The organism is Empedobacter sp. UBA3475 (genome assembly GCF_002378465.1).
GTDB lineage: Bacteria > Bacteroidota > Bacteroidia > Flavobacteriales > Weeksellaceae > Empedobacter > Empedobacter falsenii_B.
On sequence record NZ_DFRA01000030.1, the window covers coordinates 1 to 57,671 of the forward strand.

The window sequence follows — 57,671 nt, forward strand, 5'->3', positions numbered from 1 at the left end:
AAAAAGGTTTTAGCCCGTAGGGTTTGTAAAATCTTTAGTGAAATGAAAACATTTTTAGTAGAGAGGTTTACGGCCTTGACTTTTTGGTTACTTTTTAGTCTGTTCCCCGAAGGGCATATGAATGTAAATAATTAAAATAGATAAGGAATGAATAAAAAAGTGACATTAAAGAATTTTTAATCTCAAATGTTGTTAAAAGTGGATTTTAATATTAAAAAAGGATGAAAAAAACCGGCATTAAAACTCTCACGTTAAGAAAATGTTTGAGAGAGTATTGATAAGATTTTTTATTTTATGAAGTTTTATGATAAACTAATGAAGCAAAAATCATAGTTTTATGCTAAATTTGAACTATTAATACAACTAACCAAATGCTAACTAAAATCTGGCTTTCATCTCCACATCTTTCAGGAAATGAAATGAAATATATTCAAGATGCTTTTGATAAAAATTGGATTACATCTATTGGTGACAATATTGATGGATTTGAGTTTGATATTCAAAAAGTGTTGAATACATCAAATCCAATTGTTGCATTAAATAGTTGTACTTCTGTTTTACATTTAGCTCTTATATTGCTAGGAGTGAAGAATGGTGATGAGGTAATCTGTCAATCGATGACATTCTCAGCAACAGCAAATCCAATTGCTTATCAAGGAGCTACACCTGTTTTTATTGATTCTGAAAAAGATACATGGAACATTTGTCCAATTGCATTAGAAGAAGCAATTAAAGATAGAATTTCAAAAGGAAAAAAACCAAAGGCGATATTAGCTGTTCATTTGTACGGAATGCCATATAAAGTAGACGAAGTACATGCTGTTGCTGATAAATATAACATTCCTGTGATAGAAGATGCTGCAGAAGCTTTAGGTTCTAAATACAAAGAAAAAGCAGCAGGGACTTTTGGTCGTTTTGGAGCGTTATCGTTTAATGGGAATAAAATTATAACAACTTCTGGTGGTGGAGCATTAGTTTGTCAAACACAAGAAGATAAAGATAAAGCAGTATTTTTAGCGACACAAGCACGCGATAATGCACCTCATTATCAACACTCACATATTGGGTACAATTACCGTATGAGTAATATTACAGCAGGTATTGGTCGTGGACAAATGGAAGTTCTACCAAGTAGAGTGGAAGCTCGTCGCGCAATGAACAAATTCTATCAAGATTTATTTGCGGATATTGATGGAGTAACTGTTTTTGTAGAACCAACTTCTGATTATTTTTCTAATCATTGGTTGTCAGCAATTTTAATTGATCCAAAAGTAGCGGGGAAAACGCGCGAAGAGTTGCGTTTAGCTTTTTTAGAAGATGATATCGAATCTCGTCCATTATGGAAACCTATGCACATGCAACCTGTTTTTGCTGATGCACCTTATTATGGAGGAAAAGTAGCAGAAGAATTATTCGAAAATGGTTTATGTTTACCTTCTGGTTCTAATTTGACAGATGCAGAACGAGAACGAATTACTGCTAAAGTAAAAGAAGTATTTGGAAAATAATTTTTAAAAATATAATATCAATCAAATCCTCTTAAGTTTTCTTAGGAGGATTTTTATTTATAAGAATTAGACGTTTTTAATAAAAGTACTCGAATAATTTGTTATAAGTTGATTATCGGTTAAATTTGTAATCAAATTGATCAGAAATTATGATTGACCAAATCAAACAATATATTGAAGAAGTAAAAAACTTCCATTCAACAAATGCTGCTGAAATTGAAGAATTCAGAATTAAATTTTTAGGAAAAAAAGGAATTTTAACAGACTTGTTTACACAGTTCAAATCTGTTCCGAATGAACAAAAAAAGGAATTTGGTCAAGTTGTGAATGAATTAAAAACATTGGCAACAGAAAAATCAACTGTTCTTAAAAATGAAATTTCAAACGAAGGAAAAACTGATTCTTCTATAGATTTGACGCGTCCTGGAGAGCCTTTTACATTGGGATCTCGTCATCCAATTAACATTACAAAAAATCGTATTATCGAGATTTTTAATCGCATTGGATTCAGCGTTTCTGAAGGGCCAGAAATCGAAGATGATTGGCACAATTTTACAGCGTTAAATTTGCCTGCACATCACCCTGCGAGAGACATGCAAGATACATTTTTCATCGAAACTGATCCAGATATCGTGTTGCGTACGCATACATCGTCTACGCAGATTCGTCATATGGAGAAAAATCAACCTCCAATGCGTTTCTTAGCGCCAGGTCGTGTTTACCGTAACGAAGCTATTTCGTCTCGTTCGCATATGATGTTCCACCAAATTGAAGGTTTATACATTGACGAAGGTGTTTCGTTTGCAGATTTGAAACAAACGTTAAGTTATTTTACAACTGAGTTATTTGGTAAATCTGAAATTCGTTTGCGTCCTTCATATTTCCCATTTACAGAGCCTTCTGCGGAGGTTGACGTGTATTGGGGATTAGAAACTGAAACTGATTATCGTATGACAAAGGGTACAGGTTGGTTAGAAATTATGGGATGTGGAATGGTAGATCCTAACGTTTTGCGCAATGTAGATATCGATCCTGAGAAATATTCGGGTTATGCATTCGGTATGGGAATTGAGCGTATTGCGTTGTTGTTGTATCAAATTGGGGATATCCGTTTGTACACAGAAAATGATAAACGTTTCTTAGAGCAATTTCAATCAGAATTATTTTAAGATGAATAGAATATAAATAAAAAAAGGAGCTCAAATTGAGTTCCTTTTTTTATTTACTACCTTTATGTAAACAAATGTTATTCATGAAAATACTCAATTCAAAACAGATAAAAGAATGGGATCAATTAACGATCAAACATCAAAATATATCCTCTTGGGATTTGATGGAGCGAGCTGTATTGAAATTGACTGAAAATATAGTGAATGATATTCCCTCTAAAGAATCACCCATTATTATTTTTTGTGGAAAAGGGAATAATGGAGGAGATGGATTGGGAGTTGCAAGAGAACTGAAAAAATTAGGGTATAAAACATTGATTTATATATTGAAATCAGAGAATTATAGCGAAAATAATGTAAAGAATCAACAACTTTTGAGTTCTGATGATTTACATTTTTTTAATGTGAATGAAGAGTTACAACTTCCTGAAAATTCAGTTATTATCGATGCTATTTTCGGAATTGGAATTAATCAACCTTTGCATGATGATTGGAATTCAGTCTTCAATCAAATAGCAGAGTCAAATCCGACGCAAATTATCTCGATAGATTTGCCTTCTGGTTTTATTGCTGATTCTCCTATGCAAAAATATTTTCCGTGTTGTAAATCAAATAAAACATATACTTTTCAGGTTCCTAAATTAGGTTTATTATTTCCTGAAAATCAGATTTATACCGATGAATTTATTTTGTTAGATATTGGATTAGAACAAAATGTGAGTAATGAATTTGAGACAAATTATTATTTTATACAGAAAAATGATGTTCAGAAATTTCTAAAGAAACCAAGTCAGTTTTCGCACAAAGGTACATTTGGTCATACGTTGATAATTGGTGGAAGTTTAGGAAAAATAGGTTCAATTATTTTAAGTGCAAAAGCAGCCTTGAAGACGGGTAGTGGTTTGGTAACGACTTATACTCCTCAATGTGGATTAAATATTTTGCAAACAAATTTGATAGAATCAATGAGTTTGACTGATGATTCAGAAAAACAAATTGAACATTTTCCTGAGATAAAAATTTATCAAGGAGTTGCTGTTGGAATGGGAATGGGACAACACCCAACTACAGAAGAAAATTTTATCAATTGGATTAAGAATCAACAACAACCTTTGGTGATTGATGCTGATGCATTAAATTGTTTAGCTAATCAGAAAGATTGTTTTACGTTGATTCCACAAGATTCAGTTTTAACACCGCATCCAAAAGAGTTACAACGTTTAATTGGAGAATGGGAAAATGATTTTGAGAAATTAGAAAAAGTTAAAAAACTTGCTGTTTTTCATCAATTGACATTTATTATAAAAGGTTTTTATACTGCAGTTATTACATCCGAAGGTAAAATTTATTTCAATTCGACAGGAAATTGGGGAATGGCAACTGCTGGATCTGGAGATACGTTGAGTGGAATTATTGCGTCGCTAATTGGACAAGGTTATCATTCATCAGAAGCTTCAATTTTAGGTGTTTATTTACATGGATTGGCTGGAGATTTGGCTGTAAATAAAATTCATCCACATAGTTTAATTGCGTCAAATATTAGTGATTTTATCAGTGAAGCTTATTTTTATTTGGATTCGAATTTTTGAAAAAATAACAAAAAAACGGAACTCAATTTGAATTCCGTTTTTTGTTGAATATCTTTTCTAACTTGGTTTTATCAATTTGTTGATTGTTGACTTCTACAAAATAATCTTGTTGCCAATTTTGAGTTTTCTCCGCTTGTTTATTTTCAGGTTTTACCCAATTCGGATAAACTCTAAAACCTCGTTTTCCTTCTTTTTTAATTGAGCTCAAAATATGTTTTTCAATTAAAATTGATTTCGGAAAAATATAAAAACCTAGTTTAGAATCATCTTCTGCCGCAATAATGTAATAATCAAAACCATCATTTTCGCCGAAAGGTTTGGTTTGTTTAGCTGTATTTCGTTTCCATAATGTTACAAATTGACCAACTTTTTTAGGCGTAATTTTCGCTTTTCTAAATTTTATAGAAAATTCTTTAACATTGAAATTATACCCTATATATTCGTCACATTCTGCATCTTTTTCAAGAGTTGAAATGGATAAATTCGAAGATTTTAGAACAAAATCTTCGAATTTTTGAATAATTTCAATCATTTATTTCAATTGTTGATAAAAGTATAAATCATACGTTGGAAATAAATTTGGATAGAAAATTTTTCCTAAATCATTCAAAATAATATCTGGACGAAGAATTCCTTGCTCAAAATAATCATTCGAACCTTTTGCATTCATTCGTTTGTTGTAAGCGTAGACATTTCCTTTCTTAAACGCATCAAACCACGCATAATTTGGATAAGAAGCTTTCATTTCTGCCAAAGAATTCACGTTTGTTGCATTGATCCAATAATTTGCAGATTTTCCAGCTGTATAAACTTCTTCAAATGTTAAACTTAAACTATTTTCACCTGTTTTATTCTTGAAAATATAATTTCCTTTCGCATCGTCTATCAATTTTGCTTGCAACAAGTCATTTGTCGGAACGTACCAAATGTCGCCATACATTGTATTCACAATTGTTGAAACATTACCTTGTGCTTTGGTTTGAATGATATTTTTGATTGAATCGTAATTATTTTTAACCGTTTCTACGCGTTTTTCAGCTTCTGTATCTTTTCCGAATAATTTTCCGAAAACCTTCAAATACTCAACTTGTCCTATTGGATTTTGCTCTTTGTATTCATCTAAATACAATACTTTTATCCCATTTTGTTCCAATTGTTGATGAAATTTTGCCAAAACAGGATTTGAATTTGCAATAATCAATTGAGGCTTATTTTTTAAGATAATTTCTGTGAATAATTCGTTTGAATTTCCAACTTTTAAGATTGATTTATTCGCAATTCCTTCGGCTATTTTAGGATTGTAAATAAAATCTGCATCGCAAACTCCTTTGATTAAGTCAAGACTTTCTAATTGATCTAAAAACGTCACGGCAGATGAAGTTTCAACCATCACAGTTTTGATAGGCAAGTCTTTTTTATCAAATGAAATTGTATTTCCAGAAGATTTTATCGTGATTGTTTCGTTGTTTTCTTCGATAGAAATATTTTTTGCAAACTGAAAAGTTGTATTTTCTTGTTCAGTTTTAACAGCTTCTTTCGACTGTTTACAACTACTAATGGCAAGAAGAACGAATGAGGTTAGAATAAATTTTTTTATCATTTGGATTGAATTTAGAGCAGGCAAGTTAAGAAATAGGATGAAATCATAAAAAAATATTTTTGTAAGCAATTGATTCGTTGTAAATTAAATTAATGTTTAGAATTTTTCTTAAAAAGATTAGGTTTTTACGATGAAAGTGCTGTATATTTGCATTCGAAAATAAAGGAAAATACTTTCAATTATTTCAAACGGCCGAGTGGCGCAACTGAATAGCGCACTTGATTACGGCTCAAGAGGTTACAGGTTTGAATCCTGTCTCGGTCACAAAAATGCTCAGCGGCAATCGTTGAGCTTTTTTTATGAATGTTAAATTCTATTGTTATCAATAAAAAAGTCCATCTACAAATTGTAAATGGACTTTTTGGATTTTTATTATTTCTTTCTGAAGTAAACTTCAATAGGAACTCCTTCAAAATTGAATTCCTTTCTCAATTGATTTTCGATAAATCGTTTGTAAGGATCTCTAATATATTGCGGCAAGTTACAGAAAAACGCAAATTGAGGCGTTTTTGTAGGTAACTGCGTTACATATTTGATTTTGATGTATTTTCCTTTTACTGCAGGTGGAGGTGTAATCTCGATAATCGGTAACAAGGTTTCGTTTAATTTACTTGTTTTGATACGACGACTGCGGTTCTCGTAAACTTCGATAAATGTATCCACAGCTTTCAAGACACGTTGTTTTGTAAGAGCCGAGATAAACAACACAGGAACGTCTGTAAAAGGCGCAATACGTTTTAGAATAGCATCTTTGTATTCTTTCATTGTATTGGTTTCTTTTTCCAATAAATCCCATTTGTTGATTAAGATGACCACACCTTTTCGGTTACGTTCTGCTAAATAAAGAATATTCAAATCTTGTGCTTCAATACCACGTTCTGCATCAATTACTAAGACACAAACGTCGCATTCTTCGATTGCACGAACCGAACGCATCACAGAATAAAATTCTAAATCTTCGCTTACTTTTCCTTTTTTACGCATTCCGGCAGTGTCTACCAAAACAAATTCGTGTCCAAATTTATTGTACAACGTTTCGATAGAATCACGTGTTGTTCCTGCGATATCCGTTACAATATTACGTTCTTCACCTAATAATGCATTGATTAATGTAGATTTTCCAGCATTTGGACGACCTACGATTGTAATTTTAGGTAAACCTTCGAATGGATCAATGTGTTGTTCTTCTTTAAAACAATCTACCACATCATCTAATAATTCACCTGTTCCACTTCCGCTCATTGCAGCGATAGTGTACATTTTTTCGAATCCTAAGTTATAAAACTCATAAGAATCTTCTAAATTTTTGTTGGTATCGACCTTATTCACAACTAAGAATGTAGGCTTCTTAGTGCGTCTTAAAAGGTTGCCAACTTCCTTATCCATATCCGTTAAACCAACTTGATTGTCTACCATGAACAAAATTACATTTGCTTCATCAATAGCCAATTCAACTTGCTTGCGGATCTCTTCTTCAAAGGTATCATCTGAACCAACGACATACCCTCCGGTATCGATTACGGTAAACTCTTTTCCATTCCAATCAGATTTTCCATAATGACGATCACGTGTAACACCAGAAGTGTCATCAACGATAGCTTGTCTTTTTTGGATCATTCTGTTGAAGAACGTAGATTTACCAACGTTTGGTCTTCCTACAATTGCAACTATATTTGACATTTTGCAAAGGTATAATTTTTAGAATTATTTTTTACATTAATTTTTTGATTGAGAAAGTATTGTAAATAAAAAAGGTTAGATAAACTCTAACCTTACTCAATTTTTATTTTACAACTTTAAGAAGTTCTTTTTCAGCAACCACTTTTCTAAGGCCAGAACTTGAGAAACGGTGGTCTCTTGAATTGTAATACAATTCGATTCCTTTTTCTTCACAATATTTACGTCCTGTGAAGTTTTTATCTTGATATTCAATACCTAAAATACGCACATCAATTTTGAAAGATCTCAAAACATCTTCCAAATCTTCTTCAGTTGCATAAGGCACAATTTCGTCAACAAATTTGCAACCTTTTAACTGAATGTAGCGTTCTACAACAGTTTGTGTTGGTTTGTTTTTTTCTGGTCGATCTAATGTTGGATCTGTTTGTAAACCTACAATCAAATAATCGCAATGTTGTTTTGCGTCTTCTAGCATTTTGATATGTCCCGCATGAAGCAAATCAAAAGCACTAAATGTAATTCCGATTTTCATAGTGAATTAGTTTAGTCTTTTATAGTTAGTTTTTATTAATCTTCAGATGATCGGTTGTAATCATCTTCAATTCGAATGATGTCTTCCTCACCAAAATACGTACCATGTTGAACTTCGATAAAAATTAGAGTCTCATTACCTATGTTCTGAATACGATGTTTTGCTTTTAATGGAATAATAACGACTTCACCTGCTTTGTATTCATATTCTTTATCATCAAGTGTTACCATTGCAGTACCCTGAACAATTGTCCAAACTTCTGCACGATGATTGTGGTATTGGTAAGACAAACGCCCGCCAACATTCACTTCTATTCTTTTTAATTTATATATATCGGTGTCCTCTAATACGTAGTACGAACCCCAAGGTCTATTTCCTATTTCCATGTTTTATGCAATTTACGGAATATTTAGATACAACTCTAAAATACTCGATGAATAAATTGTTATGTTCATTCAAAAAAAAAACCTCAAACACATGCTTGAGGTTTTATAAATGTGGTGGTGCCTCCAGGAATCGAACCAGGGACACAAGGATTTTCAGTCCTTTGCTCTACCAACTGAGCTAAGGCACCGTCATTTTGGATTGCAAATATAAGAAGGTTTGTTTTATATTTCCAAAATTATTTTTAAATATTTTCTATTATTTTTTTAATGAATTGATTTTTATTCATTTATTTTTATAAAAATTACGAATTGGTAACAAATGGAATGGTCAATCACACTTTTGCACATCTGGAATTTTATCAAAGAATGGTATTGGGTTCCGCTTACCGTCCTTTATATAATGGTGATTGTTACTATTTTGATCGAAAATCGAAACCCTACTAAAACAATTGCATGGATACTGGTGATTGTTTTTCTACCGTTTATTGGAATAATCTTATATTTTTTCTTTGGACAGAAATTTAAAAAAGATGAATTTTTTAAACATATAGATAAGAATCATCAAAAAATCATCAATGAAAAATGGGCTGAAATGGATCAATTTGTTCACGATGATTTAGATAAAGTAAATGCAAGAATTGGTTCTTTGTCACAGGTTTATCGTTATTTAAATAATGCAAGAGTTTCTTATCCTGCAACAAATAATAAAGTAAAGTTGTTGACAAATGGAGAAGAAAAATTTCCTCTTTTTTTGGAAGCTTTACGTGAAGCTAAAAATCATATTCATCTCGAATATTACATTTTTGGTGAAGATCATATTGGAAATGAAATCATTGATATTCTGATTGAAAAAGCTAAAAATGGTGTAGAAGTTCGTGTAACTGCGGATGATTTTGGATCATCAAAACTGAATAAACATCACTCAAGATTTGATGGAACAGGTGTGGAGTTTCAAACATTTTTACCTGTTCGATTTTCTTCTTTGGCAAATTCTAATTACCGTAATCACCGTAAAATTTTGATTGTTGATGGTAAAAAAGCATTTTTAGGAGGAATTAACATTAGTGATAAATACATCAATCAAAATGGTGTAATAAGTCCAAATAATAAGATTTATTGGCGTGATACTTCTGTGATGATTGAAGGAGATTCTATCAATAGTTTGCAATTGCATTTTTACTTAAATTGGATGATGACGGAAGGCAAAAAGTATAATATTTCTGATTCAAATTATTTTTACAATTCTCAAAGTAAGATTTTTGAAGATGCTGCAACTGTTAGTTTCGGACTTTCTTCGCCTGGTAGTGATGTACATTCGGCAATGGAAGCGATGATTTTGGCAATTACTTTAGCGAAAAAGAAAGTGCAATTGTGTACACCATATTTTATACCAAGTGACGAATTTAAGACAGCGATGATGATTGCTGTTTCGAGCGGAGTAGAAGTGGAGTTGATTATCCCTAAAAAAGGCGATTCTATTGTAGTGCAACAAGCGTCATTATCATTCCTAAAACCTTTGATGAAGCGGGGTGTAAAAGTTTATTTATACGAAAAAGGATTTATTCACGCCAAAACAATAACGGTTGATGATAAATTGGCTTTTATTGGAACAGTGAATTTAGATTATCGTAGTTTTATGATTAATTTCGAGATTACTTCGGTGATTGAAAATGCAACGTTATTGCAACAAATGAGTGCTCAATTTGATATAGATAAAGAGGATTCAGAATTATTAACTATTGAAAAATGGGAAAATAGACCTTGGTATAACCGTGCGTTTGCATCGATTTGTAGATTATTAGCACCGATATTGTAAATATTTATTATATTTAATTTTAAATCAAGGTAATATGAAAAAGCTATCTTTGTTATCAATTGGAAAAATTGCTATAGGTGCAGTTCTAGCTTATGGTTTTCTAAATTTTATAGATCAACCAGATGTTATGATTGAATCTTTTAAAACTGGATTTTTAGAAGGAATCTTAGGAAAATAAAACAAAAACCTCCACTTCAATTAAAGTGGAGGTTTTTGTTTTTTATTGATTTTTAAAATCTTCGATTTCTTTTCTAATTTCTTCATATCGACTTCTCAAATCGTCTGAAATATTATTCGGGATATCTTTTATTTTCTTCAATTGAAGCGAAATAAAAATAGCAAATAATCCTGATGAAATTACAGCTAATCCAAGCCAAGCTACTGCTGTTAAACCTGCTAATTGTGGAGATGATAATAAAATTAGGGAAATGATTAATCCAATAATAGCTAAGAACAGAGAAATTCCCCAATCTTTTACGCCATAATTTTTTAGGTCGAAAGCATAACTAATTCCAGAAATTGAGCGGAATAACACTAAGAACCCAACATAATAAGCAAAAACTTCTAAGCTTAAAATAGGATTAACAACTAACATAAATCCAACAATTGTTGTGATAATTCCATACGTTAATGTCCAGCCCCAACTGTCAATTTCATCTTTATTTGAGATCGAAAAAACAATTTCCGAAATTCCAGAGAATAAAAAAGATACAGCAAAAAATACTGAAAGTGCAACATACGATGCTGTTGGAAATGCGAATGTATAAATTCCAAGTCCAACGAATAATAATCCAATGATTAATAAAATCCACCAATATTTGACAGAATTTTTGATTGATTTGTAAAAAGTACGAGCCATTTTGAAAAAAAAATATTTAAAATTATAGACTTAAAATTAAGAAATATTCTAATTAAACCTCTATTTTTTTGTTTTTTTATAATGATTATTGATTTCTTAAAATTCAGGATTTATTTCATGCTTACTAAAAATTAAATACTCTTAACTTTGAAGTTCGCTTAAAAATCAACGAAAATGAAGTATGGAATAGAGGCGGCTTCTATCTACGTTCCGCATATATATTTACCAATAAAAGATTTAGCAATTCAGCGCAATATTGATCCTGATAAACTTGAAATAGGATTAGGATTAAAAAAAATGTCTGTTTTAGATGTTCATGAAGATACAGCAACTATCGCTGCGAATGCTTTGTTGAAATTAATCACAGATTTTGATATAAATCCAACTGAAATCGGACGAATTTATTTAGGAACAGAAAGCGCTTTAGATGGAGCAAAACCAACCGCAACTTATGCAGTACAATTGGTAGAATCTGTTTTGGCTAAACAATTTGGTGAACGACCTTTTAGACATACAGATGTTGTGGATATGACGTTTGCGTGTGTGGGTGGAGTAGATGCGATTCACAATTCTATTGATTATGTTCGTGTAAATCCAGCTAAAAAAGCAATTGTAATTGCAGCCGATTATGCAAAATATGGCTTAGAATCGACGGGAGAATATACGCAAGGTGCTGGTGCAGTAGCGATGTTAATCTCGAATCAACCAGATTTGATTGCGTTTGATAACAATTGGGGAATTGGCATGGAATCTGTTTTTGATTTCTTTAAACCACATCAATCAACTTCTGATGAAGCGATTTTGAATGCTTTAGGAACAACAAAATCTGAAATCGAAATTTTTTCAGATGAACCAGTTTTCGAAGGGCAATATTCTAACGAATGTTATAAGAATAGAGTAAGAGAAGCTTATTTTAATTTTAAAGAAAAAGCAGGTGTTGAAGGAAAATTGTACGAAAATTGGCGATATATTGCTTTTCACTTGCCTTATGCATTTCAAGGAAAAAGAATGTTTTCGGATGTTTTTGCGTTAGAAAATGGTCAAGATAATTCGAATGATAACTTGAAAATTGTTTCAAAATCGGATGAATATAAAGCGTTAATCAAAGAAAAAGTAGAACCAACTCAACGTGCTTCTTCTGAGATCGGAAATATGTACACAGCTTCTGTTTTCACGGCATTTTTATCGGCTTTACAAGTGAGTGCTGATAATGATGAAGAGTTGAATGGAAAAACTGTTGGATTTATTGCGTATGGTTCTGGATCTAAATCGAAAGTTTTTCAAGGACAAATTGGTGAAGGTTGGAAGAATGTGATGAATAAAATGGATTTGTTCAATTATTTGAATCAAAGAGAAGCGATTTCTTTTGAACAATACCAAGATCTACACAATAAAAATCTGAAAACATCTATTAATGATTCGAAAGGTTTTGCCTTAGATCGCATTGAAACTGAAATTCCAGATTTGAAAGGTGCAAGATATTATACTTACAAAGGATAAAAACATAAAAAAAATCGCTCATATGAGCGATTTTTTTTATACTATTTTCTGTTTCCACTTTCCACGTTTAAAAAGAATAAATGCTAAAATTGCAATAAACGTTTCCGAAACAGGAATTGCTATAAAAACGCCTTCTTATTTTAGGTTGAAATGATACGTTAATACATACGCTAATGGAATTTGGAATAACCAAAATCCAACAAAATTGATAATCGTTGGCGTCATTGTATCGCCCGCGCCGTTAAAAGCATTCATCATTACCATTCCAATTCCGTATAATAAGAAACCAGTTGCCAAAATGTACATTCCTTCTTTTGCAACAATTTTGATATGTTCTTCTGTTGTAAAAATTGAGACTAAATAATTGCTTAATCCATAGAAAATAACACTTACAATCAACATGTAAATGATGTTAAATTTCATGGTCATAAGGACCGATTTTTCAGCTTTTTCGGGATCTTTATTTCCTAAATTTTGACCAACTAAAGTTGCCGCAGCATTACTCAATCCCCAAGCAGGTAACATAAAAAACATCATCAAACGTAAAGCAGTTTGATAACCAGATGAGGCAATTTCTCCACCAGATTGAGCAACAATTCGAGCGAGAATAATCCAACTACAACTTGCAATAATATATTGTACAATAGCAGGAACTGCAATTTTTACAATATTGATAATTAGTTTAGATTTTGGAACGAAATAACTCCATTTGATTTGAATTAATGAATCTTTTTTCGTTAAACCATACAATTGATAAACCACACCACCACTTCTACCAATTGCAGTAGCTAAGGCTGCTCCTTCTAATCCCATTTCAGGAAAAAAGAACCATCCGCGAACAAGAATTGGACACAGAATAATATTTATTCCGTTAGCTAACCACAAACTTTTCATCGCAATTGCTGCATTTCCAGCTCCGCGAAAAATTCCGTTAATCAAGAATAATAATACAATTGATAAACAACTTGCCATCATTATTTTAGTAAAATTCTTCCCGTATTCTGCGGCTTGTTCAGATGATCCCATCCAAATCAATAAATCTTTGGCGAATATAAATCCGAAAATACTCAACAGAATTGTAATGATTATCGATAATAAAATTGCTTGCGAAGCACTTTCCGAAGCTTTTTCGGGTTTCTTTTCTCCAATTCTTCGTGCAATAATGGCAGTTGCAGCCATACTTATTCCTATTGAAATCGAATAAACAATTGTTAATAAAGATTCTGTAAGACCAACGGTTTGTATGGCGAAAGCGCTTTCTTTTAAATGTCCTACAAAATATAAATCGACCAATGCAAAGACAGATTCCATCACCATTTCGAACATCATCGGAATTGCTAATAGAAAGACTGATTTTTTGATTGGTAACGCGGTTAAATCTAAGTTTTCGCTTGAAAAAGATTGTTTAATTAACGAAAAAATAGACCCAATTTTGGCTGTTAAAGACTTTTCTACAGTCATTTTTTTGGTTTTAAAAAAATTAAAAATACTTGATAAATTTTTAAATCAAAATGAATTTAACGTTAAGTTGCCGCGAAGTTGTAAGTATTCATTTCAATTAAAATCTGAGAGGATTTTGCCCAAAAATAAATCATTTTTTTCAATACCAATTTATCTTTTTGATTTTATTATCTTTACCAAAACAGCTATACTAAGAAGAAATGAAAAAAACTGCTTTTATTTTATTTAATGTTGCCCTTATGGTAGGAGTGAATGCACAGAGTTATAAGAAAAAGTATCCAGATTCAAAAAAAATTGATCATGTTGATACGTATTTTGGAGAGAATGTACAAGATCCATATCGTTGGTTGGAAGATGATTTGTCTGAAGATACTAAGAAATGGGTAATTGAACAAAATAAAGCAACTTATGCTTATTTGAATGAAATTCCATTACGTACACAATTGAAAAAATCGTTGACGGATATCTGGAATTACGAGAAAATTTCGACTCCTTTTAAAGAAGGAGATTATACGTATTACTACAAAAATGATGGTTTACAACAACACTCAGTTTTGTACCGTAAATTAGGTGAAAATGGAACAGAAGAAGTTTTTTTAGATCCGAATAAATTCTCGAAAGATGGTTCTGTTTCGTTGGCTGATGTTAGCTTTTCTAAAGATGGAAGCTTAGTTGCCTATTCAATTTCAGAAGGTGGATCAGATTGGAGAAAAGTAATTGTTCTTAACGCAAAAGATAAAACACAAGTTGGAGAAACATTGATTGATGTTAAATTCTCTGGAACAGCTTGGAAAGGAAACGACGGTTTCTACTATTCGTCTTATGATAAACCAAAAGGATCTGAATTATCTGAGAAAACAGATCAACACAAATTATATTACCACAAATTAGGAACAGCTCAGAAAAAAGATCAATTGATTTTTGGAGGAGCAGAAACACCTCGCCGCTATGTTGGTGCTTATTTGACGGATGATGAGCGTTTCTTAATTATTACAGCTGCAAATACAACAACTGGAAATGAGTTGTATTATCAAGATTTGTCTCAAGCAAATAGCCCAATCAAAACAATTGTGAATAATTTTGATACAAATACTTCTGTGATTGATAACGATGGAGAGACTTTCTACATTTTTACAAATAACAAAGCACCAAACAATAAAGTAGTTAAAGCAACTATTTCTGATTTGAGCGAAGCTGCTTGGAAAATAGTTATTCCAGAAACTGAAAATGTATTATCTGTTTCTACAGGAGGAGGTTATTTATTTGCTAAATACTTAAAAGATGCAATTTCGGTTGTGGAGCAATACAAATATGATGGATCAAAAGTCCGTCAAATTACATTGCCAGGCGTTGGTTCTGCATCAGGATTTGGAGGAAAAAAATCAGAGAAAGAAATCTATTTCGGATTTTCAAATTATATCACACCATCTACAAGCTACAAATACAATGTAGAAACGGGATCTTCGGATGTTTACATTAAACCAAATGTAAAATTTAATTCAGATGATTACATTTCTGAACAAGTTTTTTATACGTCAAAAGATGGAACAAAAGTTCCGATGATTATTACGTATAAAAAAGGATTGAAGAAAAATGGTAAAAATCCTACAATCGTTTATGGATACGGAGGATTCAATATTAGTTTAACGCCAGGATTTAGTCCAGCAACTGCTGCTTGGATTGAAAATGGTGGAGTTTACGCTGTTCCAAACTTACGTGGAGGTGGAGAATATGGTAAAAAATGGCACGATGGAGGGCGTCAATTCAATAAATTAAATGTTTTTAATGATTTCATTGCTGCTGCAGAATATTTACAGAAAAATAATTATACTTCACCAGATTTTACTGCATTATCAGGAGGATCTAACGGAGGATTATTAGTTGGCGCAACAGAAACAATTAATCCAAAAATAGCAAAAGTAGCATTGCCTGCGGTTGGGGTTTTAGATATGTTACGTTATCATACGTTTACTGCTGGTGCAGGTTGGGGTTATGACTACGGAACTGCTGATGACAGCAAAGAAATGTTCGAGTATTTGAAAGGTTATTCACCAGTTCACAATGTAAAAGAAGGAACATGTTATCCTGCTACATTAGTCACAACAGGAGATCATGATGATCGTGTAGTTCCTGCGCATTCGTACAAGTTTGCGGCTAATTTACAAGCGAAACAAGCGTGTGATAATCCAGTTTTAATCAGAATTGAAACGAAAGCTGGTCACGGAGCAGGTCGTTCGACAGAAGTTGTGATTAATGAAACAGCTGATAAATATGCATTCACTTTGTGGAACATGGGAATCAAAAAATTGAAATAATTATAATTTAATTCATTCAAAACCATCTGATTATTCAGGTAGATTTTTTAATTTTATAGGGTTAAAAATTTTAAAAATAATGAACACAAAAACATACGCAGCGTTTAATGAAACTGATCCATTAGCGCCACACACAATAGAACGTCGACATTTACATGCGAAAGATATTTTTATAGATATCGAGTATTGTGGAGTTTGTCACAGCGATATTCATACAGCGAAAGGCGATTGGGGAAAACCAAATTATCCAGTTGTTCCAGGGCACGAAATTATTGGTCGAGTAAAAGAAATTGGTTCTGATGTAACAAAGTTTAAAGTTGGAGATTTGGTTGGAGTAGGTTGTATGGTAGAATCTTGTCAACATTGTCATTCTTGCGACGAAGGTTTGGAGCAGTATTGTGAAAATGGTTTTACAGGAACGTACAATTCTAAAAACTCGAAACATGGTGGAATCACTTACGGTGGTTATTCAGAAAACATCGTGGTAGAAGAAGATTTTGTGCTTCACGTACCCGAAAATATCGATGTAAAAGCTGCTGCGCCATTGTTGTGTGCGGGAATTACAACGTGGTCGCCTTTGCGTCACTGGAATGTAAAATCGGGCGATAAAGTTGGTATAATTGGTCTTGGAGGTTTGGGACATATGGGTGTTAAATTTGCAAAAGCAATGGGTGCTCATGTTGTGATGATTACAACTTCTGAATCTAAAGGTGAAGATGCAAAGAAACTTGGAGCTGATGAGGTTTTGATTTCGAAAGATGCAACGCAAATGAAAACGCATGCAAATTCATTCGATTTTTTATTGAATACAATTCCTGTGAAACACGATGTTAATCCATATTTACAATTATTAAAATTAGATAAAACAATGTGTATGGTTGGAGCTATCGAGCCTTTAGATGCTGTTCACGGAGGTTTATTGATTATGAAACGTCGTAATTTAGCAGGATCTTTAATTGGAGGAATCAAGGAAACACAAGAAATGTTAGATTTTTGTGGAGAACATAATATTGTGTCTGATGTCGAAATGATCGATATTCAAAACATTAATGAAGCTTACGAGCGAATGATGAAATCTGATGTGAAGTACCGTTTTGTGATTGATATTAAATCATTGAAAGAATCTTAATCTTAGATATAGAAACAAAAAAATCCGCTTAACGAGCGGATTTTTTTTTGAGTTTTTAAGTTCTATTTCGCAACAGAATCTTTTGTTGTTCCTGCTGGATTTACAGTTTTCGAAGAATCTACCGTAACTCCTTCTACAGAATCTGCCGAAGGAATTTCTGCTTTTTCAACATTTACAGAATCTTCAATAACTGTTGTTGGTTCTCCTACACTTGTTGGTTCTTGTTTACAAGAAATTGCTGTGAAAGAAATCGCTGCGAAAGCGAATAACGCTAATTTTTTCATTTGATTTTTTTGTTTAATCTATTCTACAAATTATTTTTTCTCTGTTGTTGTAGTCGTAGTTGTTTCAACTTTTACAGGAGTTTCTTTTACAACTGCCGAATCTTTGATAACAACAGAATCTTTTCCTACAGAGTCAATTTTTACAGAATCTTCGATTGTTGTAATCGTGTCATTTTTTACTTCTGTTTCAGTTTTTGTTTCTTTCGATCCAAATAAATTACAAGATGTTAGACCAAATGAAGTTCCGATTACTCCTAATACGATTACGTTTAATGCTAATTTTTTCATAACTTTAATTTTTGATATGTTTAATTGATTTTTTTTTCTTGATTTTTTCAATCATTTTGTTGAACCAAAGTTAAGCAGACATCAAAGTTTTTTGAAGTAAAATAGTTGTAAGATGATTGTAATCCAATCATCTAATATTCAACAAATGTTTTACAACAAAAGAAATCATTTAACAAAGCATTAATAAAGAAATACAACTCAACATATCAAAAAAATTATTTTATTTGTAGTTGTATTAAAAGAAAATTTGTAAAATCGAAATTATTTTACAAAATATTGAAAACCAACTTTATAAATTTTATTTTTTTGAGCAAATTTACAGATATAGAAATTTTCGAAATTCTGAAAAAAACGATTTCAAATCGATTTTTGGAAGAAAATTCTGCTCAATCCGAAAATATCTCCGATTGGAAGGGGCAAGAAATTACATCTTTTCAAGACGATTTATTCAATAAAACCAGATCTACTGTTAGTGAAAAATGGTTTTATACGTATTTTAAGTCAGATTTTAAGAAACTTCCGCGTATTGATATGCTCAATCTTTTGGCACAATATTGTGGATATAAAAATTGGGCACACTTTCTTAATGTTCAGAAAATCGAACATTTTGGTCCAAATAAGACTGAAGAATCGACGATTGAAGCAACAGAAAACGAAAATTTTTCATCAGAACATATAATTCCAGAAGAATCTGAAGTAGAGATTCCAGCAGAAGTTAAACCATCAACAGAAAAAGAAATAATTCCGGTAAAAGAGAAAGTTGCTAAAACAAAACCTAAGCTAAAATTGATTTCGATAATAGCAGCAGCAGTTGTTTTGTTGAGCGGAATTGGAGCAACTATTTATTATTCAATTTTTGGTCAGCGAGAATATGAATTTTGTTTTGTAGATTCGGATAGACAAGCTGCAATTACCAATTCTGTTGAGGTTACAATTATTAGAGATGGTTTTACGCCACTTTATTTATCAACGAAAACAGGTTGTATCAAATTCGAATCGCAAAAAGATACAATCAAGATGTTTGTGAGTTCACCTTATTATAAACAAGATACGTTTAAGGTTAATTTGCATCAATATAATCAGCCAGAAAAGCTTTTGTTAGAGCCAGATGATTATAAAATTATGCTGTATTATTATTCGAATTCAGCAAAAGATCTGAAACAACGAATTTCTAAGCTAAATCAAATGATTGCGGATGATGCGTTGATTTATCAAGTGTATGACAATGATTTTTTTGGTGTAGAGATTCTTTCGAAACAACAATATATCAATTTAGTTACAATGCCTACGACATCGTTAAAGAATTTTTCTTTGATCGAATCGGAAAGGAAAAATGGAAAAATTGTGAAATTAAAATTTAAAATCCAGCAAGATGAGAACGATAAGTAAAATAGTTCAGTTTAGCATGATATTGCTGATGAGTGTTTGGATGATATTTTCGTGCAAAGACGATAAATATAAAGGAGATTATAACCCAGAAGCGATAAAAGGTTACAAAAACGAAGCATCGACAGTAAGTAATAAAATGGATTCGGTAGAAGCTGTAAATTTTATTGCAAAACAAAAATTGCGCGAGTTTTTCGAGCTTTCGGCGCTGGCATCTAATACCAATGATACGGTTGTTGATAGTTTGTTGAGAGATCAATTGTTATCTTATTTTCCTAAAAAAGATACGACCGAAATATTTTCGTTATTGAGAGAACTTCGTTCGAAAAAAGTAACATTTACTTCCGTTTCTAAATTTGCAATTTTACCAAAAGATTCAATTACACCAGACTCTATTAAGCGAATTGCGTATACAATTAATTATTTCAATTCGGATAAAAAGTTAATCGAAACCAATAATCATGTTGGGGTATTTGTGTTAAAACAAGAGCCGATCAAATTTCAACGAGAGTTTAAATTCTATTTTAGAACGTTAAATGATAAAAAAGACTCGATTCAGAAAGATTCAATTCCGTCTGGAGTAATACAGAAATCAAGAGGAAAATCGCCGAAATAAGCGTCTTCAATATATTCGATAGGTCTAAAATAAGTTAGACCTATTTTTTTTGAATCAGCTCTACATCTTGCCAAAAACTTATCATAATATCCTCCTCCGTAACCTACACGATTTCCTTTTTTATCGGCAACAAACATTGGAATAAAAATAACATCAATAGCTTTAGAATCAATTTCTGAATACTGAATAGGTTCTGGAATTTGAAGTGAATTTAATACCGTTTCGAAACCTTTTTCTACTTTACAATTAATCATATCATCGCCAATAACCAAAGGCAAAACCACCTCTTTTTGTTGTTGAAATAGCCAATTTATGATTGGATAAGTATTGATTTCGTTATTTTTTTCGATAGGTAAGAAAATATGAAAAGTCTGATCTGTAGAAAAATCTAATTGTTTAATGTGTTCGAAAATTTGATCACTCAAGTTATTCACTTCTTCTTTAGTGAATGATTTTCTCAACGTTCGATAATATTTTCTAGCTTCAGATTTTGTCATTTCTTCGTAGTTTGATACGAAGTTAAGAAATTATCAAAGTAAAAAAGTAGAGAGTAATAAATTCCAATTAATTTAGAAAAACTAAAACAAAAATAAAACAAGCGATTGCCATAAATAGTAATAAGTTTACCGGTTTTACTTTCATTTTACTGAATAAAGACTTTTTGTAAGTTTTGTGAATTCTTTTCGGTTTAGACATTTTATAGTTTATTTGTTTTCTATATAGATGCAAATATGTATAAAAGGTTGCTTATAAAAAAAAGGGAAACCGTAAATATCTTTTATGAATTTGTATATTAATTAAATAAAATTAAAAAAATAAAAAGTCCATCAAAATTTTGATGGACTTTTATATAGCTAATGTTTTAACCTAAATTTCTTTTACTGTAATTATATTTACAGGGCAAGCTTTGGCAGCACGTTCGCAATTATCTGCGATAGAATGATCAGGGTCTTTCAACGTGTGGAAACCTTTTTTATCAATTGCTTTTAATAAAACAGATTTACCATCTTTTTTTGACATTCTGAATCGTTCTGGTGCTAACTCATAACAATAGTTGCATCCGATGCATTTATCGCGTTGTAACGTAATAATGACCATTGATAACTATTTTTTTAATGAGAATAAGCGCCTTCTTCAACACTATTTTGTTGCGTTCCTGGCTCTTCTACTTTTACTAATTTGTATAATTTATCAGATGGACGAATTCTAAATTCCATCGGAATTGTAATCGAATCACCTTTTTTAGCTGTATCAGATTTTACATCTTCCACCATCATTTCTGTTACCACCATTTCTTTGGCTCCAGTTGTTGGTCCTGTAACTAAAATTAAATCTCCAATTTTCAAATCATAGGCATCAATTACAAATTGACCAATACTTGGTTTTGGGAAGAAATGAACTCCTTTTCCGATATAAACTTTTTTCTGAGTTGCCATAGAACCTGGAACAGCAGACCATTCTCCTAATTTTTGACCTAAATAATATCCAGACCAAAAACCACGATTATAAACAGTTTGCAATAATCCCATCCAGTAATCCACTTTTTCTTTTGAATATGTTTTATCCGCAATAGAATCAATCGCTTCTCTATACGCACGAATTACAGTTGCAACGTATTCTGGAGCACGTCCACGACCTTCAATTTTCAATACTTTTACACCAGCATCAACCACTTCATCCAAAAATTCCATTGTACAAAGGTCTTTTGGCGACATCATGTATTCGTTATCTAATTCGATTTCGAAACCAGATTCTTGGTCGATTACCGTATATTTTTTACGACAGTTTTGTTTACAAGCTCCACGATTTGCAGAAGAATTGTGCGAATGTAAGCTCAAGTAACATTTACCTGAAACAGCCATACACAATGCTCCGTGACCGAAAATTTCGATTTCAACTAAATTTCCACTCGGTCCACGAACATCATCTTTGATAATCTGTTCACAAATCTTTTTCACTTGTTTCAAACTCAATTCACGCGACAATACCATTGTATCAGCAAACATTGCATAGAATTTTACTGTTTCGATATTCGTAACGTTAATTTGTGTCGAAATATGAATCTCAATCCCAATTTGTCTTGCATAAGCAATAACAGATTGATCCATCGCAATAACAGCCGTAATATTTGCTTCTTTTGCTCTGTCCAATAAGTTTTTGATTAAAGATAAATCGTGATCGTATATAATTGTATTTAAAGTAAGGTAAGAACGCACACCTTTTTCTTCACAACGTCTTACGATTTCTGGTAAATCGTCCATTGTAAAGTTTATTGATGCTCTCGCACGCATATTCAACTGCTCAACTCCGAAATATACAGAATCAGCTCCATTATCTAAAGCCGCTTGTAACGATTCGAAATTCCCAGCAGGAGCCATCAACTCCATTTTTCCATCTTTGGTCATACGAAAATTCTGATTTTAAGGTGCAAAGGTACAACAAAAAATACAAGTGATTAAGTTATTTATAATCAAGTTAAATTTTTGAGAATGAATTTACTTTGAAGTTTAAGTTAGTTTTTAGCATAATATTTGTTGTCAAACAATAAATGATATTCCATGAAAAAAATTATTTTATCAAGTATTTTAAGTATCGGTTTATTTGCCTCTTGTGCTTCAACTAAAGAATTGAAACAAGGAGAAGAATTGTTAACAGTTGCTCCAGAAACAAGAGAATGTACCGCAGGAGTTGCAAAAATGCAATGTATGATGGTAAAAGAAGCAAATGCAGCTGAATGGCAATATTTTTATAATCAGATTGAAGGATTTAAGCATGAACCAGGTTATGAATATCAAATTATTGTTTCAAAATCTGAAATTGAAAATCCACCAGCAGATGCATCTTCATTAAAATATAAGTTAGTAAAAGTTGTAAGTAAAAAATTAGCAACAATGAAATAATTTGAATCTACTTCAAAGAATTTCGAGTAATTTTGTAAAATGTTAATAGAAAGTCTTCAAAATCCAAGGATTAAAAACTTGCTGAAATTGCAAGAAAAATCGAGAGAACGTAAAAATCAAGGTTTATTTATTGTGGAAGGAACACAAGAAAATGAATTAGCTGTAAAAGGTGGTTACGAAGCGGTTGAAATTTATATTTGCGAAGATATTTATAACAAATCAATTGATTTTGGACAGGCAAAAGTATTTACAATTACCAAACAAGTTTTTGAAAAGCTTGCGTATAGAAAATCGACAGGCGGAATTATCGGTGCCTATAAAACGAAATCTTCGACATTAACGGATTTACAATTACCAGAAAATGCGTTGGTTGTTGTTTTGGAAGCTGTAGAAAAACCAGGGAATCTTGGTGCAGTTTTACGAACTGGAGATGGAGCAAAAGTAGATGCTGTAATTGTTTGTGATGAAACAGTTGATTTTTTCAATCCGAATGTGATTCGTTCTTCGGTTGGAACATTGTTTACCAATCAAATTACATCAGCAAGTAAAGAGGATGTTTTGGATTTCTTAAAGTCGAAAAATATTCAAGTTGTTTCAACATTTTTGAAAGATGAAACAAAGAATTTATACGAGGCTAATTTTACAAAATCATCTGCGATTATTTTAGGAACTGAAGCAACAGGACTTTCGGACTTTTGGGCTGATCATTCAGATTTGTTGATTAAAATTCCGATGTTAGGTTTTGTAGATTCGCTAAATGTGAGTAACGCAGCAGCGATTTGTGTTTACGAAGCTGTGAGACAAAGACAATAAGAGATAACTTAAAAAAATAAAAGCCACTTCTTTCGAAGTGGCTTTTATTTTTTTAAGTTATCAACCAAATTTTTTCATGCGCTTTGCAGCCTCATTCAACCAAGGTTGATAATTACAGTGTTTTTGTATCGCTTGATAAATTCCGTTGCTATTCGGATCTTTTGGATCAAGTTCATAGATTAATGAATTAATAAATCCGTTTTTTATCGATTGACTTTTGATGTTTTCCAATAAAGTATCTGGGGAAAGACCTTGATATAATTTTTCTTGTAAGTTTGTTAAGACAATATTACGGTAACTCTGATACGTTCTATAATCCTCGTCATTATCTAAATCAATTTCGTCTAATTCTGTCAAAAAATTAACGGGTAATTGTTGTGAAGCAGGATTGTAGTAAGTGTACGAATCCTTGTATATGTACAACAAATTGATAAAATCGTAATTTAAATTCGTTTTTTCTGTTTTGATGAACGAAGAATTAACTTCTAATTTTTCTAAATTTTCGAAAACTTTTTGATGAAACTTTTTGATTTGATTTTTGAAATCTGGCGGAGCAAGTTTAAATAATTCGGTATGTTCAGTTAAGAATTTATCCGTTTTAAAACTTTTGTCAACCAAATAATTGTTTCGATTTTTTCCTATTCCAGAGAATTTGAAATTATTCTCCAAATGTTTTAAATCTGTATTTAGAATCAAACTATCACCTGGAATCAAATAAATTGTAAACTCTTCGCGCTCGATAGAAAGTGTTTTGTAGCCTTCGTCAACTAACTGAAGAGTATCCGAAAAGTTTCCATCAAAATCTAAAGCAAAAGCTTTTTCACGATTATTCAATAATAGATAAATGCTATCTGTTTGCGCATTTGCGATTCGTCCACTAAAGTAGACAAGTTCACCTTTTTCTTTTTTAGGCGAACAACTGTAAATTGTAATTAAAAGTAGTAGGAGAAATCTCCACAACGTCTTCATTTTCATTTTTCTCTCTGCCTCACAAAAGTAGAAAATTATTCTTCGTTTTGATGAATTTCGAAGTAAGAATCTATCTTAAAATTTTCTGGTTTATTTGCTGCCGCAACCGCCAATTTATCAGCTTCTTCGTTCCAATGATGTCCAGCATGACCTTTTATCCATTGAAATTTTACGCGATGAATTTTATAAACCTCTAAAAATCTTTTCCACAAATCAGCATTCTTCTTTCCTTTGAAATTCTTTTGCACCCAACCAAAAACCCAACGTTTTTCCACAGCATCTACCACATATTTAGAATCCGTCACAATAGTAATCTCCGTGTTGGTGAACTTTAGCGTTTCCAAAGCCGTAATAACTGCCAACAATTCCATTCGATTATTGGTTGTTAGTCGAAAACCTTGAGAAATTTCTTTTTTGACTTTTTTCTCGGTTTCCAACAAAATACAACCAAATCCTCCTGGACCAGGATTTCCCAACGACGAACCGTCTGTATATGCTACAATCGCCATGTTTTATGGTTTGTAATTTAACATTGTATCAATTGTTTGACGCGCAACAAAATGATAATTTGGACGCGCATCTTTATAAATATTCTTCGCTAAATCCAATTGATTAGATTCTTTTAAAGCTAAATATAAAGGCTCTAAAAATTTACGACGACCAACATTTACCAAGAATTCTTTTGCATTTGTGTTGACTTTATCGTAATGCATTAAAAATGCTTTTTCGTACCAAGCTGTTTCTATTTCTGGATTTTTAGAATTCGTAAAATCATAAATAGCATCCAAATAAGCTAAATCTTCCTTTGTGTTTTTAGTCGTATCAATTTGACGAATAAAATGAACCCATTCGTTTGTAGATTTCGTAGAAATTGCCACTTTTTTTGGTGCAACTTTATTTCTTCCGTTTGTAATATCTTGCTGTAATTGTGCTTCTGCTAAATCGAATAATTTTGAAGTAGGTTTTTTCAAATCTTTTGGCCAACCTATGTTATAAATCCATTCTTGAACAAAAGAATCGTCTCCATTTGTCAAATTAGCTTTCAAATATTCGACAAATTTTTCTGTAGTCATTGTTTGGAAAGCGTGCGAAGAAAAATATTGATTCAAGAATTTATCAAACTTTTCTCGTCCATATTTATCTTCTAACATTTTCAAAAATAAATAACCTTTATCGTAAGGAACATCAGAAAAAGCATCATCAGGATTTGCCCCTTTCATGTTTACTTTTAATGAAGTATATTTTTCTGGAATATTTTTCATTGATGTTTCTAAATCTTGAAAACCGATTACCGAAATCATATCCGCATAATCTTTTCCTTCTAATTCTTCCATAATTCTACGTTCGAAATAAACTGTAAATCCTTCATTTACCCAGAAATCATCCCAAGTAGAATTCGTTACCAAATTTCCAGACCAAGAATGCGCCAATTCGTGTGCAATCAAATTCGTCATCGAACGATCACCTACAATTGCAGTTGGTGTTGCGAATGTTAAACGCGGATTTTCCATTCCACCAAAAGGAAACGAAGGCGGTAAAACCAATACATCAAATTGTTCCCAAGGATATTTTCCGTACAATTTCTCGGCAGCCGTTACCATTTTTCCCATGTCGGCAAATTCCCACGCAGCAGCTTTCAATAAGCCAGGTTCTGCATAAACTCCCGTTCTGTTATCGATTGGTTGATATTGTACATCACCAACAGCCAAAGCAATCAAATAAGGTGCAATTGGTTGTGGCATTTTGAAGGTATAAATTCCTTCGGAATTTTTTTCTTTTGGATTGATTGCACTCATCAAAGGCAACAAATCTTTTGGTGTTTTTACTTTTGCATCGTACGTTAAACGAACACTTGGTGTATCTTGAATCGGAATCCAAGAACGTGTTAAAATCGCTTGACCTTGTGACAATAAAAACGGATGTTTTTTATCGTGTGTTTGTTGCGGATTTAACCATTGTAAGGCATTTGCATCAGGCGAAGTTTTATAGAAAACTTTTACAATTGTATCATTTGGCGTAACATCAATGATTAAGGCTTGACCTTTAATAGAATCTTTTTCACCTAATTTGTATGTTGTTGTTTTTCCATTCGCTAATAAAACTGAATCAATTATTAGTTTTTCGGTATCTAAAATCAATTGTTTTGCTTGATTATTTTCGAATGTATAAGCCGCAGAACCTTTAATTTGATGCGCATCAAAATCGGTTTCGATATCCAAACTCAAATGTTTGATGCGAGCTTTATCTAAATCAGCAAAAGTTTGATTATCCTTTACTTCAGTTTCTGTGCTAGAAGAGATTTGTTTATTGCAACTAACCGCCGTTAAAGCCGTTCCTAATGCGATATAAACTAAATTTTTCATTGTTCTAAGTCTTTTAATATTGTGTTGTAAGCAGCTTCTTTCAGCGCCACTTTATCTTTTTTAACGTCTAAATCTTTGGTTTCGAAAGTAGCTAATAATCGAACTTTTATTTTTCCTGGATATCCTCTAAACCAATTGAATGGGAACATTTTATTCAATCCATGAATCGCCAAAACAGCCAAAGGCGTTTGTGTTTCAATAGCAATGTTAAACGCTCCATCTTTGAAAGGATCCAAATAAATTTTGAATTCTTTGTCGTTTGTAACGCCGCCTTCAGGAAAAATAAAAATACTCAGATTTTTGTCTAACTTTTTCTTTGCTTCGGGATAAACAAGTGCTTTACTACGTGCACTTTTTCGGTCGACAGGGATACAAATTCGTTCGAATATTCGTCCAAAGATAGGGATTTTAAGCAATTCTGCCTTGCCTACAAATACGATTGGATGATGTTTTAGAATAGTCAACATCAACATAATATCCATCACCGAAGTATGATTAGCTATAAAAACATAATTTTCTTTCGGATCGAGTGGAACAAGTTTTTTGTAATCTATTCTAAATCCTGTTCCATACAAAACAAATTTTCCCCAATATCTTATAAATGGGTAGATGTAAGGAAATGTTTTATCGAAGTTTGCTAAAGGTAATACGATAAAAACACCAATTGTTAGGACATAAATTGCGGCTAATAAAATCATCCAAATGCGCCAAATAAGGACGAAGAAACCTGTGATGTATTTCATTGAGTTGGTTTAGTTGGGTAAAGATATGGAGAAAATGAAAACTAAACCTATGTTCCTATTTTTTCAAAAACTTCAAAATGGCTTCATTTAATACTTTTGGTTGCTCGAAAGGAACATAATGTGTCGAATTTGGAATAATCAATAACTCTGCTTTTGAAATATTTTGTTGAATTTCTTTAGTATGACTCTCTTTTACTTCATCTTTTTCACCAGCAATAACCAATACAGGATTTTGAATTTTATTTAATTCTAGTTTAGTAATATTTGGTTCATTTAACATCAATTCGATTAAGCGTAAATTTGTACTTTCTGAAGGATTATTTGCTAAATTTTTCAAATTCTCAATCAGTTCTTTGCTTACTCCATTTGGATTAAGAACAGCTCCAATAGTCACTATTTTATTAATAAATTCAGGATGTTGAGCATTGAAAATTAAAGCTGTATTTCCACCATCACTCCAACCAACAAGATTGACTTTTTTTAGATTAAGTTTTTGAATGACTTGAAATAAATCGTTTGCAAATTCTTCGTAAGTGTATGGAGTATTTGTCAAATCGGTACTTCTTCCTTGCCCACGCGTATCAACAACAATTACTCGATAATGCTTGGCAAAAAATGGAATTTGTTGATAAAAATCTTCTATACTTCCATTATTTCCATGTAGAAATATCAAAGGCTCACCTTGTCCATATTCTTCATAATAAATTTTCGCATTGTTTAGATCAATATATTTTCCTGACTTATTTTTTCCATAAATCGACTTTTTAGCACTCTCTTTATGTTGATAATATGAAATTAATTCTTTCGTTTTTGCATCAATTTCTTCAGGCTTTTCCTCATTTATAGTCAATTTATCTTTTGAATATAAAATATCTAAGTTAGCGATAAAAACCCCTGCAGAAGTTTCCCAATTACCTTGACTTTGATATCTAAACAACAAGTCTTTTGCTAAAGATTTCTTAGCAGAAACACCAAAAACAAAATCTTCTTGAGCAAGTTTTTTATAATCAACTAATTGTAGTGTGACAGCAATTTTATCCACATTTTTGAATCGAAATTTATATGGTGTTAAATTAATTTTTTGCCATCCAGTTGTAGATGTTTTATAAATAATATTTTCATCTAAAAGCGATTCTGTTGGCAAACCATTTTTAACAGCGTAAATATTAACTTTTAACGTGATTTCTTCGTATTTAGAACTTGGAATAATATGAAAATTGAATGCGTTTAGTTTTGTATTTGGGTAAATTTCAAAAATATTTCCTTGTTCAATTGTTGGTACATTTTCATCAAACATTTTAGAAAAAGTAAGCATTGGACGAGTTTTTTGACCAATAATTTTCTCTTTCATTTTTTCTGTTTTAAGTCTAACTTCTGACAATGAAATTGATTTTTCATTCAAGATTATAATTGAATTCTGTTGAACTTCTTCTATAGATTTTGAAATTTCATCATAACCTAATGCATCAAAAATTAAATGACTTTTTGTTAGATTTTCTGGAATTTCGATAGAAAATTGACCATTTTCATCTGTAATTGCTCCAACTTCTGAATTTTTTATTCCAATCGAACAATATGAAATTGGCAAATTATTACTGTCTTTTACACTTCCTTTTAATTTAATTTGAGCTTGAAGAATTGTACAAATTGTTACGATTAATATAAAAAAATAGTTGCGCATATTTTATTGTTTTGGTTATAAGACGAATTGTTTTTAAAAAGGTTACATGAGAAGATTGATAATTATTTCTTAAATTTTTGTTTCCTACAACGTTATCGTGACAACATTGATTTTGAGATGAAGTTGAAATGATTAAATTTGTTAAGGAAAGAATACTAAAAATATTATGGCTTTAAATACAATCAATCCAACAACTACAAAGGCTTGGAATGCTTTAGAACAACATTTTCAAACGATTCAGCATACATCAATCAAAGAATTATTTGCTCAAAATGCAAATCGTTTTGAAAAATTTTCAATTCAATATCCTTCGTTATTAGTCGATTATTCGAAGAATAGAATTAATGCAGAAACGATTCAACTTTTGGTTGATTTAGCGAAAGAAATGGATGTTGATACGGCAATTCAGCAAATGTTTGAAGGAGATGTCATCAACGTGACAGAAAAACGTGCTGTTCTACATACAGCTTTACGCAATCGCTCTAATGAAGAAGTTTTGGTTGACGGAAAAGATGTGATGCCTCAAATTAATGAGGTGTTAGATCAGATGAAATCTTTTTCGGAAAAAGTAATTTCGGGTGAATGGAAAGGTTTTTCGGGTAAAGAAATTACAGATGTTGTTAACATCGGAATTGGTGGTTCGGATCTTGGACCTGTGATGGTGACGGAAGCTTTGAAACATTATAAAACTCGTTTAAATATTCATTTTGTTTCGAATATTGATGGAACGCATTTAACAGAAACTTTTAAAGCAATAAATCCAGAAACAACTTTATTTATAGTTGCTTCAAAAACATTTACAACGCAAGAAACGATGACAAATGCTTTTTCAGCAAAAGAATGGTTTTTGAATTCTGATGCGCAAGAAGCTGATGTAGCGAAACATTTTGTGGCATTATCAACAAATGCAGAAGGTGTTGCTAATTTCGGAATTGATACGGCAAATATGTTCCAATTTTGGGATTGGGTTGGTGGTCGTTATTCATTGTGGAGTGCGATTGGTTTGAGCATTGCTTTGGCAGTAGGTTTCGATAATTTCGAAGAATTGTTAGAGGGAGCGCATGAAATGGACGTGCATTTCAAAACAGAAACTTTAGATCAAAATATACCAGTTGTTTTAGCGCTTTTAGGAATTTGGTACAACAATTTTTTTGGTGCAGATTCGGTTGCTTTGTTGCCTTATGAGCAGTATTTATCGCGCTTTGCAGCATATTTTCAGCAAGGAGATATGGAATCGAATGGTAAATATGTTGGTCGTGATGGGAAAAAAGTGGATTATGAAACTGGACCAATTATTTGGGGAGAACCAGGAACAAATGGACAACATGCTTTTTATCAATTAATCCATCAAGGAACAAAATTAATTCCAGCCGATTTTATTGCAGGAGCTAATTCGTTGAATGTTTTAGGCGACCATCATGCAAAATTATTATCAAACTTTTTTGCTCAAACAGAAGCTTTAGCTTTTGGAAAAGATGAAGAAACGGTTGTTGCTGAATTAGAAAAAGCAGGGAAATCGAAAGAAGAAATTGATTTCTTAACTGCTTTCAAAATTTTTGAAGGAAATCGTCCTACAAACTCAATTTTATATCAAGTATTGACTCCAAAAGTTTTAGGAAATTTAATTGCGATGTACGAACACAAAATTTTTGTGCAAGGTGTTATTTGGAATATTTTCTCTTTTGATCAATGGGGAGTAGAGTTAGGAAAACAATTAGCAAATGTGATTTTACCAGAGTTAGAAAATGATGAACAAGTTACTTCTCATGATGCTTCTACAAATGGATTAATCAATGCTTATAAATATTGGAGAAAATAATTTATCAATATAATTACTAAAAAATCCGCTCAATGAGCGGATTTTTTTATGAATTTTTGTGACCAGTTTCTTTTAAAAATAAGGTTAGAATAATGGCAATAAATATTCCAATGATCCAAAACCAAATTGCTTGATGATAATGTACAGTTTTATCTGTAACATTTACAATTTCGTTTCCATATAATTTAGCAAAAACAGGATTAACTAGAGAAGTTGCACCAAATGTCAAAAAGTTTTGAACTCCAGTTGCAGAGCCTTTTACATAATCTGGATTAGCTTCTTTGATAACCGAATATGGGATCATTGCGACTCCAGAGAAAAGCCCAAAAATGAAAAATGTAACTTTTATTGGAATTAAATCTGAAAGATAAATGAGTTGTAAAAACATCAGGATCATTCCGATACAACCAAAAAGAATAACAGGTTTTCTTTTTCCTATTTTATCCGTTATATAACCCATTAATGGACATCCAACTACCCAGCCTAGTGACGCCATAGCAGCAGTCATAGCAGCATTGTGAGCATCAAAACCTAAGTCTAATTTGAAAAAAGGAACAGCCCAAGTCATGGCAAAAATTGTTGTCGGTATAAATAATAATCCAGAAATAATACCAGTTAACCAAGAATTTGGATTGCTGAAAATAATTTTGAAAGGTTCAATAAAAGAGGTTTGTTTACTTTTTTCGATCTCTTCTTCAGACGATTTTGGAGTTATGAACAGCATTGCTACAGCTGGAATTATACATAAAACTCCAGCAATTATCCAAAATGTTTTATATCCAAAACCATTTTCTAATAATGGCGCAACCACAAATTGTCCTGCCGCTCCACCAAGCATTCCTATACATTGAGAGAAGCCTATTGCTGTTGCTAAAGATTTTGATGAGAATCCTTTGGTTGCTAAATAGACACAACCAGGAAAAGCAAATGCGCTACCTGCTCCTTGTAATAATCTGCCTGTTGTTCCAGCGAATTGGGAGGAAGCGATAAATAAAATACATCCTATTCCGAGTATAAAACATCCTGCAAACATCGAATATCTTGCACCAAATTTGTCTAAAAATATTCCAGCAATTAAAGCGAATATCGAATAGGTGTAATAATATGTTCCAATGAGAGAAACTAAATTTTCTTTAGAAATGTTGTAATTCTGAGCCAAATCTGTGATCATTAATGAAGGCGCAGAACGAGTTGCGTAATCAATGAAATAAAAGATTAAGCCTAAAACCCATGCAATGATGAAAAGTTTTTTACTTGATTGTGTGATAGATGATGGTTGATTCATTATAAATCTTTTAAATGTTTATAATTGGATTTAATCGTTTCCATTACCTCATTCATTTTTCCACCTAACATTAGTTTCGCCATAGATTTTGTCATTCCAATCATTTGATCAAGATCTACTTTTGGAGGCATTGCTAAAGCGTTTGGATTTGTAAATACATTTAATAAATACGGTCCATTATGCGCAAAAGCTCTTCCGATTGCATCAGGTAAATCATCAGGATTTTTAACCGATTCGCTTTCTATTCCCATTGCTTTTCCAATCAAAGTAAAGTCAGGATTTTCCATATCTGTTTCATTGTCAGGTAAACCAGCAACTTCCATTTCCAATTTGACCATTCCTAATGTTCTATTATTAAAAATAATTAGTTTAACAGGTAGATTATATTGTTTGATGGTTGCTAAATCTCCTAATAACATTGAGATTCCACCATCTCCACACATCGCAATAATTTGTCTATCAGGATATGCCATTTGTGCACCAATCGCTTGAGGCATTGCATTTGCCATAGAACCATGATTAAAAGATCCTAACATTTTCCTTTCCCCCGTACCCGTTATATAACGTGCTCCCCAAACACAACACATTCCTGTATCAACTGTAAAAATAGCATCTTTTGTAGCTAACTCATCTAATAAATAAGCTGCATATTCGGGTTGAATGGCATTTTCTTTTCCTTTTTCATGAACAAATGTCATTTTGCTTTCAAGAACTTTCTTGTACATTTCTAATTGACTATCCAAAAAATCTTTGTCTTGCTTAGGTTCTAATAACTCAATTAATTCGTTAATTGTTTCTTTTGCATTTCCGACTAATCCTAAATCAATTTTAGCTCTTCGTCCAAGTTTAGAGCCATCTGAATCAATTTGAATGATTTTTTTATCTGTTGGAATAAAATCTTTATAAGGAAAATCGGTACCAATCAAAATAATTAAATCAGCTTTGTGCATAGCATGATAAGCAGATGGTTGACCAAGTAATCCTGTCATTCCTATTTCATTTGGATTATTGGGTTGAATACTCATTTTTCCTTTGAACGAATATCCAACTGGAGCATGCAAATGACGAGAAAGTTTTATAACTTCTTCATTTGCTTGAGATGCGCCAATTCCACAGAATAAGGTAATATTATTAGCATCATTTATAATAGAAGCAGCTTCTCTTAATTCAGTTTTATTTGGAGTAATAATAGGTTGATTGAAATAGAAATTCGAGGTATAATTACTTTCAACGGCTTCCATTTCTGCAATATCTCCTGGAAGTCCAATAATTGCAACATCTTTTTTTGAAATAGCATGTTGTATTGCTGTTTGTACCATTCTAGGAACTTGTTCTGCTCGAGTTATAATTTGATTATAACAACTACAATCATCAAAAAGTTTAATAGTATTCGTTTCCTGAAAATAATCTGTACCAAATTCTATTGTAGGCAGAGTAGAGGCAATTACAACTAAAGGAGTTCTTGATTTATGCGCTTCATAAACTCCGTTAATCAAATGTACATGACCAGGACCAGAACTTCCAGCGCAACATCCAATCCCATTCAATTCTGATTCGGCAGTAGCAGCTATTGCTCCAGCTTCTTCATGTCTTACATGAACCCAATCAATTTTGTCACTTTGTTTAACTGCAATATTAAAAAAATTGAGACTATCACCAGTTACTGCATAAACACGTTTTATATTCGCTTTTTCTAGTAATTCTACAATTTGATGTGCTACATTCTTTCCCATAATAAAGTATTTTTTTGATTGTGACTAACAAGTTATGAAATTATAGGATAAAAATGTTTAAAATAAGTGTTAAATATTTGAATATTAAATTGTTGAAAAACAAAAAAGCCTGTTGAAAAACAGGCTTAAAATTAACACATGAGGACAAAATTTACTCTACTAAATCTTATACGTACATGAATATTTCAATATTTGTGCCAAAACTATATTTGACATAAAAAATAATTGCACAATCTATTTAACTGCTTTAATTTTTCCATTCATTGTTGCAAAATGACCAGGGAAAGAACATAAGAAATCGTATGTACCTTCTTCTAAAGTAAATTTGATTTGATCATTTTCTTTACCACCTAACAATTTTGTATGCGCAATAATTTCTGATTGTAACTCGGTCGGAATATAATCTGTCGCCTTAGCAGAAGCTGCTGTATTTGCAAAAGCAGAAGCATCAGAACCTGGTTTTAATAAAATAAAATTATGTCCCATTGCTTCTTTTGACATTTCACCAGCATTCATTAAGATTAAAGTTACTTCTTCGCCAGCTTTCACCGTAAACTCAGTTTTATCGTAGCGCATATCATCACTCGCTTTCAAAACAATATGATTGTTTGTAGCAGGCGTAGCTGTAGAAGTTTCTGCATCTTCTGATGGAGCTGTACTATAATCTATTTCTGGTTGAGTTGATTCATCTTTCTTAGAACCTCCGCAGCTCATCATCAAAATTGCCGCGAAACTCATCAAAGCTATTTTTTTCATTATTTCAATTTTTTGTTTGATATAAAAATAATGAAATCCAGTAACTTAAAAAAGTTTACTCAGTCTAAATAGAACTGATTTTAAACAGATAAATATCTAAGGAATATCCAAATATTTGTGTGTTTGTAAAGAATAACGCCATTTCGGATTTTCTTTTACATATTCCACAATCAATGGAAGATTTTTGTCGCGTTTGCTCCATTCTGTTTGTAAGAAAAGCGTACAATCTTTTCCAACACGAGCGGCTTGTTCTTCAGCAAACTGAAAATCGTGATTATTGAATACAATACATTTCAATTCATTTGCAGCTTCGCAAACTTCGTCTAACGGCAACATTAATTTTTTTGGAGAAAGACAAACCCAATCAATTTCTCCACTCAACGGATAAGCACCCGAAGTTTCAATATGGATTCTTGCACCTTTTTCGTGTAGTTTTTTTGTCAAATAAGTCAAATCCCACATCAAAGGTTCTCCTCCTGTAATGATGATTGTTTTGGCCTGAGAAGTTGCCAAATCCACCAATTCATCCACATTAGTTAAGGGATGCTTTTCAGCATCCCAACTATCTTTTACATCGCACCAATGGCAACCAACATCACAACCTCCTAATCGAATAAAATAAGAAGCCACACCTGTGTACATTCCTTCACCTTGAATTGTGTAAAAATGCTCCATAACAGGCAATAATTTCCCTTCTTGTATCAATTGTTGTTCTTCTGCAGTTGTTGATGCAATGTGTATCATAATTTTATTTTTTGTTGTTGTATGCCAACAATGTGTTTTTTAATAACATAGCGCGTGTCATAGGTCCAACTCCTCCTGGAACTGGCGTTATCCATGATGCTTTTTCTTTTACATTATCAAAATCTACATCACCAGCTAATCTAAATCCTCGTGGATTAGTTTCGTCATCAACGCGTGTAATACCTACGTCAACGATAACCGCTCCATCTTTTACCATATCAGCTTTTAAGAAACCTGGAACACCTAAAGCAGTGATCACAATATCAGCTTCTTTTGTAAATTGTTCTAAATTTTGAGTTTTCGAATGAGTTAATGTTACTGTACTGTTTCCAGGATTTCCGTTTTTACTCATCAAAATACTCATTGGGCGACCAACGATGCGAGAACGACCAATCACAACTGTATGTTTACCAGTTGTATCAATGTTATAACGCTCTAACATTTCCATAATTCCGTAAGGTGTAGCAGGTAAAAATGTTTCCATTTCTAATGCCATTTTCCCAAAATTCATCGGATGAAAACCATCTACATCTTTCTTAGGATCAATTGCATTGATAACCGCTTCTTGATCGATGTGTTTTGGTAATGGCAATTGCACGATAAACCCGTCCAATGTATCATCATTGTTCCATTTTTCAATTTCTGCAATCAAATCTTCTTGAGAAATTGTATCAGGTAAACGTAATTCTGAAGACTCGAAACCTACAAAATGACAATCCTTGATTTTATTGTCAACATAGGTTTGAGAAGCGCCATTACTTCCTACTAAAATTGCACCCAAATGTGGTACACGAACTCCTTGGTCCTTGTAATTCTGCACCAGCTCCTTGATCTCTTGTTTGATCTCTTTTGCCAGTTTAATACCGTCTAAAATTTGCATTGTTTTGTTGTGTTTGCGCAAAGATACGGACAAATTGGAAAATAAATCATTAAGTTTTGAGTTGATGATTTTTTGATTAAATATAAAAACCACTTCGTTGTGAAGTGGTTTTAGCATTATTGATATTTTTTCTGCGCTTCTTTTAAGTAATTAAAAACTTGCGTTGTTTTCATTTTTTTGGAATTCGTGTTAAAAATAAACATGCCAGTTTCGACATTGAAATAATAATCTTTTTCTCCATTTTTCAATTGAAACCATTCCAACAAACCATTTGTAAGATTAACACCAATCCAATTGATTTGTGAAGTTTTGAGGTCGAAAATAAAATTATCATTCGGATTATTTGTGGTGATATAATGTATTTTGTCGTCCAAAACATATAAAACACCACTTCCTTGAAATGCTTTCATTTTCAAGAATTTTGATTGTTGATTTCCGAAGTTATAACGCAAAACTGCTTTAAATTCTGCGTTTGGAGGAACTTGCGCTAACAAAGCATTTTGTTTCTTTTCGCGTGATTTACTTGCCCAAAAAGCAATTCCAAAAATTAACAAAAAAGGCAAAATACAACAAAGTAATGATGATAGTAATGAAAGAATGTTATCCATAGTAGATTGATTTAGGTTGTGTTAAGATACAAAAAAAGCTGTTAGAAAACTAACAGCTTTTTTGAAATTTTATAAAGTTTGATTTTATTACAAATTACTCATTTTTTCTTCCACAACTTTTCGTTCTTGTGCAATTAAATTATCTTCTTCTGTCGGAAATTGAAAAATTCCAGAATTGATGCTTTCAATGCGTTTCAAGACTTCGTAAGATGCTTTTGCTTTTACAGCATCTTCTCGATTTATATAAATACGAATCGCTTTCATAAACGTCAAAATATTTTTCTTTTTCAATTCATCTGCCAACAAAAACTGATCGCGTTCTTCGTTTGCTTCCAATAAAGTAGACAAATTATTGTCATCAATTTTGTAATACGATTGTAACATTTGATTGAAAATAATCAAAAAACCTTCATCAGCATTTCCGACTTCTAACGAAATAATTCGAGCCAATGTTTTGTTTAATTCTTGAATATATTTTGAAATAAAATCTTGTTTAATCATCTTAATCTAATTTTTTAGACAACTTTTCGAAAGTTTTCTTCGGATTTTTATCTTCGTATAAAATCTTATGAACAGCGTTGATAATTGGCGCTTTTATTTGATATTGCTCATTCATAATCGCCACACCTTTTGTAGCATAGTAACCTTCGGCAACCATATTCATCTCCAAAATAGCAGATTTTACAGTATAACCTTTTCCTATCATATTTCCGAACATACGATTTCGTGAAAAGAATGAATATCCTGTCACCAACAAATCGCCTAAATAAGCCGAATCGTTAATTTTACGTTTCATTGGACTTGCAGTTTTCAAGATATGATTCATTTCTCGAATTGCGTTACTCATCAAAACTGCTTGGAAATTATCTCCATAACCCAAACCATGTGCAATACCTGCTGCAATCGCATAAATATTTTTCAATACTGCGCCAAATTCAGTTCCGTAAATATCGTTTGAAAGTTTTGTTTTGATAAAATCACATGCTAAACAATCGGCAACGATTTGTGCTTTAGATTCGTCTTGTGCCGCAATTGTCAAATATGAAAGTCGCTCCAAAGCAACTTCCTCAGCGTGACAAGGACCGCTTACAATTCCTAATTGCTCTTCTTTTACATCGAATTTATCGAACAAATATTGCCCAACCAATTGATAATAATCTGGAATAATTCCTTTAATTGATGTCACAACAAATTTATCTGTCAATGGAACAGTTAATTTACTCAAACAATCGGCAACGTAAATAGATGGTACAACCAAAAAGATGATATCCGAATTCATGACAACTTCGTTGATATCCGTTGAAATTTTAAGCTTTTCTGACTTAAATTCGACATCAGTTAAATAATTTGGATTGTGTCTATTTCGCTCCAAATATCCTTTTACGTATTCATCTTTTACCCACCAATTGAAAGTTTCGAGGTTTTTATTCAGCATTTTTGCAATCGCAGTTGCCCAGCTTCCATTCCCTATTAATCCAACTTTACGATTAGATAACTCTATCATAATATATGTATTGAACAGACAAAGTTAATTAATTTGTAGCTTAGGTATTTTGAATTTTACGAAAAGAAACTCAATTTTGTAAAAATTTTAACGACTTTGTATAAAAAGCTTTTTAGTGAGACCATTATCTATGGTATTGGCTCTATATTGCCGAGGGTAATTATTTTAGCATTGAATTTTTTTATTATCAAGCAAGTTGATAATTCAGATTTTGCAATGTTTTCTCAATTATATTCTGCGGTTTCTTTCCTGAATGTCATTTTAACATTTGGTTTCGAAACAGCCTTTTTCCGCTACGCAACCGAAGAAGGAATGTATCAAAAAGTTTTGAATACAGCTTTTTGGTTTATGGTGATGAGTTCTACTGCGATGCTCGTTTTAGTTTTTCTTTTTTTACAACCTTTGGCAGATTTCGCAAATTATAGCGATCATCCCGAATACTTGTTGTGGTTTGCGTGGATTGCGTTTTTTGATGCAATTTGTGTGATTCCTTTTGCGGTTCTTCGTTTTAAAAATCGACCAATATTATATACAGCAATTCGCGTAATTCAGAATGTTTTTCAAGCAGTTTTGACAATTGGTTTGTTGTATTATGTTTCCAAAGATTTTATGTTAAGTTTAGGTTTCGATAATGCGATTTCCTATCCTTTTATTGCGAATTTATTAGCGAGTATTTTAGGTTTTGTATTATTAATAGGCGTTGTGCGTCATGTTCAATTCAAATTTGATCAACCACTTTTCAAGCAAATGTTTTTGTACGGTTATCCTATTATGATTGCTGGTTTGGGTTATATTTTGAATGAAAATTTCGATAAATTAGTTCAACGACAATTAATAGATCCAGCAGCAGCGGGTTCTTATGGTGCTTGTTACAAATTAGCAACATTGATGACGCTTTTCGTAACGGCTTATCGAATGGGAATAGAACCATTTTTCTTTAAAGTTGCTAAAAAAGGAAATGCAAAACAGACGTATGCGAATATTCTGTTCTTTTTCAGTATCATTTGTAATATTGTGATTCTTGGAATTTTAGCAAATATAGATTGGATTAAGAAAATATTTGTTCCAAATTCAACGTATTGGAATGCTTTAGATATTGTTCCAATAATTTTAATTGCGAATTTATTTTTCGGAATTTATTACAACCTTTCAACTTGGTACAAAGTTACTGATAGAACAAGTATCGGAACTATAATTTCATTGGTTGGTGGTGCAATCACTATTATTTTGAATGTTTTTTTATTGCCAAAATATGGTTTTATGGTTTCTGCTTGGACAACTTTATTAGCGTATGGTGTAATGATGGTGATTTCGTACATTTGGGGGCAGAAAGTTTATCCAATTCCATATAAGGTGAATAAAATTCTACTTTACATGGGAATTGCAATTGCTCTAGCATGTACAAACTACTATATGCTCGATTCTAATTTGATTATTGGTAATCTGATTCTAATCGTGTACATTGCGTTTATTGCGTTTGCGGAAAAAAACACACTTAAAAAACTAAGAAAATAAAGATGAAAGTAAAAGTTATCAACATCTCGAAACACGCTTTACCAGAATATAAAACAGCTTTATCGGCTGGAATGGATTTAACAGCTAACATAGATGCACCAATCGAATTAAAACCTTTGGAAAGAAGATTAATTCCAACAGGTTTGAGTATCGAGTTACCAGCAGGTTACGAAGCGCAAGTTCGTCCTCGTAGTGGAATGGCGTTAAAATATGGTTTAACTTGTCTTAATTCTCCTGGAACAATTGATGCAGATTATCGTGGAGAAATCGGTGTTATTTTAGCTAATGTTTCAAACGAAGCCGTTACAATCAACGATGGGGAGCGTATTGCACAATTAGTGATCGCGAAACACGAAACGGTTGAGTGGGAAGAATCTAACGCTTTAAATGAAACTGAACGCGGAGCTGGAGGTTTCGGAAGTACAGGAAAACAATAATTTTTTTGTCATTCTGAGCTTGTCGAAGAATCTAAAAAAGAAGTAATTCAATTATAAAATATCAATCTAACAAAAAATATTTTTAGAAATAAAATGAAAATTATTATCCCAATGGCAGGACGTGGTTCACGTTTACGCCCTCATACATTAACAACACCAAAACCATTAATTCCAATTGCAGGAAAACCAATCGTGCATCGTTTGGTAGAAGATATTGCGAAGGTTTGTTCAGAAAAAATTGACGAAATTGCTTTTGTAATTGGTGATTTTGGAGCTGAGGTTGAAGCTGATTTAATTGCAATTGCAGAAAAATTAGGAGCAAAAGGAACAATTTGTCATCAATTGGAGCCGCTTGGAACAGCGCATTCTATTTGGATGGCAAAAGAAGCTTTGGATGGACCAACGGTTGTGGCGTATGCAGACACATTATTTCGTGCAGATTTCAAATTAGATATGGATTCGGATGGCGTTGTTTGGGTAAAACAGGTCGATAATCCTTCGGCTTTTGGCGTTGTGAAATTAGATGATAACAGTGTTATTACAGATTTCGTTGAAAAACCAAAAGAATTTGTTTCGGATTTGGCGATTATTGGGATTTACTTTTTCCGTGATGGACAAAAGTTATATAAAGAAATTGAATATTTATTAGAAAATGATATTCAAAAAGGTGGAGAATATCAATTGACAGATGCATTAGAAAATATGCGTGCTGCAGGTGATAAATTTACGCTTGGAAAAGTGGACGAATGGATGGATTGTGGTAATAAAGCGGTTACAGTTGACACCAATACACGTGTGTTGAATCTGGATAAAGAAGATTTCAAAACGATTCATTCTTCTGCAAAAATTGACAATTCATTAATCATTGAACCATGTTTTATTGGAGAAAATGTCGTGATTAAAAATTCGAAAATCGGACCTTTTGTTTCATTAGGAAATGGAACGGTTGTTGAAAACTCGAATATTGATAACAGTTTGATTCAAGAAAATTCAATCATCAGTAATGCAAATCTTACAGATACAATGATCGGAAACAATGCCAAATATTATGGTGTTTCGCGAAGTATCAGTTTAGGAGATTATTCAGAATTGGATTTCAAATCACACAAAGCATAAAAATTATGATTAAAAAATTAACGTATATCTTTTGTTTAGGGGTTCTTGCAACAGCTTGTAACACTCAGAAAGCAGCAAAAGTAGATAAAGATAATACAGAAGTTGTTTCGGCTTCTTCAAAAATTATTCAGCAAACCTTGTCAAAAAAATCATCATTCAAAGATTTGACGATTAAGGCAAAAGTAACAGCAGATTTAGAAGAGATTTCTGGAGATGCAAACGCTACAATTGCTGTGAAAAATGGGCAAAAGATATGGGTTAATGCAACAAAATTTGGATTTACAGGTGCTCGCGCATTGATTACGCCTGATGGTTTTTCAGCTTTTGAAAAGTTAGGTGGAACATATTATGAAGGAGATTTTTCTATTGCAAATAAATTATTGAAAGTTGATTTTGTCGATTATCAAAAATTACAAAATTTGATGTTAGGAAAAGTTTTCGTTGATCTAAATCCAACAGATTATACAGCTACTTTTACAAATAATCAATATACGATTACATATAATAAAAATCAAGCAATTGCGACTTCTCCAAAAGAAGGCGAATATATACAAACATATGTTTTTGATAACGGTTTTCGATTGAAAGAAGCACATCTGAAAGATCCAAAACGAAAAATGGAAGTTGATTTGGCTTATGACAATTGGATAAAAGCTGGAGCAGAGGAATTTCCGAAAAATGTTAAAATTATTATAAAAGAGAAAAAAACGCGTCAAATAGACTTGGAATATAATAGTTTTACGTTTCAGGAAACGAACACACCGTTCTCAATTCCAGATGGGTATAAGAAAAAAGAAATAAAATAATGAAGTTTGTTTTATCAACTGTACTTTTAACGTTGTCATTATCAGTGTTTGCGCAGGTTCCGTACAATAAAGCGAACTTACAAAAACAGAATGCTCAGCTTAAAAAAGAGATTATAAACTTAAACAAACAACTCGAGGTTAATAAGCAAAATTCGAAGTTAAATGTTGATTTTGTACAGAATTTGACGAAAAAAATTCAGGTACAAACAAAATTAGTTAACAACTTATCGAAAGAAAAACGCTTTATCGAGGATGAAATTTATTTAACTCAATTAGAGATTAATAAACTTTCGCGCGAGTTGGTTGAGCTAAAAAAAGACTACAAACAGGTTTTGGTTCGAGCATATAAGAACAAATCTGTTGAAAATAAATTACTTTTTGTTCTTTCTTCTAAAAGTTTGGGAGAAGCATATCGTCGTATCAAATATTTAGAAAAATATTCGGCTTTTCAATTAGGACAAGCAAATGAAATAATTGGTAAACAAACTGATATTCAGACGAAAAAAGCAAAAAAAGAAAAAGCGAAAGACGAAAAAGAAAAAGTACTTTCTCAGCAAACTTTATTTAGTCAAAATCTTGAAAAAGAAAGATTAACAAAAGAGAAAGCGGTCGAAGAATTCCGTAAAAACGAAGGTGTTATTGTTGCTGAAATCAATGCAAAAGAAGCACAACAACGTCAAATTGATGCACAGATTAAAGCAATTATTGAAGAAGAGATTCGACAAGCAAAGATTCGTGCAGAAAAAGATTTAAAAGATTGGAACGAAGCTAAACGAGGAAATACAATTGCATCTTATAATGAGTATTTAAGAGATAACCCAAAAGGAGATTATGCGAAATCAGCTCGTACAGCTATTTTAAGAATTGAGAATGATGCCAAAGCATGGAATATTGCACGTTCAGCGCATACAAAACAAGCGTATCAATCTTATTTAAATCATCATCCAACAGGAAGTTTCGTATCTACAGCAAAAACAGAAGTTGCTAAATTTGAACAATTAGAACGCGAAGCTGAAGCAGAACGTCAACGTATCATTGCACAACGTAAAGCAGAAGAGGAAGCTCGTTTGAAAGCTCAAAAAGAAGAAGATGCTCGTAAAATTGCAGCAGCTAAAGCTGAAGCTGAGCGTAAAGCGAAGATAGAAGCTGAGCAGAAAGTTGTTGTAAAAGTGCCAGAAAAAGAACGTGTTGTAAAAGTAGATGCAGTAAAACCAGCTGAGACTTTTGCAGAACGTCCAGATTCTGAAGGTATTTCGGGAGAATTCTCATCAAACAAAGGTCGTCTACCTTGGCCTGTTGATAAAGGAACGGTTGTAAGTAGATTTGGAGCTAATTCTCACCCAGTTTTATCTAATATTACAACGCAAAATAGTGGTGTTGATATTTCAACTTATCGTGGAGCACATGCACGTGCTGTTTACGAAGGAACTGTTCAAGCTGTAATGAGTGTATCTGGAAATGGTAAGTCTGTATTGGTAAGACATGGTTCGTATTATTCAGTTTATACAAACTTATCAAGTGTAAGTGTTTCGAAAGGTGATGATGTAAAACGTGGTCAGTCTTTAGGAATTATCTATACAAGTGGAGATGGAGAAACAATCATGAATTTCCAAGTTTGGAGCGGAACAACAAAACAAAATCCTGCTTCTTGGGTAGCGGGAATGTAATAAATTAATTATATATTTGCATTAAAATCAATTCAGTATGGGATTAGGAGGTAAAGAATGGATCGTAATCGTACTTGTTGTGTTATTATTATTCGGAGGAAAGAAAATTCCTGAATTAATGAAAGGATTAGGTTCTGGATTAAACGAATTCAAGAAAGCAACAAAAGATGATAACAAATCAGAAGCTACTGAAAGTACTTCTGACAAAAAAGAAAATTAAAATATATTTTTAATTAGATAATAGAGCATTGTAGTTGCGTATACAATTACAATGCTTTTATTTTATAAACTAAAACAAAACATGAAATTCACAGATAAAGCTTGGTCTATTTTTAATCAAAGTATCAATGATTATCACAAATATGATGATGTAAATCGTCAAATCGAAAATCCATATAGCGAAGAAGATTTAATCGCTCATTTATTGTACAAAAAAAATTGGATTGATACAGTTCAATGGCATTTAGAAGATATTATTCGTGATCCACAAATTGATCCAGTAGAAGCATTAAGCTTAAAACGTTGGATTGATAAATCAAACCAAGAACGTACAGATATGGTAGAATATGTGGATAGCTGGTTTTTACAACAATATGCGAATGTAGAAGTAAAAGCAGATGCAACTTACAATACAGAATCTCCTGCGTGGGCTGTAGACCGTTTTTCTATTTTATCGCTTAAGGTTTATCACATGAAACAAGAGGTAGAACGTGAGGATGCAACACCGGAGCATAAAGCAGCTTGTCAAGTGAAATTAGATGTTTTGAATCAACAACATCAAGATTTATCAACAGCGATTGAAGAATTGTTGGCTGATTTTGAAGCAGGTAAAAAATACATGAAAGTGTATAAACAAATGAAAATGTATAATGACGAGGATTTGAATCCAGTTCTTTATGCAAACAAGAAATAATTTTCAGAAAAATTAATAAAATATAGAAAACTCATCTTTTTTGGATGAGTTTTTTTATTGCGTACAAATATGTTAATTTCATCTAATCAAAATATTAGAATGAAAAAACTGAAATTTATTACTTGCTTTACCTTATAATCAACCTAAAAATTAACACCAGAAGAATTTAAAAAGCTTCAAACTAAAATTTTAGAATAATTATAAAGTTGAAATTACCTCGTATTGAAAAATATGAGGTAATTTTATAATTACTGTAAAATTTCACACATGAAGAAAAATTATTTCAAACCCTTACTTTTAGGAATAAGTTTATTCTCGATTTCGGTTTTTGGTCAACAAGAAAAACCAAAATACGATTATCAAGAAGCTTTCAAACCATTTTTTTATCAGAATAATGCAACAGAAACTCGTTCGGCGAGTGGAAAACCAGGTCATAATTATTGGCAAAATCGTGCAGATTATAATCTGAATGTTAGTTTGAATGAAGAAAAAAATGAAATTTCGGGAACATCTGAAATTACATATACCAACAATAGTTTTGATGATTTAGACTTTTTGTGGTTACAATTGGATCAAAATTTATTCAAAAAAGAATCTCGAGGAAGTGCTTTATTACCGATTTCTGGAAGCCGTTATGGTGATTCAACTTCTGAATTTGAAGGAGGTTATAAAATTAAATCTGTTCAAATAGACGGAAAAGAAGCGAAATACACTGTTTCGGATACACGCATGCAAATTGATTTGATTAATCATTTGAAAGCTCGTGGAGGAAAAACAAAAATAAAAATCGAATATTCATTTGTTTCACCAGATTATGGAGCCGATAGAATGGGTGTAGAACCAACTAAAAATGGAAAGATTTTTACGATGGCGCAATGGTTTCCTCGCATGGCGGTTTACGATGACATCATGGGATGGAATACATTACCATACTTAGGACCAGGAGAATTTTATCTGGAATATGGAGATGTAACAGCAAATATTACAGTTCCGTCTACGCATTATGTGGTTGGTTCAGGAGAATTATTGAATGAAAACGAAGTCTACTCGAAAGAAGAAGTGAATCGTTGGAACAAAGCAAAAGCGAGTGATAAAACCGTTATTATTCGTTCTGCTGATGAGGTAAACAAAGCGACAAAAGTTGCAAAAGGAACAAAAACGTGGAAATTTAAAATTCAGAATACACGTGATTTTGCTTGGGCTTCATCATCTTCGTTCATCTTAGATGCAGCAAAAATTAATCTTCCAAGTGGTCAAAAATCGTTGGCAATTTCGGCTTATCCAGTAGAAAGTGACGGTAATGATGCTTGGGGAAGATCGACAGAATATACAAAAGCTTCTATTGAGCATTACTCGAAACAATGGTTAGAGTATCCTTATCCAGCGGCGACAAATGTGGCAGGAAATGAGGGTGGAATGGAATATCCTGGGATTGTTTTTTGTCATATGACTTCGAAAGGTGAAGGACTTTGGGGTGTTACAGATCACGAATTTGGACATATTTGGTTCCCGATGATTGTTGGTTCTAATGAGCGTGTTCATGGTTGGATGGACGAAGGTTTTAATACGTTTATCAATGATATTTCGACGAAGAATTTCAACAATGGCGAATATTACAAAAAGCAATCTGCACAACGAATGGCGGGTTATTTATTCAGCGATAATCTTGAGCCTGTAACGACTCAACCAGATAATATGCGCGAAAGAAATATCGGTGCATTGTTGTATTATAAGCCAGGTGCAGGAATGAAAGTTTTGCGTGAAACAATTTTGGGTGAAGAAAAATTCGATAAAGCATTGCGCCAATACATCAAATATTGGGCATATAAACATCCAACGCCAGAAGATTTTTTCCGCACGATGGAAAATGTTTCAGGAGAAGAATTATCTTGGTTTTGGAGAGGTTGGTTTTTGAATAAATGGACAATTGATCAAGGAATTAACAGTGCAAAATATGTAGATGGAGATTACAAAAAAGGCTTGATTTTGAAAGTTGAAAATTTTGGACAATTACCAATGCCAACTACTGTTCAAGTGAACTTTAAAGATGGGACTTCTCAAGAAGTTAAATTACCGATTGAAGTTTGGAAACGTAATACAGAATGGACATTCAAAGTGCCTTCAACAAAAGAAGTTTCGATGATTAAATTGGATCCAAATGGAGCTTTACCAGATATTGATTTGAAGAATAATACATTCAATATGGCGGATGCAAAACCTGTTGAAAAGGTTAATCCAAAAGAATACGAAGGTACATTTACGAATAAACAAATTAATTCAGAATTTGTGTTGAAAGCTGAAAACGATAAATTGAAATTAGTTTTTGGTGGACAAACTATTCCATTAGATTATCAAGGTGATAGTAAATTTGTGAATGAACAAGGCGGTTTGGAGTTGACTTTTGCAAAAGATAAAAAGACATTTTCTGTAGAAGAAGCTGGACAAAAGTTTGAGTTTACAAAGAAGTAAATTTGTTCTAAATTTTCATACTGAACCCGTTTTAGCATCACATCATAAAATATAAAAAACCACTTCATAAGAAGTGGTTTTTTGTTGACTATTATTTTTGAGATGTACCTTCTGGTTTAAGATATAAATCGAAGTAATCTGTAATTTTTTGCATCAAATGAACGCGATCTTTTCCACGAACATTATGCTCATGTCCAGGATAAACAAAATAATCCATTTGCATACCATTTTTCACTGCTTCGCGAATAAAATCAATCGAATGTTGCCAAACAACCACATTATCTTGCGCTCCGTGAATCATCAATAATTTACCTTTTAAGTCTTTTACACGGTTAATTAAATTCGTGTTTTTGAAACCTTCAGGATTATCTTGTGGCGATTCCATGTAACGTTCTGTGTACATAATTTCGTATTGTGTCCAATCTAAAACTGGTCCACCAGCAACACCAACTTTGAAAACATCAGGCTTACGTAACATAAAAGAAGTAGTCATAAATCCACCATAAGACCAACCATGAATTCCCATGCGTTCCGCATCTACGAAAGGCAAAGTTTTCAAGAAATCAACACCTTTCATTTGGTCATTCATTTCTGTAGTTGCTACATTTCCGTGAATCGCTTGTTCAAATTTAAGACCTCTATTCGCCGATCCGCGTCCGTCCATTGTAAATACAACATAACCTTTTTCCGCTAAATGATCGTACCAAAGATTTCCTGTTGCAGGAAAACGATTTGTGATTAATTGCGCGTGAGGACCATTGTATAAATAAACGATAACGGGATATTTTTTCGAAGAATCAAAGTTTGTTGGATAGATTAATTTTCCATACAAATCTGTTCCATCATCTGCTTTTAACGTTACATTTTCAACTTTCGCTGTATTGTAATTTGCCAAAGGATTTTGAGCAGTTAAGATATTTTGTTTGAATTTTCCGTTTGCATCCAATACATCAATTTTACGAGGCGTGTTATCATTACTCCAATTATCAATTGCATATTCTCCGTTCGTTGAAACCGAAACATTGTGCGTTCCAGCATCAGTTGTTATTTTACGCAATTTTCCATTCTCCCAATTCACCGCATATAAATGACGATCTTTCGGAGAATCTTTTGTTGTCATGATTAAGAATTCTTTTTTCTTCGCATTTTCTCCAACAAGATCCGTTACAATCCAATCTCCTTTTGTGATTTGGTTCAATAATTTTCCTTCCGTATTGAATCGGTACAAATGCATAAAACCATCGCGTTGCGACCACCAAACAAACTCGTTATTTTTTCCTGGAATAAAATGTAATTCATTTTGAGGTTCTACATATTTTGTATCATCTTCTTTGAATAATGTTTTAATCAATTTCCCTGAAACTGCATCATATTGATTCAATTCCATGTGCTTTTGATTACGAGAAAGTAAAGCAATATAAATATGTTTTTCGTCTGGCGACCACGTAACCGAAGTTAAATAATGATCTACTTCTGGGTGAGTTTCTAAGAAAGTCGTTTTTTGAGTGGTTGGATTATAAACACCTAACGTAACCGTATGATTTTTTGTTCCAGCAAACGGATATTTGATATTTTTGTTTACAGCAGGTTGTACAGACCAATCGATAATTGGATAATCTGTAACCGCTGTTTGATCCATTCTATAAAATGCAACTAAATTCCCTTTTGGAGAGATGAAAATTCCTTTGTGAATCCCAAACTCATTTTGATGAACCGATTTTCCATTCACGATTTCATATTTTCCGTCTTTGGTAATTTGATGTGTTTTTCCAGATTTATCAACAAAAAATAAATTGTTGTCAATTACATATCCAACTTGATTATTCGTCGCGTCAAATTCTATATTTTCTGCATTTTCAGGTAATTTCAACCAATCGTTTTGTTGACCAGCAGTTGTAATTGTTTTGTAACCTGTTTTTGTAGAAAAATAAGCTTGCTTATCATTGATCCAATTCAAAGAAGGAATTCTTTTATTCTCAAATTGAGAACTTCTAAAAATTGTATCAGTTTTAAGAGATGGAACTTCTTTCTTGATTAAAGCTTCTCCGTATGATGTTTTTACATTTTGCGTGTACGCATTTTGATTCGGAATCCATTGAACTTGATTTAGATTTTCGATACGTAAATTCGTCGATAATCCAAGTACAGCATCTTCCATTGTGACATTCTTTTTCTGAGCAATTAAACTAGCGCTCATTAAAAGTGTAGTCAATAAAATTGTTTTTTTCATGTGTGATTTCTATTTCAAATATTGCCCAAGTGCTTCTAAGTTTTTCTTTTCATTCCCAATAAAAATTTTGTCTCCATCTACCACGACAGGACGTTTTAGGAAAGTATAATCTGATAAAATATAATTTTTGATATCATCTTCAGAAAGCTGTTGATCTTTCAATCCTAATTTTTTGTAATTCTGTGCACGACGTGAAAATAGAGCTTCGTAGTTGCCAGCTAAATTCTTCATTTCTTCTAATTCTTCTGCTGTTATCGCAGTCGATTTTATTTCATGCAAATCAAAACCTGTAAAATCAAACTCTTTCATAATACGTTTGCACGTATCGCAAGTTTTCAAAAAAAATATTTTTTTCATTTCTCAAAATCTTTGGTTTTGTAAAGATAAATAAGTTTCATCGTTTTGCAGAATGATAAAGAATTTTGTCAAAATATATTTCAAATCGATAAAAAACTATCTTTGCAAGTATGGAAGAAACTAATTTTTTGCGTTTAAACAAATATATTAGCGATAGTGGTTTTTGTTCGCGTCGTGAAGCAGATCAATACATCGAAAATCGTTTGGTACAAATTAATGGACGAGTTGCTAAAATTGGGCAATTTGTAGGACCAAATGATGTGGTGACTGTAAAAGGTGTCGAAATAGAACCGCGCGAAAAGGAGCATGCGGTTTATATTATGCTGAATAAACCTGTGGGCGTTACGTGTACAACAGATCCTACAGATCCAGATAATATTATCGATTTTCTTTCGTTTGGAGAACGAATTTTTCCGATTGGTCGTTTAGATAAAGATTCGCAAGGATTGATTTTATTGACAAGCGATGGTGATATTGTGAATAAGATTTTACGTGCTGGAAATAATCACGAAAAAGAATACATTGTAACCGTTGATAAACCAATTACGGATGAATTTTGCGAACGAATGTCGAAAGGTGTTCCGATTCTTAATCAGGTTACGAAGAAATGTAAGATCGAAAAAATAAGTACAAATGTTTTCAAAATTACATTAATCCAAGGTTTGAATAGACAGATTCGCCGTATGTGCGAATATTTTGGATATGGTGTAAAAAAATTAGAACGTGTTCGAATTATGAATTTAACGTTGAATGTAGGAATTGGTCAACATCGAGATTTAACGGCAGAAGAATTAGCAGAAATCAATCGCTTGACGAAAGATTCGGAAAAACACGAAGAAAAGAAACCAGCTTCAAAATCAAAAAAATCATCAGCGAAAAAAACAAAAGAAATTTCTCCAGATTTTAAAGATTCGAAAGGAAAATCAATTAAAAAGCCAGTAAAAAAATCAACAACTCAAGCCAGAGTAGGAAAAAGTAAACCACCTACAAATACGAAAGGAGGTAAATTTGGTAAAAGAAGATAAAATCAAAAGACGAATATTTTTCGTCTTTTTTTATACATTTTAGTCAAAACTAACTTCTATCATGTCATTTTACCAAAGATTCAATATCTTTATAAAGTAAAATCTTAAAAACACATGAAGAAAATTGTTTACTCGTTGCTTTTTATAGCGATGACTTTTGGTGCGTCGGTAAAAGCGCAAGAAAATGTTACTTATCAATTGCCTCCGCAAGAAATTTTACAATTGGCAGACGCGGATATGCCACCCTCAATTAGTACAGATCGCAAGGCAGAAAATGCATTTTTGTCTTATAGAAGTCGTTATAAAACGATTAATGAATTGTCAGAAAAAGAATTACGTTTAGCAGGATTACGAATTAATCCAGTTACAAATATTAATTCACGTGAAACATTCAGCGAGAAAATTACTTATTTTGATTTAAAAACTTCAAAAGAAAAAACGATTGCTGGTTTACCTGCAAAAGGTCGTTTTTCTAATCAATCTTGGAACACTTCTCAATCGAAATTTGCCGTTACAAATACAACAAATAAAGGTGTAGAACTATGGATTGTTGATGTAAAAACACAAGCTGCAACAAAAGTTTATGAAGATAAATTAAACGCAAACTTAGGTCGTCCTTTCAATTGGATTTCAGATACAGAATTAATTGTGAATGTAATTCCAGCTTCTAAAAAAGCTTTGATTGACACGAAAGATGCGATTGCAACTGGACCTACAGTTTCTGTTGCTGACGGAAAAGAAGCGCAAAACAGAACCTATCAAGATTTATTACAAAATAAAAATGATGAGTTTAACTTCGAACAATTAGCAATTTCTGAATTAGTAAAAGTAAATATCGAAACAGGTGCAAAATCGAAATGGAAAGACGCTGCGATGTACACAGATATTTCGACTTCTCCAGATGGACAATATGTTTTGGTGAACGAAATCAAAAAACCTTTTTCATATTTAGTAACGTACAATAGTTTTCCTTCAACCAATATTGTGTATGATATCAACGGAAAATTAATAAAAGAAGTTGATCATAAAGAGTTACAAGAAGTTGTTCCGAAAGGATTTTCTTCTACGATTATGGGAAAAAGAGGTTTGAATTGGAGAGCAGATAAACCAAATACTTTATATTGGGTTGAGGCTTTAGATGGTGGTGATGCAAACAAGCCTGCGGAATATCGCGATGCGCTTTATCAAGTAACGGCGCCATTTACAGCGAATAAAGAGTTGTTGGTAAAAGTAAAAGATCGCTATAGAGGAGTGACTTGGGGGAATGATGAGGTTGCGATTGTGAGAGATGCTTGGTATAATACACGTAACGAAAGTAGTTATTTGTTCAATCCGTCAAATCCAAATCAAGAACCGATACGCTTTTTTAGTAGAAACTCGCAAGATGCTTACAATAATCCTGGAAGTTTTGTAACTGAAATGAATGATTATGGTTACAATGTTTTAGCAATTAACAAAGGAAAATTGATGTTAGTTGGAGAAGGAGTTTCTGCGGAAGGAATCTTACCTTTTGTAGATGATTTTGATATCAAAACGCAAAAAACTTCTCGTTTATGGAGAGCACAGAAATCAGATAAACTAGAAGCGATTGCTCGAGTTATCGATCCGAAGAAAGGGATCATTTTAGAACAGATTCAATCGAAAACAGATTATCCAAATTTATATGTTCGTAATATTTTTCAGAAAGGAGGAAAGCCAAAACAAGTAACGTTTACAAAAAATCCTTTTGAGGCAATGAACAAAATTTCGAAAGAATTAATTACGTACAAACGTGCTGATGGTGTAGAATTATCAGGAACTTTATATTTGCCGCCAAATTACGATAAAACGAAAAAGGAAAAGTTGCCAATGTTAATGTGGGCTTACCCTCGTGAGTTCAAAGATGCATCTACGGCTGGTCAGGTTACAACTTCTGAAAATAAATTTACTTCTCCTTCTTATGGAGGTCCTATTTATTGGGCATTGAGAGGATATGCGGTATTAGATGATGCGGCTTTCCCAATTATTGGAGAAGGAAAAGAGGAGCCAAATGATACGTTCGTTCCTCAATTGGTTGCCAATGCAAAAGCTGCGATTGATGCGGTGGATAAATTAGGTTTTATCGATCGTGAAAGAGTTGCGGTTGGTGGACATTCTTATGGCGCATTTATGACAGCAAATTTATTAACACATTCTAATTTATTTGCGGCAGGTATCGCACGTTCAGGTGCTTATAACCGTACATTGACGCCTTTTGGATTTCAATCTGAACAACGTAATTATTGGGAAGCTCCAGATGTTTACAACACAATGGCGCCTTTCCAAAATGCAGATAAAATGAAAACACCATTGTTATTAATTCATGGTGAAGCAGATAATAATACAGGTACTTTCCCGATGCAATCTGAGCGCTATTTCAATGCATTGAAAGGTTTGGGAGCGACAACTCGTTTGGTTTTATTACCAAAAGAATCTCACGGATATGCAGCCAGAGAAAATATTCTTCACATGTTGTGGGAACAAGATCAATGGTTAGAGAAATATGTGAAAAACAAAGGGAAAAATTCTGAAAAGAAATAATTCTCAATATTACAAAAGCGATTCAATTTTGAATCGCTTTTTTATTGTAAATAATTATTATATTTAGTTCATAATTAATCAACTATGAAATTAAAAGCTTTACTCTTCTTTCTAACGATTTTTTCTCCATTTCTATTTGCTCAAAATTTGTGGAAAGTAGAATATGAAACCTATGATAAAATGTTTTTTGACGAAAAAGATCCTGTTTTTAAGGCAGAATTAGATAAAAACAATTCTACACCAAAATACTATCAATTACTTTTTAATGAAAATCAGTCGTTTTTTTCTGAAATTGTAAGAATTGATAATAGTCAAAATCAATCATCTATGTCGATGAGTACAATTGATGATAATATTTACATCGATTATAAAACTTCACAATATAAAATTGAAGGAAATTATGTGAACAAGAATATTTTAATAATAGATAATTTGCCTAAATACACTTGGACAATTAGTAGAGAATCAAAAGAAATGTTGGGAATTAAAGTAAAAAAAGCAATAACCGAATACAAAGATTCTAAGATAGAAGCTTGGTTTGCGCCAACTTTACAACCAAAAGGAGGACCAATATTTTTCAATGGGTTACCAGGTTTAATTTTAGAATTGAAAGCTGTAACAACAATGAAAGACGAGAGTTATGAAACGATTTTCAGAGCAATTAATATAAAAGAAGCATCTAAAAACGAAGTGATTAAAATTCCAACAAAAGGTCAGAAAATGACACAAATTGAGAAAGATGATTTTGTGAAAGAAGCAAATAAAAAGATGATGGAAGCTTATAATAACAAGGTTTCGAAAGATTAAAACATAAAAAAACCACTTCTTTCGAAGTGGTTTTTAAATTTTATAGCTGAGGTATTATAACATTTTCAAGAAGTTAACTTCTAATTCTGTTAATCTTCTAAAATCACCTCTTTGTAAAGTTTTCTTTGTAAGTCCTGCAAAAGAAACGCGGTCTAACGCTTCTACTTCGTATCCTTTTGTTTCGAAAATACGACGTACAACGCGGTTCCAACCAATATGTAATTCTACACCAACTTCATTTTTCGGTCTACCTTCGATAAAAGAAATTTCGTCAACAACTGCAATTCCTTCAGGAATTAAACGAACACCTTTTTTGATGTCAGCTAAATCATTTGCTGTTAACTTTTTGTCCAATGTAACGTGATATATTTTTTTGATATCATGACTTGGATGCGTTAATTTCTTAGTTAAATAACCATTATTTGTAAACAATAAAACTCCTGTTGTTTGTCTATCCAAGCGTCCTACTGGGAAAATTCTCGCTGTAGTTGCTGTAGACATTAAGTCCATCACAGTTTTACGTCCTTTTTCATCATTTGATGTTGAAATAAAACCTTTTGGCTTATTCAACACAAAATATACATTTTTCTCTGAAGAGATTTTACGACCATCGAAACGAACTTCATCATCGGGTTGTACTTTATAACCCATTTCAGTAATCACTTGACCATTCACTGTAACGATTCCAGTTTTGATCAACTCGTCGGCCTCTCTTCTGGATGCAATCCCTGCATTCGCTACATATTTATTTAAACGAATAGTCCCGTCATCAACTGGTGCTTTTTTCAGTCTTTTAACAAATGGTTTTTCACCTGGTTTGTTAAACGGTTTCTTTGGTCCAAAACTTTTCTTTCCTTCTTCTGATGGTTTTCCACCAAAAGTTGGTTTTCCTTTCCCTGAAGATGGTTTAGAAGAAGAATTTCCTCTTGCTCCACCTTTTCCACGATTGTTCCCGCCTTGGGAATTTCTGTCGTTGGATTGATTTCGTCTGTTATTCATCTGAATTTGATTAATTTATGCGCTGATTAAAATTTTGCGCAATAGTTTGCAAAGTTAAGGGATTTATTTCGATTAATACGATACTAAATACACCCGCAACAATCATTCCCTTAAAAAAATAATGTAAAATCTTATATGCTTGTGTCGATTTTATTCTCCAAATTATAAATAAAATCACTGTGAAAGCGATATTTGCAGCAATAAAAAAGTATTTCATCGCACCAACATCATTTTTCATAATGATAATAATTCCAATGATTAATTCTGTAATAATTAAACATGAAATCAAAACTTTTGTAAAATCTATTCCATATTTGATTGGAATTGAATCATAATTATAAATCAAATCTGCTTTTTGAGAACTCAAATCTTTTACAATATCAGTAATCAATAATAAAATGGTCAAGAAAGTAGCATGCAACGCCAAATTGAAGGTGAAATGATCAAAATAAACCAATAAGGCGAAAAATGGCATCACGCGAATGACAACCAAGTAAAAGTTTTTGATCAATGCAAATCGATTGATTTTGTGACTATAAAACCAAACCAAAAATTGATAAACCAAAAAGAAAATGAAAACTTTCCACGAAATTAAAGCTGCAATAATCAACGCTAAAGAATTTAGAACAATGTAAACGGTTAGTTTGAAGCCTTGCGAAACTTGTTTCTGAAGATAAACTTGTAAAGGACGTTTGAGTTCGTCTTTTTCTAAATCGTAAAAATTATTGATAATATATCCCGCGGCCACACAAAGTATCGAACAAAGAATAAGTCCGTCCAACTTTGGATTTGTCAACAATTGACGATGACCAACTTCTGGCGCAAAAATAAAAAGCGCAGCAAGATATTGTGCCAAAATAAGCACAATTAAATTATAGCCACGAACAACAGAAAATAATGCAAAAACCTTTAAGATTATTTTCTGAACGTTCATTGATTATATTTTTATAAATTATTTTTTTAGAATTTGTAAATAACTTCGGTCTGAAAGTCTTTTAGGTAGCTTTTCGCCTTGTCATAATCTTGTGTAAAACCAAGAACATAACCGCCTCCGCCAGAACCACAAAGTTTTAGGTAATAGGTATCTGTATCAATTCCAGTTTTCCAAGCATTCACTAACTTTTGAGGAATCATTGGTCTGAAATGTTCATAACCCCAAGCTGACAATTTTTGAAGATTTGCAAAAAGTGGATTGTATTCACCTTTCACAAAGTTTTCGATACATGCATTGTTGTATTTAATAAACTCTTCTTTCAACGTTTTACGGAAACCTTCTTTTTTCATTTTTTCAAAGAAAATATGAATCATTGGTGCCGTTTCTCCTGGTGTACCAGAATTGATTAAGAAAACAGCTCCTTTTCCGTCAGCATTTGCAGAAGGTAAACCAATTGTCGAGATATCATCTTTTGATTGAATTAACAAAGGAATATTCATGTAACAAATCAAAGGATCAATTCCAGAACTTTTTCCATGAAAATGAGATTCTAAATTACCGAAAAGAGCTTTTAATTCACTAATTTTTTCTTTGTTCAGATTTTGATTGATATCAATTTTATTCAACGCATATTTGTCATAAATAGCAGCAACCAAAGCGCCAGAACTACCTACACCATATCCTTGAGGAATGTTAGAATCGAAGTACATTCCGTTTGCAACATCTTCCGAAAAAGATTTTGTATCAAAAGTATCAGCAAAATTTTCTTCCAAAAATTTTGCATAATTTTTCAAGTGAGCATTTGATGATTCTGCAATTTCAGAAGGCTCAAATTTTAATGCACCTTGGTAAAAATTATAAGGAATTGTTAATCCTTTCGAGTTCTCAATAATTCCATATTCGCCAAAAAGTAAGATTTTG

53 protein-coding genes, 2 tRNA genes and 1 pseudogene (1 of these 56 running past the window's edge) are annotated in these 57,671 nt (G+C 32.3%); 25 read left to right on the top strand and 31 right to left on the bottom strand.

Going from position 1 to position 57,671, the window contains the following annotated elements; translation table 11 throughout:
* Nucleotides 1–371 precede the first annotated feature (371 nt).
* The 3 genes from B3I31_RS06240 (at nt 372) to B3I31_RS06250 (ending at nt 4,266) form a co-directional block, all read left to right on the top strand.
* The gene (locus tag B3I31_RS06240) at nt 372–1,508 is read left to right on the top strand and encodes a DegT/DnrJ/EryC1/StrS family aminotransferase (RefSeq protein WP_291087764.1); all 1,137 of its coding nucleotides are present in this window, start codon (nt 372–374) and stop codon (nt 1,506–1,508) included.
* Nucleotides 1,509–1,657: 149 nt separating this feature from the next.
* Nucleotides 1,658–2,677, top strand: coding sequence for a phenylalanine--tRNA ligase subunit alpha (locus tag B3I31_RS06245; RefSeq protein WP_291087767.1), 1,020 nt, complete (start codon nt 1,658–1,660; stop codon nt 2,675–2,677).
* An 83-nt stretch (nt 2,678–2,760) separates the two neighbouring features.
* Nucleotides 2,761–4,266, top strand: coding sequence for an NAD(P)H-hydrate dehydratase (locus B3I31_RS06250; RefSeq protein WP_291087770.1), 1,506 nt, complete (start codon nt 2,761–2,763; stop codon nt 4,264–4,266).
* Between the two features lie 22 nt (nt 4,267–4,288).
* Here the strand turns inward: B3I31_RS06250 and B3I31_RS06255 are convergent, their stop codons facing one another.
* Both B3I31_RS06255 and B3I31_RS06260 read right to left on the bottom strand, forming a co-directional pair.
* Nucleotides 4,289–4,798, bottom strand: coding sequence for a MepB family protein (locus tag B3I31_RS06255; protein WP_291087773.1), 510 nt, complete (start codon nt 4,796–4,798; stop codon nt 4,289–4,291).
* Nucleotides 4,799–5,866 carry an ABC transporter substrate-binding protein gene (locus B3I31_RS06260; RefSeq protein WP_291087775.1) on the bottom strand — a complete coding sequence of 356 codons (1,068 nt, stop codon included), beginning with the start codon at nt 5,864–5,866 and terminating at the stop codon, nt 4,799–4,801.
* 190 nt (nt 5,867–6,056) lie between these two features.
* Here B3I31_RS06260 and B3I31_RS06265 point away from each other — a divergent pair.
* Nucleotides 6,057–6,130: transfer RNA gene (locus B3I31_RS06265), tRNA-Arg, on the top strand.
* 108 nt (nt 6,131–6,238) lie between these two features.
* Here B3I31_RS06265 and der read toward each other — a convergent pair.
* The 4 genes from der to B3I31_RS06285 all read right to left on the bottom strand — a co-directional run bounded on the left by der (nt 6,239) and on the right by B3I31_RS06285 (nt 8,652).
* Entirely contained in the window at nt 6,239–7,546 is a 1,308-nt protein-coding gene (gene der / locus B3I31_RS06270; RefSeq protein ID WP_125349172.1) for a ribosome biogenesis GTPase Der, read from the bottom strand.
* A gap of 103 nt (nt 7,547–7,649) precedes the next feature.
* Nucleotides 7,650–8,078, bottom strand: coding sequence for an adenylyltransferase/cytidyltransferase family protein (locus B3I31_RS06275; protein WP_180905607.1), 429 nt, complete (start codon nt 8,076–8,078; stop codon nt 7,650–7,652).
* A gap of 35 nt (nt 8,079–8,113) precedes the next feature.
* Complete coding sequence (locus B3I31_RS06280; RefSeq protein WP_038336510.1) at nt 8,114–8,464, bottom strand: phosphomannose isomerase type II C-terminal cupin domain; 351 nt, start codon at nt 8,462–8,464, stop codon at nt 8,114–8,116.
* Between the two features lie 112 nt (nt 8,465–8,576).
* Nucleotides 8,577–8,652: transfer RNA gene (locus B3I31_RS06285), tRNA-Phe, on the bottom strand.
* A 131-nt stretch (nt 8,653–8,783) separates the two neighbouring features.
* Between B3I31_RS06285 and cls the strand changes: the two genes are divergently transcribed.
* Nucleotides 8,784–10,280 (top strand): cardiolipin synthase, encoded by a 1,497-nt coding sequence (gene cls / locus B3I31_RS06290; RefSeq protein ID WP_291087778.1) that lies wholly within the window; start codon nt 8,784–8,786, stop codon nt 10,278–10,280.
* 34 nt (nt 10,281–10,314) lie between these two features.
* A complete protein-coding gene (locus tag B3I31_RS06295) occupies nt 10,315–10,458 on the top strand; it encodes a hypothetical protein (protein WP_168801854.1) in 144 nt (47 codons plus the stop codon).
* Between the two features lie 42 nt (nt 10,459–10,500).
* Here B3I31_RS06295 and B3I31_RS06300 read toward each other — a convergent pair whose 3' ends face one another.
* Nucleotides 10,501–11,139 carry an HdeD family acid-resistance protein gene (locus B3I31_RS06300; RefSeq protein WP_291078532.1) on the bottom strand — a complete coding sequence of 213 codons (639 nt, stop codon included), beginning with the start codon at nt 11,137–11,139 and terminating at the stop codon, nt 10,501–10,503.
* 174 nt (nt 11,140–11,313) lie between these two features.
* Between B3I31_RS06300 and B3I31_RS06305 the strand changes: the two genes are divergently transcribed.
* Entirely contained in the window at nt 11,314–12,639 is a 1,326-nt protein-coding gene (locus tag B3I31_RS06305; RefSeq protein ID WP_291087781.1) for a hydroxymethylglutaryl-CoA synthase family protein, read from the top strand.
* Between the two features lie 36 nt (nt 12,640–12,675).
* Here the strand turns inward: B3I31_RS06305 and B3I31_RS06310 are convergent.
* Nucleotides 12,676–14,100: pseudogene (locus tag B3I31_RS06310) on the bottom strand (MATE family efflux transporter).
* A 200-nt stretch (nt 14,101–14,300) separates the two neighbouring features.
* Here B3I31_RS06310 and B3I31_RS06315 point away from each other — a divergent pair.
* Both B3I31_RS06315 and B3I31_RS06320 read left to right on the top strand, forming a co-directional pair.
* On the top strand, nt 14,301–16,415 hold the full coding sequence (locus tag B3I31_RS06315) for a prolyl oligopeptidase family serine peptidase (protein WP_286495839.1): 2,115 nt from the start codon (nt 14,301–14,303) through the stop codon (nt 16,413–16,415).
* A 79-nt stretch (nt 16,416–16,494) separates the two neighbouring features.
* Complete coding sequence (locus tag B3I31_RS06320) at nt 16,495–17,544, top strand: NAD(P)-dependent alcohol dehydrogenase (protein ID WP_291059462.1); 1,050 nt, start codon at nt 16,495–16,497, stop codon at nt 17,542–17,544.
* 62 nt (nt 17,545–17,606) lie between these two features.
* Here B3I31_RS06320 and B3I31_RS06325 read toward each other — a convergent pair whose 3' ends face one another.
* Together B3I31_RS06325 and B3I31_RS06330 are read right to left on the bottom strand one after the other, a co-directional pair.
* Nucleotides 17,607–17,828 carry a hypothetical protein gene (locus B3I31_RS06325; protein WP_125349179.1) on the bottom strand — a complete coding sequence of 74 codons (222 nt, stop codon included), beginning with the start codon at nt 17,826–17,828 and terminating at the stop codon, nt 17,607–17,609.
* A 30-nt stretch (nt 17,829–17,858) separates the two neighbouring features.
* Nucleotides 17,859–18,116, bottom strand: coding sequence for a hypothetical protein (locus tag B3I31_RS06330; RefSeq protein ID WP_286495840.1), 258 nt, complete (start codon nt 18,114–18,116; stop codon nt 17,859–17,861).
* Between the two features lie 306 nt (nt 18,117–18,422).
* On the opposite strand from B3I31_RS06330, the gene B3I31_RS06335 reads away from it, so the two are divergent.
* Both B3I31_RS06335 and B3I31_RS06340 read left to right on the top strand, forming a co-directional pair.
* Nucleotides 18,423–19,505, top strand: coding sequence for a hypothetical protein (locus tag B3I31_RS06335; RefSeq protein ID WP_286495841.1), 1,083 nt, complete (start codon nt 18,423–18,425; stop codon nt 19,503–19,505).
* The gene (locus B3I31_RS06340; protein ID WP_180905620.1) at nt 19,489–20,118 is read left to right on the top strand and encodes a hypothetical protein; all 630 of its coding nucleotides are present in this window, start codon (nt 19,489–19,491) and stop codon (nt 20,116–20,118) included. Before B3I31_RS06335 ends, B3I31_RS06340 begins: the two co-directional genes overlap by 17 nt.
* On the opposite strand, the gene B3I31_RS06345 is transcribed toward B3I31_RS06340, so the two are convergent.
* From B3I31_RS06345 to B3I31_RS06355, 3 genes are all read right to left on the bottom strand, one after another.
* Nucleotides 20,058–20,615, bottom strand: a complete 558-nt coding sequence (locus B3I31_RS06345) for a 5-formyltetrahydrofolate cyclo-ligase (RefSeq protein ID WP_280049495.1) — start codon at nt 20,613–20,615, stop codon at nt 20,058–20,060. The genes B3I31_RS06340 and B3I31_RS06345 overlap by 61 nt on opposite strands.
* Before the next feature lie 370 nt (nt 20,616–20,985).
* On the bottom strand, nt 20,986–21,216 hold the full coding sequence (locus B3I31_RS06350) for a ferredoxin (RefSeq protein WP_038336269.1): 231 nt from the start codon (nt 21,214–21,216) through the stop codon (nt 20,986–20,988).
* A 14-nt stretch (nt 21,217–21,230) separates the two neighbouring features.
* On the bottom strand, nt 21,231–22,523 hold the full coding sequence (locus B3I31_RS06355; RefSeq protein WP_280035167.1) for a peptidase U32 family protein: 1,293 nt from the start codon (nt 22,521–22,523) through the stop codon (nt 21,231–21,233).
* A gap of 153 nt (nt 22,524–22,676) precedes the next feature.
* Between B3I31_RS06355 and B3I31_RS06360 the strand changes: the two genes are divergently transcribed.
* Both B3I31_RS06360 and B3I31_RS06365 read left to right on the top strand, forming a co-directional pair.
* Entirely contained in the window at nt 22,677–23,018 is a 342-nt protein-coding gene (locus B3I31_RS06360) for a DUF4377 domain-containing protein (RefSeq protein WP_219034657.1), read from the top strand.
* 39 nt (nt 23,019–23,057) lie between these two features.
* Nucleotides 23,058–23,831: a TrmH family RNA methyltransferase gene (locus B3I31_RS06365; RefSeq protein WP_280035170.1), complete on the top strand. Its 774-nt coding sequence runs from the start codon at nt 23,058–23,060 to the stop codon at nt 23,829–23,831.
* A 60-nt stretch (nt 23,832–23,891) separates the two neighbouring features.
* On the opposite strand, the gene B3I31_RS06370 is transcribed toward B3I31_RS06365, so the two are convergent.
* Genes B3I31_RS06370 through B3I31_RS06390 form a run of 5 tightly spaced genes read right to left on the bottom strand, consistent with a single transcriptional unit; the run spans nt 23,892 to nt 29,587 of the window.
* The gene (locus tag B3I31_RS06370) at nt 23,892–24,806 is read right to left on the bottom strand and encodes a hypothetical protein (protein ID WP_125349186.1); all 915 of its coding nucleotides are present in this window, start codon (nt 24,804–24,806) and stop codon (nt 23,892–23,894) included.
* Between the two features lie 29 nt (nt 24,807–24,835).
* Nucleotides 24,836–25,309, bottom strand: coding sequence for a ribonuclease HI (rnhA, locus tag B3I31_RS06375; protein WP_038336544.1), 474 nt, complete (start codon nt 25,307–25,309; stop codon nt 24,836–24,838).
* Nucleotides 25,310–25,312: 3 nt separating this feature from the next.
* Nucleotides 25,313–27,163, bottom strand: coding sequence for a M1 family metallopeptidase (locus tag B3I31_RS06380; RefSeq protein WP_291059459.1), 1,851 nt, complete (start codon nt 27,161–27,163; stop codon nt 25,313–25,315).
* Complete coding sequence (locus tag B3I31_RS06385) at nt 27,160–27,906, bottom strand: lysophospholipid acyltransferase family protein (RefSeq protein WP_291059457.1); 747 nt, start codon at nt 27,904–27,906, stop codon at nt 27,160–27,162. Before B3I31_RS06385 ends, B3I31_RS06380 begins: the two co-directional genes overlap by 4 nt.
* Before the next feature lie 55 nt (nt 27,907–27,961).
* Nucleotides 27,962–29,587, bottom strand: a complete 1,626-nt coding sequence (locus tag B3I31_RS06390) for an alpha/beta fold hydrolase (RefSeq protein WP_291059455.1) — start codon at nt 29,585–29,587, stop codon at nt 27,962–27,964.
* 166 nt (nt 29,588–29,753) lie between these two features.
* Here B3I31_RS06390 and pgi point away from each other — a divergent pair, with 166 nt between their 5' ends.
* The gene (pgi, locus tag B3I31_RS06395) at nt 29,754–31,406 is read left to right on the top strand and encodes a glucose-6-phosphate isomerase (RefSeq protein ID WP_291059453.1); all 1,653 of its coding nucleotides are present in this window, start codon (nt 29,754–29,756) and stop codon (nt 31,404–31,406) included.
* Between the two features lie 46 nt (nt 31,407–31,452).
* Here pgi and B3I31_RS06400 read toward each other — a convergent pair whose 3' ends face one another.
* From B3I31_RS06400 to B3I31_RS06435, 8 genes are all read right to left on the bottom strand, one after another.
* A complete protein-coding gene (locus B3I31_RS06400; RefSeq protein WP_286495848.1) occupies nt 31,453–32,691 on the bottom strand; it encodes an MFS transporter in 1,239 nt (412 codons plus the stop codon).
* Nucleotides 32,691–34,424 carry a thiamine pyrophosphate-dependent enzyme gene (locus B3I31_RS06405; protein ID WP_286495849.1) on the bottom strand — a complete coding sequence of 578 codons (1,734 nt, stop codon included), beginning with the start codon at nt 34,422–34,424 and terminating at the stop codon, nt 32,691–32,693. Before B3I31_RS06405 ends, B3I31_RS06400 begins: the two co-directional genes overlap by 1 nt.
* Before the next feature lie 234 nt (nt 34,425–34,658).
* Nucleotides 34,659–35,180: a plastocyanin/azurin family copper-binding protein gene (locus tag B3I31_RS06410; RefSeq protein ID WP_180905630.1), complete on the bottom strand. Its 522-nt coding sequence runs from the start codon at nt 35,178–35,180 to the stop codon at nt 34,659–34,661.
* 96 nt (nt 35,181–35,276) lie between these two features.
* A complete protein-coding gene (locus B3I31_RS06415; protein ID WP_052217917.1) occupies nt 35,277–35,924 on the bottom strand; it encodes a 7-carboxy-7-deazaguanine synthase QueE in 648 nt (215 codons plus the stop codon).
* Nucleotides 35,925–35,928: 4 nt separating this feature from the next.
* The gene (locus tag B3I31_RS06420) at nt 35,929–36,804 is read right to left on the bottom strand and encodes a bifunctional 5,10-methylenetetrahydrofolate dehydrogenase/5,10-methenyltetrahydrofolate cyclohydrolase (protein ID WP_180906769.1); all 876 of its coding nucleotides are present in this window, start codon (nt 36,802–36,804) and stop codon (nt 35,929–35,931) included.
* Nucleotides 36,805–36,920: 116 nt separating this feature from the next.
* Nucleotides 36,921–37,412 (bottom strand): hypothetical protein, encoded by a 492-nt coding sequence (locus tag B3I31_RS06425; RefSeq protein WP_286512544.1) that lies wholly within the window; start codon nt 37,410–37,412, stop codon nt 36,921–36,923.
* Between the two features lie 87 nt (nt 37,413–37,499).
* Entirely contained in the window at nt 37,500–37,913 is a 414-nt protein-coding gene (locus B3I31_RS06430) for a hypothetical protein (RefSeq protein WP_291059448.1), read from the bottom strand.
* Between the two features lies 1 nt (nt 37,914).
* Nucleotides 37,915–38,916 (bottom strand): NAD(P)H-dependent glycerol-3-phosphate dehydrogenase, encoded by a 1,002-nt coding sequence (locus B3I31_RS06435; protein WP_286486709.1) that lies wholly within the window; start codon nt 38,914–38,916, stop codon nt 37,915–37,917.
* A 96-nt stretch (nt 38,917–39,012) separates the two neighbouring features.
* On the opposite strand from B3I31_RS06435, the gene B3I31_RS06440 reads away from it, so the two are divergent.
* The 8 genes from B3I31_RS06440 (at nt 39,013) to B3I31_RS06475 (ending at nt 47,839) form a co-directional block, all read left to right on the top strand.
* Nucleotides 39,013–40,431, top strand: a complete 1,419-nt coding sequence (locus tag B3I31_RS06440; protein ID WP_291059444.1) for a lipopolysaccharide biosynthesis protein — start codon at nt 39,013–39,015, stop codon at nt 40,429–40,431.
* Between the two features lie 2 nt (nt 40,432–40,433).
* Nucleotides 40,434–40,868, top strand: a complete 435-nt coding sequence (dut, locus tag B3I31_RS06445) for a dUTP diphosphatase (protein WP_038336568.1) — start codon at nt 40,434–40,436, stop codon at nt 40,866–40,868.
* Nucleotides 40,869–40,961: 93 nt separating this feature from the next.
* Nucleotides 40,962–41,984: a sugar nucleotidyltransferase gene (locus tag B3I31_RS06450; protein WP_291059442.1), complete on the top strand. Its 1,023-nt coding sequence runs from the start codon at nt 40,962–40,964 to the stop codon at nt 41,982–41,984.
* A gap of 5 nt (nt 41,985–41,989) precedes the next feature.
* Nucleotides 41,990–42,790, top strand: coding sequence for a DUF4292 domain-containing protein (locus B3I31_RS06455; protein ID WP_291046187.1), 801 nt, complete (start codon nt 41,990–41,992; stop codon nt 42,788–42,790).
* Nucleotides 42,790–44,457 (top strand): murein hydrolase activator EnvC family protein, encoded by a 1,668-nt coding sequence (locus tag B3I31_RS06460; RefSeq protein ID WP_286495470.1) that lies wholly within the window; start codon nt 42,790–42,792, stop codon nt 44,455–44,457. The genes B3I31_RS06455 and B3I31_RS06460 overlap by 1 nt, the downstream gene beginning before the upstream one ends.
* A 37-nt stretch (nt 44,458–44,494) precedes the next feature.
* Nucleotides 44,495–44,677 carry a twin-arginine translocase TatA/TatE family subunit gene (gene tatA, locus B3I31_RS06465; protein ID WP_038336575.1) on the top strand — a complete coding sequence of 61 codons (183 nt, stop codon included), beginning with the start codon at nt 44,495–44,497 and terminating at the stop codon, nt 44,675–44,677.
* Nucleotides 44,678–44,758: 81 nt separating this feature from the next.
* Nucleotides 44,759–45,370 carry a DUF4254 domain-containing protein gene (locus B3I31_RS06470; protein ID WP_114998393.1) on the top strand — a complete coding sequence of 204 codons (612 nt, stop codon included), beginning with the start codon at nt 44,759–44,761 and terminating at the stop codon, nt 45,368–45,370.
* Nucleotides 45,371–45,637: 267 nt separating this feature from the next.
* Nucleotides 45,638–47,839: a M1 family metallopeptidase gene (locus B3I31_RS06475; protein ID WP_221854110.1), complete on the top strand. Its 2,202-nt coding sequence runs from the start codon at nt 45,638–45,640 to the stop codon at nt 47,837–47,839.
* Between the two features lie 91 nt (nt 47,840–47,930).
* Here the strand turns inward: B3I31_RS06475 and B3I31_RS06480 are convergent, their stop codons facing one another.
* Nucleotides 47,931–50,069, bottom strand: a complete 2,139-nt coding sequence (locus tag B3I31_RS06480; protein WP_291046197.1) for a S9 family peptidase — start codon at nt 50,067–50,069, stop codon at nt 47,931–47,933.
* Between the two features lie 9 nt (nt 50,070–50,078).
* Nucleotides 50,079–50,426 (bottom strand): arsenate reductase family protein, encoded by a 348-nt coding sequence (locus B3I31_RS06485; protein ID WP_038334703.1) that lies wholly within the window; start codon nt 50,424–50,426, stop codon nt 50,079–50,081.
* A 110-nt stretch (nt 50,427–50,536) separates the two neighbouring features.
* Here B3I31_RS06485 and rluF point away from each other — a divergent pair, with 110 nt between their 5' ends.
* The 3 genes from rluF to B3I31_RS06500 all read left to right on the top strand — a co-directional run bounded on the left by rluF (nt 50,537) and on the right by B3I31_RS06500 (nt 54,817).
* Complete coding sequence (rluF, locus tag B3I31_RS06490) at nt 50,537–51,451, top strand: 23S rRNA pseudouridine(2604) synthase RluF (protein ID WP_038334704.1); 915 nt, start codon at nt 50,537–50,539, stop codon at nt 51,449–51,451.
* 114 nt (nt 51,452–51,565) lie between these two features.
* Complete coding sequence (locus B3I31_RS06495) at nt 51,566–54,010, top strand: alpha/beta hydrolase family protein (protein WP_291046205.1); 2,445 nt, start codon at nt 51,566–51,568, stop codon at nt 54,008–54,010.
* A gap of 84 nt (nt 54,011–54,094) precedes the next feature.
* The gene (locus tag B3I31_RS06500) at nt 54,095–54,817 is read left to right on the top strand and encodes a GLPGLI family protein (protein ID WP_291059439.1); all 723 of its coding nucleotides are present in this window, start codon (nt 54,095–54,097) and stop codon (nt 54,815–54,817) included.
* 54 nt (nt 54,818–54,871) lie between these two features.
* Here B3I31_RS06500 and B3I31_RS06505 read toward each other — a convergent pair whose 3' ends face one another.
* The 3 genes in view from B3I31_RS06505 to B3I31_RS06515 are tightly spaced (at most 26 nt apart) and all read right to left on the bottom strand, a layout consistent with a single transcriptional unit that may run on beyond the window.
* Entirely contained in the window at nt 54,872–55,816 is a 945-nt protein-coding gene (locus tag B3I31_RS06505) for a pseudouridine synthase (RefSeq protein ID WP_291059437.1), read from the bottom strand.
* A gap of 10 nt (nt 55,817–55,826) precedes the next feature.
* Entirely contained in the window at nt 55,827–56,750 is a 924-nt protein-coding gene (locus tag B3I31_RS06510; protein WP_291059436.1) for a geranylgeranylglycerol-phosphate geranylgeranyltransferase, read from the bottom strand.
* Between the two features lie 26 nt (nt 56,751–56,776).
* A protein-coding gene (locus B3I31_RS06515; RefSeq protein ID WP_038334712.1) for a mevalonate kinase family protein crosses the window boundary here: on the bottom strand, nt 56,777–57,671 show its 3' portion. 23 nt of this gene lie beyond the right edge of the window; the window shows 895 of its 918 coding nt (coding positions 24–918); the start codon falls outside the window, past its right edge; its stop codon occupies nt 56,777–56,779.

Bases quoted from the DNA above. Each gene is read 5' to 3' on its own strand.
- B3I31_RS06350 (WP_038336269.1), bottom strand. From the start codon at position 21,216: ATGGTCATTATTACGTTACAACGCGATAAATGCATCGGATGCAACTAT.
- dut (WP_038336568.1), top strand. From the start codon at position 40,434: ATGAAAGTAAAAGTTATCAACATCTCGAAACACGCTTTACCAGAATAT.
- B3I31_RS06510 (WP_291059436.1), bottom strand. From the start codon at position 56,750: ATGAACGTTCAGAAAATAATCTTAAAGGTTTTTGCATTATTTTCTGTT.
- B3I31_RS06340 (WP_180905620.1), top strand. From the start codon at position 19,489: ATGAGAACGATAAGTAAAATAGTTCAGTTTAGCATGATATTGCTGATG.
- B3I31_RS06370 (WP_125349186.1), bottom strand. From the start codon at position 24,806: ATGAAAATGAAGACGTTGTGGAGATTTCTCCTACTACTTTTAATTACA.
- B3I31_RS06400 (WP_286495848.1), bottom strand. From the start codon at position 32,691: ATGAATCAACCATCATCTATCACACAATCAAGTAAAAAACTTTTCATC.
- B3I31_RS06460 (WP_286495470.1), top strand. From the start codon at position 42,790: ATGAAGTTTGTTTTATCAACTGTACTTTTAACGTTGTCATTATCAGTG.
- B3I31_RS06415 (WP_052217917.1), bottom strand. From the start codon at position 35,924: ATGATACACATTGCATCAACAACTGCAGAAGAACAACAATTGATACAA.
- B3I31_RS06315 (WP_286495839.1), top strand. From the start codon at position 14,301: ATGAAAAAAACTGCTTTTATTTTATTTAATGTTGCCCTTATGGTAGGA.
- tatA (WP_038336575.1), top strand. From the start codon at position 44,495: ATGGGATTAGGAGGTAAAGAATGGATCGTAATCGTACTTGTTGTGTTA.
- B3I31_RS06505 (WP_291059437.1), bottom strand. From the start codon at position 55,816: ATGAATAACAGACGAAATCAATCCAACGACAGAAATTCCCAAGGCGGG.
- B3I31_RS06485 (WP_038334703.1), bottom strand. From the start codon at position 50,426: ATGAAAAAAATATTTTTTTTGAAAACTTGCGATACGTGCAAACGTATT.
- B3I31_RS06245 (WP_291087767.1), top strand. From the start codon at position 1,658: ATGATTGACCAAATCAAACAATATATTGAAGAAGTAAAAAACTTCCAT.
- B3I31_RS06240 (WP_291087764.1), top strand. From the start codon at position 372: ATGCTAACTAAAATCTGGCTTTCATCTCCACATCTTTCAGGAAATGAA.
- B3I31_RS06480 (WP_291046197.1), bottom strand. From the start codon at position 50,069: ATGAAAAAAACAATTTTATTGACTACACTTTTAATGAGCGCTAGTTTA.
- B3I31_RS06305 (WP_291087781.1), top strand. From the start codon at position 11,314: ATGAAGTATGGAATAGAGGCGGCTTCTATCTACGTTCCGCATATATAT.
- rluF (WP_038334704.1), top strand. From the start codon at position 50,537: ATGGAAGAAACTAATTTTTTGCGTTTAAACAAATATATTAGCGATAGT.
- B3I31_RS06495 (WP_291046205.1), top strand. From the start codon at position 51,566: ATGAAGAAAATTGTTTACTCGTTGCTTTTTATAGCGATGACTTTTGGT.
- B3I31_RS06420 (WP_180906769.1), bottom strand. From the start codon at position 36,804: ATGCAAATTTTAGACGGTATTAAACTGGCAAAAGAGATCAAACAAGAG.
- B3I31_RS06250 (WP_291087770.1), top strand. From the start codon at position 2,761: ATGAAAATACTCAATTCAAAACAGATAAAAGAATGGGATCAATTAACG.
- B3I31_RS06425 (WP_286512544.1), bottom strand. From the start codon at position 37,412: ATGGATAACATTCTTTCATTACTATCATCATTACTTTGTTGTATTTTG.
- B3I31_RS06475 (WP_221854110.1), top strand. From the start codon at position 45,638: ATGAAGAAAAATTATTTCAAACCCTTACTTTTAGGAATAAGTTTATTC.
- B3I31_RS06455 (WP_291046187.1), top strand. From the start codon at position 41,990: ATGATTAAAAAATTAACGTATATCTTTTGTTTAGGGGTTCTTGCAACA.
- B3I31_RS06380 (WP_291059459.1), bottom strand. From the start codon at position 27,163: ATGAAAAATTTAGTTTATATCGCATTAGGAACGGCTTTAACGGCGGTT.
- B3I31_RS06365 (WP_280035170.1), top strand. From the start codon at position 23,058: ATGTTAATAGAAAGTCTTCAAAATCCAAGGATTAAAAACTTGCTGAAA.
- B3I31_RS06345 (WP_280049495.1), bottom strand. From the start codon at position 20,615: ATGACAAAATCTGAAGCTAGAAAATATTATCGAACGTTGAGAAAATCA.
- B3I31_RS06300 (WP_291078532.1), bottom strand. From the start codon at position 11,139: ATGGCTCGTACTTTTTACAAATCAATCAAAAATTCTGTCAAATATTGG.
- B3I31_RS06430 (WP_291059448.1), bottom strand. From the start codon at position 37,913: ATGATTAAACAAGATTTTATTTCAAAATATATTCAAGAATTAAACAAA.
- B3I31_RS06470 (WP_114998393.1), top strand. From the start codon at position 44,759: ATGAAATTCACAGATAAAGCTTGGTCTATTTTTAATCAAAGTATCAAT.
- B3I31_RS06260 (WP_291087775.1), bottom strand. From the start codon at position 5,866: ATGATAAAAAAATTTATTCTAACCTCATTCGTTCTTCTTGCCATTAGT.
- B3I31_RS06410 (WP_180905630.1), bottom strand. From the start codon at position 35,180: ATGAAAAAAATAGCTTTGATGAGTTTCGCGGCAATTTTGATGATGAGC.
- B3I31_RS06435 (WP_286486709.1), bottom strand. From the start codon at position 38,916: ATGATAGAGTTATCTAATCGTAAAGTTGGATTAATAGGGAATGGAAGC.
- B3I31_RS06325 (WP_125349179.1), bottom strand. From the start codon at position 17,828: ATGAAAAAATTAGCGTTATTCGCTTTCGCAGCGATTTCTTTCACAGCA.
- pgi (WP_291059453.1), top strand. From the start codon at position 29,754: ATGGCTTTAAATACAATCAATCCAACAACTACAAAGGCTTGGAATGCT.
- B3I31_RS06405 (WP_286495849.1), bottom strand. From the start codon at position 34,424: ATGGGAAAGAATGTAGCACATCAAATTGTAGAATTACTAGAAAAAGCG.
- B3I31_RS06280 (WP_038336510.1), bottom strand. From the start codon at position 8,464: ATGGAAATAGGAAATAGACCTTGGGGTTCGTACTACGTATTAGAGGAC.
- B3I31_RS06255 (WP_291087773.1), bottom strand. From the start codon at position 4,798: ATGATTGAAATTATTCAAAAATTCGAAGATTTTGTTCTAAAATCTTCG.
- B3I31_RS06500 (WP_291059439.1), top strand. From the start codon at position 54,095: ATGAAATTAAAAGCTTTACTCTTCTTTCTAACGATTTTTTCTCCATTT.
- B3I31_RS06275 (WP_180905607.1), bottom strand. From the start codon at position 8,078: ATGAAAATCGGAATTACATTTAGTGCTTTTGATTTGCTTCATGCGGGA.
- B3I31_RS06320 (WP_291059462.1), top strand. From the start codon at position 16,495: ATGAACACAAAAACATACGCAGCGTTTAATGAAACTGATCCATTAGCG.
- cls (WP_291087778.1), top strand. From the start codon at position 8,784: ATGGAATGGTCAATCACACTTTTGCACATCTGGAATTTTATCAAAGAA.
- der (WP_125349172.1), bottom strand. From the start codon at position 7,546: ATGTCAAATATAGTTGCAATTGTAGGAAGACCAAACGTTGGTAAATCT.
- B3I31_RS06385 (WP_291059457.1), bottom strand. From the start codon at position 27,906: ATGAAATACATCACAGGTTTCTTCGTCCTTATTTGGCGCATTTGGATG.
- B3I31_RS06390 (WP_291059455.1), bottom strand. From the start codon at position 29,587: ATGCGCAACTATTTTTTTATATTAATCGTAACAATTTGTACAATTCTT.
- rnhA (WP_038336544.1), bottom strand. From the start codon at position 25,309: ATGGCGATTGTAGCATATACAGACGGTTCGTCGTTGGGAAATCCTGGT.
- B3I31_RS06295 (WP_168801854.1), top strand. From the start codon at position 10,315: ATGAAAAAGCTATCTTTGTTATCAATTGGAAAAATTGCTATAGGTGCA.
- B3I31_RS06360 (WP_219034657.1), top strand. From the start codon at position 22,677: ATGAAAAAAATTATTTTATCAAGTATTTTAAGTATCGGTTTATTTGCC.
- B3I31_RS06330 (WP_286495840.1), bottom strand. From the start codon at position 18,116: ATGAAAAAATTAGCATTAAACGTAATCGTATTAGGAGTAATCGGAACT.
- B3I31_RS06355 (WP_280035167.1), bottom strand. From the start codon at position 22,523: ATGACCAAAGATGGAAAAATGGAGTTGATGGCTCCTGCTGGGAATTTC.
- B3I31_RS06450 (WP_291059442.1), top strand. From the start codon at position 40,962: ATGAAAATTATTATCCCAATGGCAGGACGTGGTTCACGTTTACGCCCT.